We start from the raw sequence: 48,740 nt of genomic DNA, 5'->3' as shown, positions 1-48,740 counted from the left end.
GTTGGGGCCAGGCCCGATTTTGCCTCTTGACAATGTCCTGCTCATATTAAAAGAAAGAGCGTATGCAGCCATGCAGGAAGCGCTCAAAAACCTCGAGGCCGCAAAAGACGCCGCAAGTCTTGAGAAACTTGCGGTAATCGATGATGACATTGCCGCTTTTCAAGAGATCTACGACATGGTGGTGACGGAAGCCGCCAAACGGAGGGAGCGCCTTCCCGCCATGCAAGCGAACGTCGATGCAGCCCAAGCCAAATACAATGAGGCCCACAACCGGACAAGCGGCCTTCAGGCAGAATTAAATAAGGCAATCGACGACGGAGCTTCTAACGAAACTATTAAGCAGTTGCGAAGTGAGATCATGTCGGCAGAAAGGCGAGAAAAATCTTGTGAAGATGATCTTCACCACTGCCAACGCCGGCTCGAAAGCCAGAAAAAACAGGTTCAGTATTTCGAAAGTGAGGCAGAGGAAGCCAAAGCCCACATGGATGAGGACATAGCCAAGCGAAATGCACTCCTCGGCGATTTGGAAAAGGCGCAAGCGGCCTATGACGATGCCTGCAAGGCATACGAAGAGGCGAAAGCCGCGGCAGATAAGGCCACCTCGCCCGAGATAACGAAACCCGCCGAGACGACAAAACCCTCCAGCTCAGCGCAACCGGCCGAGACGGCGCAGCCCGCCAGCTCGCCCGCGACCGGCAAAGACGCTCCATCGAGCTCCACCAAGCAAGCAGATACGACCACCGGCAAGCTCGCAAACACAGGCGACACAGCGCCGAGCGCAATCACACTCGCAGGAATCGCCGCCGCAGGACTCGGAATAACCGCCACAGCCACACGCCGCATCAAGAACTCAAAATAGCCGCCAGCGGTTATTGTCTTCGCCAATCCATAAGCCCATAGACAAAGAGGCCCGTTTCCCCAACCAAAACCAGGGAAACGGGCCTCTTTACTTGTAAAAACAAATGGTAATGCCACCATCTCTTGAACCACGTAGCCATTGATGTCTTGGCGCAGCCAGCGAGCGACATCCAGGGCGAACAAGTTGGCATGAAAAAGGCAAGGCATAGACCTTCTGGTCATGCCCTGCCTTTTGAATGACAAATTGTCGCTCTGGGTGGCGCGCAGCGTCGAGCATTGCGCGGTTTGGTAAAACCGCGCAAAAAGAAAGCCTGCGCACTCGATGGATTCGGATGCCCGACAGAGGCTCCTTATGGCTGCTTCCTTCCGGACCTGACCAGATTCGGAACATGTCGTCATCCGAACCCATCGAACGCGCTAGGCGCTCGGTATATCTTACCTGCTCCCGCCCGCCACGGCAAGTGGGGCGAACCCATCGGATGGATTCGCCCCACTCGTCCATATCGTTAGCGGCGCTTGCGGTACAGGACCGCGCCGCCCGCGACGGCCAGCGCACCGATGCCGGCCATGGCGCCGAGTGCCTCAACCGGCAGGCTGCGGTCGCCGGTGTCGGGCATGCCGCCCTTGGAGCCGTCGCCGGAGCTGCCGCCGGAACCGCCATCCGAGCCACCGCCCGGCGTGCCGGGGTTCTCGGGGGTGCCGGGGGTCCCGGGATTCTCGGCGTAGCTGTTGGTGAAGACTGGCGGCAGGTTGGCGTCGCCCTCGTAGGAGACCTTCGCCGACAGATAGCCCGTCTTGGTGCCATCTGCCGCCTCGTCGCTCACCGTGACGACGATCTTGTGCACCGCCTTGTCGTAGGTCACGTGCGCCTGGCCGTCGTCGACCTCGCTCACCGTGAAGGTGTAGGTGCCAGCCTGCTTGAACGTCAGCGCATCGAACGTGACGCTGCCGTCCACGGCATTCTTGGCGGTCGACATGACCTTGCCGTCCCGGCCCTTGAGCTCAAAGCTAAACTGGCCCGCCTTGAGCTCGGCGCCCTTGAGCACCTTGGCGGCGCCCAGCTTGAGGGTGACGGGTGCGGCCTGGTAGCCGTTGGTGAAGGTCACCGAGATGTCGTTCGCGGGATTGCCCTCGGCATCCATGAGCTCGTGCTTGACGGTAAGCGTGCCGTTTTTGGCATCGGCAACCGTCGTGCGCACGCAGTACGTCGTCTTGTCGTACGTCACGCCGCCCGCCGTGCCGGCGACCTCGCGCAGCTCGTAGCTGTGCGTGCCGGGCGCGGTGTAGGTGACGGGGCTAAGCGCGACCGTGCCGTCGGCGGCGTTCTTGCCCGTCGCCGCGACGCTCTCGCTGCCGTCGGCGGCAAGCTCGACCAGCTGGAACTCGAACTCGCCCTCGGCCAGGTCACGGCCCTTAAGCTTCTTGTTCACCTTGATCTGGTCGGTGACGGAGCTCGGCGTCGGGTTCACGCCGTAGGTGTTGGTGAACTCGAACGCACCCCTGCCCTCGAGCGTGCCCTCTGCGGGCAGGACCTCCGCGGCGAGCGTGCCCGCATTGGTGTCCTCGACGACCCTGACCGTGAAGGTCCTGGTCGCCGTCGCGTCATTGACCACGCCGTCGACCGAGCCGGACTCGCTCACCCGGTAGGCGAACGTCTTGGTGCGCAGGCCGTCGCCGTCGATCTCGACGTCATCGAGATCGCTCGGCTGCCTGAACGTGACGTGGCCCAGCACGACATTGCCGACGGCGTCGTTGGTCGCCTCGGTCACCGTCTTGCCGGAGGCGTCGACCGGTGCGGGCGCGCCATCCAGCGGCTCAATCTTAAAGGCGTACTTGCCCTCGATGTCGGCCTGCGTGAGGCCGAGTCCAGCCTGGCCGAGCGCCAGCGTCTTGGTGCCCGCGAGGTCGACCGTCGCCTCGCCGGCGCTATAGCCGTTCACGAACGACAGCGTGCCGTCGGAGCCCTCGGGGTAGACCACGGCCACATCCAGCCTGCCCTTGCCGCCATCGGTCACCTTGACCGTAATGCCGAAGCTCGATGCGGCCGCCGTCACGCCCGCGGGCAGCCGGCCCGTGCCGTCCTCGGAAACGGTATAGGGAATGACCCAGGAGCCGTCGGCGGCCCTGGTGGCGGTGCCGTCCGCCACCATCCGCTCGAGAGCGTCGGTGGTGTAGGCGATGGACGAGAACGCAAGTCCCGCGGCCTCGCCGTCGCCGGAGGCCTGGTTGGTCGCGATCGCGACCACATTACCCTGGGCATTGCGGACGGAGAACGAGAACTCGCCCGCCTTCGCGGCGCGGCCCGTCAGCGTCTTGGTGGCATTAATTGCCACGTTGCCCTCGCCGCCGAGCTTTCCGGTGGCCTCGTAGGAGTTCTCGAACGCGACCGTCACGGGCGCGGGCGCCGCCGTGGCGCCATCCGCTGTGGAGACCTCGCTGCGTGCGACCTCGACACCGTCCTTGGCAACTGTGGTCGTGACCGTAAGCTTGCCCGTCGCGGCATCGTAGGCGGGCGCGATGGTCACCGTGCGCGGCGCGGTGTCGTTGGCGTAGCCCTCGCCGCCGAGCTTGGTCTCGGTGACGGTGAAGCTGTAGGTCTTGTCCGCGTCGGCGTCGGTGAACTTCACGTCGCCCCCCGCGGTCCCGCCGATGAGGTCGACCAGGTCGGCCGCACCGTCATCGGCCGCGGAAACGGTATAGGCGTCCTTGCCGGTCTTGAGGCCGAGCTTGGCGGCCGTCTCGGAGTCCGCGGTCACGGTGAAGGCGAACTGCCCCGCCTCCATGGCGCGGCCGGAGAGCGCCTTGGACAGGCGCACGCCCGCGCGGGCCGAGTAGTCGAGCTCGGTCGTGTAGGTGTTGACGAAGTCGCCGCCGCTCGCCTGCGCGATCGCGGGCGTCGAGGCCGTGAGGTTGCCGGAGCCGTCGTCGGTCACGGTCACCGTCATCGTGGCGACGTGGCCGTCGTAGGCCACGCCGGCGATGGCGGAGCCGTCATCGGGCCTGGCCTCGCGCACCGTGTAGGTGAAGGTCTTGGCGCGCACGCGCTTGCCGCCGACCTCGGCGAACCCGGCGTCCTTGATGTCGTCGAGCGTATAGCGGATGGGGCCGAAGTCGAAGGCGACCCTATCGCCCGCCTTGGTGCCGGCGCCGGCCGTCACGCTGACGGTCTTGGAGCCGTCGGCAGAGCCCTCGGGCATGGGGGCGCCGTCCTCGCCCGCGAGCGCGAACTGGAAGCTATCGTCCTCCGCCCAGTCGCGGCCCTCGAGTGTCTTGGTGAAGAGCCCCGCGGTGGAGACGTCCCTGCCCTCGGCGGCCGTTCCGTACGTGTTGGTGAACGCGACGGTCACGCCGCCCTCGGTCACGGCGCCATCGACCTTGGAGCCGTCGGCCCCGTTGACCGTGGTCGCGTAGCCCTCGGCGGCATCCTCGGTCACGGTATAGTGCGCGCCCACGGGTAGGCCGGAGATGATCTTCTCCCCGCCATCCTTAAGCGTGAAGTTCGCCTTGCCGCCCGCGAACGTCACGGCGTGCTCGCCCTTGCCGAAGGTGCCAGAGACGGGCTCGCCGTCCCCGTCGGTCAGCGCGACCGTAAAGCCGAACTCGCGCTGGCTGTCGCCGCCGACGACCGTCTTCTTGACGGTGAGGCTGCCCCCGCGGGGCACGCTGTTGTGGGTCGTGTTGGTCTGCGACTCGTTCTCGCCCACCTTGACCGTTGCGGTATTGGCGATGTCGTCGACCACGGCGGCTTCGGCGGAGACCTTCACGTCGAAGCTGAGCGTGCCCGTGGCGCCCGCAGCCTGCTCGCTGAGCGACCAGGTAAGGGTGCGCGTCGCGGCGTCGTAGGCGGCACCGTCGGCAGAACCCTCAACATAGTTAACGCCCTTGGGCAGGACATCGGTCACCGTCACGTCGGCCGCCTGCGCGGCGCCCCTGTCGTCGACGCTGTTATTGGCCCAGCCGATGGTATAGGTGAGGGTATCGCCCACGCCCACCGGTTTGCCATCCACATCGACCTTGGCGCCCGAGGCGTCCGCCTTGGTGACGGTCTTGGTGTTGTCGTGCGGCGTGAAGGTGTTGGTGAAAGTCTTCTTGCCCCGCTCGTTGGAGATCTCGGCCTTAAGGCCGGCGCCAGTCTGAGTCACCGTGATGTCGAAGGTGTAGGCGTGCGCATCGTCCTCAATCAGGACATCGCCGCTTGCTTTCTCGGTCACGGTCGCGTGGTAGGTGCCCAGATTGGTGAAGCTGAGCTCGCCAAAGGAAACCTTGCCGTCCTTGTCATTCTTCGCCTCGATTGGGTAGCCCTCGAGAACATTGCCCGCACCGTCGGTGAGGGAAAGCTCAAAGACGAACTCCCCCTTCTGAAGGCCGGGCTTGCGGCCGCCCGCGAGCACCTTGGTGAGCTCGGAGACGGACGCCGTGGCGGGGGCGGGGTCGAAGGTGTTGGTGAAGGCGGCGAAGGAGACCTGGTCTGCCGCGATGGAGCCCTCGGCCTTGGAGCCCTCGGCTCCGTTCACCGCAGCCTTGTAGCCAGCGGCGGCGCGCTCGGTCACCGTGTAGGCAGTTCCCGCGGGCAGCCCCGTGATCCTCGCCGTCTGGCCATCTTTGAGCTTGAGGGTCGCCTTGCCGTCCTCGAACGTCGCGTCACCGTAGGTGCCGGACACTTTGCGGCCCATGGCATCGGTGGCCTCAACCACAAACTTAAATATCTTGTCCGCGTCGACCGCCAGGCCCTCGCGCGCCACGACGGTCTTGGAGACGTCGAGCTCGCCCGTCTTCACAGTGTTGGTCACGGTGAAGCCGTCCTTGGCGTCGCCGGTGGCCTTAGAGCTGTAGCCCTCGACGGGCACCTCGGCCACGGTGTAGCGGACCTCGGAGCCGGACTCGGAGTACTTGGGCAGGCCCTTGAAGGAGCCCTTCCAGCCGTTGGACTCGTTGAGCTCGATCGACTGGCCGGCGTCCTCGCCGTCGGCGAGCAGGCGCACGGTGGCCTTCTTGGCCGCCGGGCCGACCCACTTCTTCTCGACGGGCACCGAGACCTTGGCCGTGGAGGCGTTGGTCACGGTGAAGCCGCGCTCGGCGTCGCCGGTGACCTTCGAGCTGTAGCCCTCGACGGGGTCCTCGGCCACGGTGTAGGCGATCACGGAGCCGAAAGCATCACGCTGCGGCAGGTTGGAGAAGACGCCCTCCCAGCCGTCAGACTCGCTCAGGGTGATCGAATCGATGACGGTATCGCCGTTCTTGAGATTTATTTTGACCTTATTAGGATGGGGGATCTTAGGGTTCTCCCAGACCTTTTTGACTGGAATGTTGATGTTCTCGGACCTGCCGATGACAACACCGCCGTTGGCGCCGATGCCGCCTCCCAACGGCGCCGTATTGCCGGAGATCGTCAGCGACGTCTGACCGGCGCCGAGGTTATACACATCCTCGCTCATCACAGATTTAAGCGCGACGTTCGGCGTGGCGTCGGTAAAGGACAGAGGCTCGCCGTTGTCACCATCGGGCGTGAATCGCGGGACATCGTGGTTTGTTGCCGCATAAGTGCCTTCGGGGTTAAACAGCCCACCGTCTTTGTACCAGTTGACCTTTCCGCCGCCCGGAGCGCGGTTGGCCAAGGTCAGTTTGTATTTGGCGTCTTTGAAGCCGATGAAGACAAGGTCGTCTCCCGCCCCATTGGCCGTGTTCCTGGCGATCAGGCCGCCGTTCTGGACGTAGACCTTGGCATCTCCGGTCGGGCAGAACCACATGCCGCCGCCTTGCTCTTTCGCATGGTTATCAACAACGAGGGCGTTTTCGATGTGGAGCGTGCCATAGCCATGAGCCTCGTTACCTTCGCTATACACGCCGCCGCCCATGCTCCAAGCAGTATTGTCTTTGATCTCGCCTGCGCTGAGCGTGACGTTATTCGAATAGGTATAGACGCCTGAATAGGTATAGACGCCTCCGCCGGCGGAAGCGGAGTTGCCAGATATGGACCCGCCTTGCATGGTGAAAGCAGTATTCCCCCTTTTCCCGCCTTGGCAGCCCGGGTCGACCACACACACTCCGCCGCCTTTGCCGTTGCCAGACGCAACGTTGTTCTTAATCTCTCCATCCTCCATGGTGAACTCGGCGTTGCCCTCAATGTGAACTGCTCCAGAGGGATCTAAGGACCCCGCCTCCAGTTTACTGCTCCTGTTGCCGGAAATCTGACCACCAGTCATCGTGAACTTGGCTCTTTGGCTATCGCCCTCCCCCTCACTGTACGCAAGGACCGCGCTGCCTCGATAGCCGCTGTTGCCCTCGATGCTGCCTCCGCTCATGTCAAAGCGGGCATTGCCCACCAACATGACGCCAGAAGATGTGAGGTGATAGCCGTTAGTGTCTCCGGTAACGACGATTCCGTTCTTACGGATAACGCCGCCCTTCATGACAACATGAGCGCCGTCCTTCGCGTGGACAGCGCCGCAATACGCGTCCTTAAGTTCGCACTGCTCGATAACGCCGCCCGTCATGGCAAGCGAAGCCTTGTCTCCCGACACGTCGATGACGCCCGTATTGACGGTGTTCGCAGCGCCGTCGCACACAACGGCCTCGTCAGAGAGCACAACTGCTCCCTTGCTAGAAATAATGGCGCCCTTGTTGTAACGACCCCTCAGAGACGCTTTCCCCGACAGCTCGAGGGATGCCCTCTCGGCAACATTGACCAGTACGGAGACGTCACTATTCTTTGTTGCCAAGATGGTATAGGGCTCATCCGACGTGATCTTAATCATCTTCCCGATAGGAATCGTGAGCGTGGAGCCGAGCTTCACGTGCTTTTTCAGGGTGATGACGGTTTCCTTGCCATCGGGGGCCTCGTTGACCAGCTCCTGAAGGGTCTTGGTGCTGTCATTGCTCACGGTATCGCCGACGCCGTCATCGATGGACTCGCGCGTGTAGACGATATCGACGCCAAAGAACGGGAGGTTCTCCGAGCCGGTGATGTCGTCCATGCTGTTTTCGATTGTGATCTTTTGAACCGTGCTGCCGTCAAACATACCCGAGGGTATTTTGGTGAGGCCGCGCCCGATCGTCACATCCTTCACGCCATCTACGCCCGAGAAGGCTGCCGTGCCAACGGAAGTCACGGAATCCGGAATGGAAAACTGCTCCGGCAACGTGCCGTAATAGAAGGCGTAGTTGCCAATTGTCTCAAGTGTCCTGGGGAGCTGGACGGCAACGTTGCTCTGGATAAAGGCCCAGTCACCGATACTCCTCAAGCTGTCGCAGAGCCCCACGATCTTAACCGGCGTGTAGCAGAACGCATTGTCCGGAATGTTCTGAAGCGAGGACAGATCCACGGACGCCTGCAGTTTTTTGCACTCGTAAAACGCCCCCCAGCCCATCTTTGTTACCTTGCTTAGATTGGGCACGCTCACCAGGCTGGCACACCCCTGGAAAGCAGAGGATCCGATGCTCGTCAATGTGCCCGGGAAATCGATCCCGGTTAAACTCGAGCAATTCCGAAACGCCCCATCCCCGATGGACTCGATTTCGCTCAGCGCGGTGACGGACGCGAGAGAGGTGCATCCGTCAAACATGTGCGAGGGGATCTTGGTAACCGAAGCGGGCAACAACACGCTTGTCAGAGACGTGCAGTCTTCGAACACGCCCGTTATGGTGTCGGAGAAGGCGACATCTTTTGGAAACTCGATGCCCGTGAGGGCCGTAGCCCCCTCGAAGGCGCCCGAGCCCGAAATCATTTTGAGGGTGGAGGGGAGATCGATCTCCGAAAGGTTGCTGCAGCCATAGACCATCATGTTGGCGCTAATCTCCTCGACGCCCTCATCGAAATAGAGCTTTTCGAGCGAGCCAGCGTTTTGCAGCGAGCAACCGAAGTTCTTGATGGAGCCAGGGATATGGAGCTCCTTGACCTTTGCGAACCTCTGGAAATTCCCTCCGTACATTTTTTCGAGCGTATCGGGAAGCGTCAGCTGCTCAACGTTCTTGGCCACGATACCAGACGAGAAATAAAGTTTGGTGACTTTGTAGGTCTGGCCACCATGCTCGATGGAGCTGGGCACACTCACCGCGGTCACACTGTCGTCGGCAACAATACCTGTGATTTCCGCCGTGCCTTTATCCGTGGTCTCACACGAATAGGTCACGCCGTCCTGGGTGATCTCAAACTCCTCCGCAGTATACGCAGTCCGCGATGCCGTGGCCGCATATGCGACACCGGCCGTCGCGCCAACGGATAAACATCCGAAGCCGAGAACCAGCGCAAGGCAGAGAGCAGCGACTCTCTGCCCCCCCGCCGAAAACTTTCCTCTCCAATTCCCTTCTCCCCCTCTGGTGTCGCCTTCTCTTCCCAAGAGCGATCTATTGATTAAGGACAGTTAAAGACAACATTATGCCCAAAGAGGCCCATCATGGAGATAATCCACGTCTTCGCCCGAAATGGTAATTAATTGGCAGGATTAATTGACGAACAACTGAACGAAGAGCAATCGCCTAATGGCATATGAATGACAGCGTCAACACCTGAAGTGCATAGTCTCCGATCCCCAGACAGCACCATCGAGCGCCACAAGGCACAGGATTGAATTGTTCAGATTCATATGCCTTTACGGGTATTTTTCTAGCCCCAAATAGACCAGCCTGACGCTGCGCCACGAAAAGGGCCTATCTACTACGTTTAGGCTGCATGGGTCAACCATAGCCGGCTTTTTCGAAAATCGGCAAGCTTTCTACCTGCAGTTTTAATTTCACGAAATCCTGGATGGTCGAGGGTGTTCCGTTAAACGTAGTAGATTGCCGCATTTCATGGCAGACGGTCCGACCCGAGGCACAAGACGGCCAGCCTCGGTTGGCCATTCTCGATGTTGCGGTGGAATACGGACTGAATTGGCCCCTTAAAGGCAAAAACACTCCGTATTTCACCGCAACTTATCGAGGGGATGGGTTTTAGAGGCGAGCGAGGTCGCAGGCTTGGGCAGCTGCCTCGCCGGCACAGATGAGGTTGGTTGTGGCTTCCTGGGGATCGAGCGCTTGGTCAAGGCTCATGGGCTTGCGGCATATCGGCAGCACTAGGTCGATGCCCTGCTCGCACACCGCATCCAGGTTGTCGGCACGACCGCCCACGACGGCGGCTACCGGCTTGCCATATCGCTTCGCACGGCGGGCCACGCCCGCCGGTGCCTTACCGGCGGCGGATTGCTCGTCCATATTGCCCTCGCCTGTAATGACCAGGTCGACATCGCGCACGCACTCGTCAAACCCAATCAGATCGAGCACCGTCTCCACACCCGAGCACAGCTCCGCACCGAGCGCCAGCAGCGCGGCACCCAAACCACCTGCCGCGCCCGCGCCAGGCACGCCGAGCACCGAGCCAAATGTCCGTGCGCCCTCGGGTGTGCGCAACAACCCCTGGGCTCGAGCTCCGGCAATCGCCGCATCGAGCAGACGACCGTAGCCGACCATCCAACTGTCGTACCTGCGCAGTGCCTCGACGTCGCCCGTCGGCAGACCCTTCTGTCCGCCGAACACCGCAAGCGCGCCGCGACGCCCTACGAGCGGATTCTCAACATCCGAAAGCACAACGATACGAGCGCCATCCAAAGCCTGCAGCGCTGGCGCCAAATCAACGCTCGCCACCTGCTCAAGGCCGGCAAGACCGGGGGCGACATCGCAGCCTTGGTCATCGACCACACGCGCGCCCAGCGCCTGCAGCATGCCGGCGCCACCGTCGTTGGTGGCACTGCCGCCCAGACCAATATAGAGTGTCTTTGCGCCCGTGCGAACCGCGCAAAGCATGAGCTCGCCCACGCCATATGTTGTAGCAGCCAGCGCCGACGACTCCGTGCAAGGCGAGCACCCAATGCCGGCCGCCTCGGCCATCTCGATGACCGCAGACTCGCGCTCGGCATCAACCAGCATCCGGGCAGACGCGCGCTTGCCCAAGGGACCTGCCACCTCGCAGGTCACAATCTCACCGCCGCACGCGGCAACGGCATCGAGTGTCCCCTCGCCACCATCCGCCAGCGGCAACGCGGCCACCTGGGCATCGGACCACACACGGCGCATGCCTTCGGCAACCGCGGCCTCCGCCTGCGCACTCGATACGCTGCCCTTAAAGGAGTCGATCGCCAGCAGCACACGGCGGGGACGGCGGCACGCAGGACCAAAGTCAACCGCCGTGCCAGCATCCTCAGCGGCACCCGCAAGCGCTGCGGCGTGAGCGACGTGCGCTTCAAGATCGGCCCCGCAACCGCAATCAGCGCCGCCTGCTCCACGCAGCCTACTAAAATAGCTGCTCAACACCTCACGACACTCGTCTGCCAGCACGCCGGCGGTCACGTTAAACCGATGATTCAGGCGCGAATCGGCATTCAGGTCATACAGCGAACCCAGAGCGCCCGCCTTGGCATCAGCCGCGCCATACACGCAGCGTCCTACGCGCGCGTTAACCATAAGCCCCGCACACATGCAGCAGGGCTCGAGCGTCACGTAGACCGTACAGTCGGAAAGGCGCCAGCGACCGAGCGACCGAGCGGCAGCGCACAGGGCCGCGAACTCTGCATGCGCCGAAGGGTCCTGATCGAGCTCACGACGATTATGCGCCCGCGCGACAATCTCACCCGCGCGCACCACCACAGCGCCAATGGGCACCTCGCCCACCGCCGCGGCGGCGCGCGCCTCCGCCAACGCCTCGCGCATGAACTTCTCGTCGATTTCGGTGCTCGTCATCGTTCGCCTTCCCTGTTGCAAATTCAAAACGATGCTATCATTACGACTCACGGAGAGATGGCAGAGCGGTTGAATGCGGCGGTCTTGAAAACCGTTGAGCGCGAGAGCGTTCCGGGGGTTCGAATCCCCCTCTCTCCGCCACTTTTAGTGATGCACCGGTGTCATGGTCCGCTCAAACAGCGCATCGACCACGTCGGCCATCTCAGGTCGACGCTCAAGATCGTGGCCCGATTCCCACCATATCGTGAAAAGTCGAATAATACCGCCGGCGACAAACTCAGACGTCGTCTCGAGTGACACGGGGGCCAGGGCATCCTCGGCAAGCACGTTCATCACACGCTCGCGGATGGAGCGGGCAATACGGTCGCAAATAACGTTGGTCAGCATTCCCGACATGCTGCTCGCCAAAATGTTGTCCATGAGCTGCTCATGGGCCAGAATCAGGTCCATGGCATCGTCCAAAATCGCGTGCCGAAGCGCGCGCACGTCCTCGGCAGACACTGTGCCGGCCTCATCGGGCTGTTTTTGCGGCAAGCCGGACATGAGCTCATCGATATAAAAGGCAAAGTAATCGTTCTTGTCGCGAAAGTGCTTGTAGAACGTCGTGCGGCGAATCATGGCGCGGTCGCACAGCATGGCAACCGTCAGGTCCTCAAAACGATGCTCCTCGAGAAGCTCGGTGAAAGCATCGAACAGGGCACGGTAGGTTTTCTTAATGCGAAGGTCCACTGGTATCGCCATCCTCAAGGCAAAGACAACACTCGTCAATCTGTCGCATATCTTACACCTGTACCTCGCGCGTTTTACCCCGGTGCCGACCCCGCCGAAAACACAACGCTTACCGGAAAGTTCGGCACGGCAAAACGTTGCGGGTATACTAGTAGCGTTATACCAACGGCAGCTGGCGCATGCCGCCGCGGCCATTCGAAACGGAGACATCATGATTACCGTCATCATCGGCATCGTTGTTGTCATTGTGATTGTCTGCGCCATCGCCGGCATCTACAACAACATGGTCACCAAGCGCAACCGCATCGATAACGCCTGGCAGAACATCGATACGCAGCTGCAGCGCCGCAACGACCTGATCCCCAACCTGGTCGAGACCGTCAAGGGCTACGCCAAGCACGAGCAGGAGACGCTCTCCGCCGTGATCAGCGCGCGTAACACCGCTGTCAAGGCCACCACGCCCGAGGCCAAGATGGAAGCCGACAACGTGCTGACCGGTGCGCTGCGCCAGCTCTTCGCCGTAGCCGAGGCCTATCCCGACCTTAAGGCAAACACCAACTTTACGCAGCTGCAGGCGTCGCTCGAGGATACCGAGAACAAGATTAGCTATGCACGCCAGAGCTACAACGACTGCGTGCTCAGCTACAACAACGCCATTCAGACGTTCCCGGCTGTCATCTTTGCCGGCATCTTCCAGTTTAAGGAGCGCCAGGGCTTTGAGGCAGCCGAGGCAGCCCGCCAGGCACCGACCGTCAAGTTCTAATAGGTTGGCAGCGCATCCAAATCGGGTATATGCATAAACCGCCCCGTCGAATGCATACTTCGACGGGGCGGTTTCCTTTGTCGCGAAGGTCCCCCTCAAGGCGCCGTGCATTTTTGGGAGTATTCAGCACAGCCAAGAGCTTTGGGCTCCGCAGCAGAGGCGTTAGATAGCGAATACCCCTGCAGCCTGAGACCCAGCAGCCCATAACACCGCCTATTATTCGCGAAAAGCATCGACAAGCACGGATTTTTGCCCGAACGACGGTATACAGGAGCCTTCGATTGCAGAATACTCGCAAAAATGCACGTCGCCACCACCCCCACATGGCGCGACGCAAAACAAAAGCGCGGCCTAAAAGGCCGCGCACCATCTTTAATTCAGATTAATTATTGTTCGTTGTGACATCGCCGAGCCCGCAGGGCGGATAAGACAAATTACGCGACGGTGTAAACCCAGTTGTGCTTATCCTCAACAGCACCAGACTGGATGCCCGTCAGGGTCTCGCGAAGTTTCTTCATCACGGGGCCGATCTCGGTGTAGCCAGCCGGGAAGGTCACAGTCTCGTCGGCACCGTAGACCTTGTTGTCGATCTCACCAACCGGGGAGATGACGGCAGCGGTGCCGCACAGGCCGCACTCCACAAAGGTGCCGGCCTTGACCTCGGCCCACTCGACGGGACGCTGGTCGACGGTCATGCCCAGGTCCTGAGCAACCTGAACGAGCGAACGGCGGGTGATGGAGGGCAGGATGGAGTCGGTGTGCGACTGCGGAACGACGAGGGTGCCATCCTCCTTCACGAACAGGACGTTAGCGCCACCGGTCTCCTCGACATAGGTGCGGGACTCGGAGTCGAGATACAGGTTCTCGGCATAACCCTCGCGGTGAGCCTCCATCGTGGGCTTCAGGGACATGGCGTAGTTGAGGCCGGCCTTGATGTTGCCGGTGCCGTGCGGTGCGGCGCGGTCGTACTCGGAAACGCGCAGCTTGACGGGCTTAAGGCCGCCCTTAAAGTACGGACCGACCGGGGTCACGAGAATGCGAAACGTGTATTCAGGAGCGGGAGCCACGCCGATCACGTCACCGGAGCCGATCATAAACGGACGCACATACAGGGTTGCGCCAGAGCCGAAGGGCGGAACCCAAGCGGCGTTGGCAGAAACGACCTGCTTGACGGCCTCAACAAACTTGTCCTTGGGGAACGGCGGCATCTCGAGGCGCTGGGCAGAGTTATACATACGCTCAGCATTCATGTCGGGACGGAAGCAGACGATGCTGCCGTCCTCGGCGGTGTAGGCCTTCAGGCCCTCAAAGACCTCCTGGCAGTAATGGAAGATGCCACCGCACTCGGAGACGTGCAGGGTGTGGTCGGTGGTCAGGCCACCCTCGTCCCACTCGCCGTCCTTCCAATGGGCCTCGTAGCTGTAATCGGTCTTCATGTAGCCAAAGCCGAGGCTACCCCAATCGATATCCTTCTTCTCGACAGTCATATGTCGCTCCTTACATACACAGTTGCAAACTCGCGAACTCGTACGCAAGGACCGAGGCCGACCGCGTCGCAACGTCGCACGCCCGGAGCGTAGAGCCGGACGGGACACGCGAACGGCATCGAAGCCGATGGCACGTCGATTCGCATGCACGAGATTGTACTCCGCACACGCATCGGATAAAACGTTTTTCTTTAACTAACTAAAGTATTTTCATTTGACCGAAGCAAAAAGGCCCGCCACCGTAAGCGGTGACGGGCCTCAACTGCACGGTTTGTGTGCTGGCTCGAGCTACGCGTTCTTTTTGCCCAGCTTTGCCTTAACCAGGCCGACCACGGTCGGGATAATCGACACGGCGACGATGCCGATAATCAGCAGCTCAAAGTGCTCCTGCACAAAGGGGATGCCGCCAAAGAAGTAGCCCAGCAGCGTAAAGACCGTCGACCAGGTAATGCCACCCAGCACGTTAAAGATGACAAAGTTGCGCCAGTGCATGCCGCCCATGCCGGCGATAAAAGGCACAAAGGTGCGGATAAACGGAAAGAAGCGACCCAGGAAGATGGCCAGGTGGCCCCATTTGTCCAAGAAGTCCTCGGACTTTTTAATGCGCTCGGGCGTCATGGCCTTGACCTTGCCCGAAGCGATGATCTTTTTGCCAAAGAAGTGACCGATCATAAAGTTGCACTGATCGCCCAGGATGGCCGCGGCCCATGCGGTGGCCAGAAGCGCCACGATGTTAAAGCCGCCGTTGTGGGCAAAGAAGCCCGAGGCGAACAGCAGCGAATCGCCGGGAAGGAACGGGAAGAACACCACGCCCGTCTCGATAAAGATGATCAGGAACACGCAGCCGTAGGCCATAAGCGGGCCGGCGGCGATCCAACTGGCGATCGCGGTGCGCGGGTCCTTGAGCAGCTCGGCGATAAAATTAATGAAACCCATGAAGCTAAACCTCTCAGTTGTGGGCGCGGACACGTCCAAGTTGACCAGTATACGGTTGCGGCGCCCCCTCGTGCGCAACCCCACAAAAGCATGACTCCATTACCAGCAAGTTTGCATAACTGACACTTGTCGCCCAAAGCAAAGCAAGATCGCCCTTCTTAATCCCTAGCGAATCGCTATACTTTATTGAATTGCATTGTCGCGGCGCTAAGGGAGGGCGGCCGGTGAGCTTTATCAATACCATTCGCGAGGACATCAAGACCGTCCAGGCGCAGGACCCCGCCGCGCAAAACGGCCTAGTCATCTTCCTTTCTTACCCAGGCCTGCACGCCAAGTGGAACCACGTGCCCGAGCACTGGCTCTGGGAACATGGCCACCGCTCGCTCGCCCGCGTGCTCTCGCAAATCACCCGCCATATCACCGGCGTCGAGATTCACCCTGCCGCACAGATCGGCAAGCACTTCTTTATCGACCATGCCATGGGCGTCGTCATCGGCGAGACCACCATTGTGGGCGACAACTGCGTGCTCTACCAAGGCGTCACGCTCGGCGGTACCGGCAACGAGACCGGCAAACGCCACCCCACCCTGGGCAACAATGTCACGGTGGGCACGGGCGCCAAGGTGCTTGGCAACATCCACATTGGCGACAACGTCAAGATCGGCGGCAACTCGGTCGTCGTCAAGGACGTGCCCGACAACTGCACCGTCGTGGGCGTGCCCGGGCGCATCATCAAGCGCAACGGCTGCCGCGTGTTCGAGGAGAGCTTCGACGCCAAGCAGCATCGCGAGTACATGCCCGACGATGCCGCCGAGCAGAGCGCCCTCAACCGCCAGGGCATCAACGAAAACGCCCGTCGCGTCAAGGAACTCGAGCGAGAGGTGGCCGAGCTCAAAGCCCTCGTCGCCAAGCTCGTGGACGAGCGCTAGGGCCGTGGGCAGCCGCCACAGCATGAACGCCAGCACAAAAGGCGCGCCAGGGAATCCGCCCCCGGCGCGCCTTCTTTTCGATGCGACATGCGGGACTGCCCCTTTGTCACCTTATGCGAACTGGCTTAGGTAGAGGTCGGCGTAAGCGCCCTCGGCAGCCAGCAGCTCCTTGTGCGTACCCTGCTCGATGATATTGCCGTGATCCATGACCAGGATGAGGTCGGCATCGACGATCGTCGACAGACGGTGCGCGATCACAAAGCTCGTGCGCCCGCGCATGAGCGCGTCCATGGCGCGGCCGATGGCAAGCTCGGTGCGCGTGTCCACGCTCGACGTCGCCTCGTCCAGGATGAGGATCGCCGGGTTGTTGAGCAGCACGCGCGCAATGGTCAGCAGCTGGCGCTGACCCTGGCTAATGCTCTCGGCATCGTTGGCCACCCGCGTGTCATAACCCTGCGGCATGGTGCGCACAAAGAAGTCGACCTGCGCGGCGCGCGCAGCTGCCACGATCTCGTCGCGCGTCGCCTCGGGACAGCCGTAGGCGATGTTCTCGGCAATGGTGCCATCGAACAGCCAGGCGTCCTGCAACACCATGCCAAACTGCTGGCGCAGCTCGCCGCGGTCCATGCGGCTCGTGTCCACACCGTCGAGGGTAATGCGGCCACCGTCGATCTCGTAGAAGCGCATGAGCAGATTGATGAGCGTGGTCTTACCCGCACCCGTGGTTCCCACCACGGCGATCTTCTGACCCGGCTCGGCGGCAAACGACACGTCGCGCATGAGCGGCTTGTCGGGCGCATAGCCAAAGCGCACGTGCTCAAAAGCGACGCGGCCCTCCACCTTGCCCGGCAGCTTGGCAGCCTCGCCCGGCTGCGGATCGGCCTCCATCTCGGGCTCATCGAGCAGGTCGAACACGCGCTCTGCGCTCGCCAGCGCGCTCTGCAGCGAGTTAAAGGTAAACGACAACTGCGTCATGGGTTCGGACGCCTCGTAGATAAACTGGAAGAACGCCTGGAACACGCCGACGGTCATATGCCCGGCAACCAGCATGCTGCAGCCCACCAGCGCAATCACGATCTGCGCCAAACGGCCGATAAAGCGCACCGCAGGGCCGACGGCGTTAATCATAAAGTCGGCCTTGGTGCTCACGCGCGCCAACTCGTTCGAAGCCTCATGCACCTCGGCCGAGCTCTGGCGCTCACGGTTGAACGCGCGAATCACCAGGCGGCCCGAATAGCCCTCCTCGACCGCACTCGTAATCTTGGACACCCACTCCTGGCGCTCGCCCGTCACGTCATGCGTGCGGCGCGAAACTACCTTGGTCACCAGCAGCGACACCGCCGTAAAGCCCAAAAAGACGAGCGTGAGCTCGACGCTGAACACAAACATCATGCTCACAGCGCCCACAACCGTACCGATCGACACCAGAAGCTGCAGCAAGCCGCGCTGCATGCTCTCGGACATCTTGTCCAAGTCGTTGGTCGCACGGCTGACGACCTCGCCGGGACGATGCGCGTCAAAGTAGGCAAGCGGCAGACGGTTGAGCTTTTGTGCGATGCGGTTGCGTAGGCGCAGGTTGAGGCGCTCGGCAACGCTCGACATCAAAAAGCTCTGGAGTGCGTAGAACGAGGCGGCGGCGGTCCAGATCATAAAGTAGATGAAGATGGTCCTGCCGCAGTTCTCCCAGGTAATGCTGAAGGTAGTGTTGTTGGCAAACGCCACCTTCATGTGCCCCCACAGTTCATCGATCACGCGGGCGCTGTAGGCCGGCGCCGCGGTGTTAAAGATGGCATAGAACACGATGCTCGCGAACACGATATAGAAACGCCAATGGTCGCCGGCGGCCTCGCTCCACAGGCGGCGCACCGTCGCCCAGGTGTCGCGGGGCGTCTCGTCCTCGTCCTCGTCGTCAACATCGCGCATGCGCTCTGCCTCGGCACGGGCACGTTCGTCCTCGGCACGCTCGTTTTCCTCGTACAGCGCCTGGCGACGAGCCTCGCGCTCGGCCGCAGCCCTGGCGGCGTCATCCAGCTCGGTCGACGCGGCAGCCTGCTCGACCGTTTTCTCGCCAGCGTCCACAGCGTTCGAATCGATTGCGTCACCGCACTTCTTGAGCTCCTCGGTCATGCTACTCACCTCCCTTCATCTGCGATTCCGCGATAGCGCGGTACACCTCGCAGGTTTCCATGAGCTCGTCGTGCGTGCCCAGGCCCACGACCTCGCCGTCCTTGAGCACCACGATCTGGTCGGCATGCAAGATCGTCGAGATGCGCTGCGCGATGATGAGCACCGCAGCGTCGCGCGTCTCCTCCTGCAGCGCATGGCGCAGTGCCGCATCGGTCTTAAAGTCCAGGGCCGAAAAACTGTCGTCGAAGATATACAGGTCGGCGCGCTTCATGAGCGCGCGGGCAATGGCCAGGCGCTGGCGCTGACCGCCCGAAAAGTTCGTGCCACCCTGCGCTACCGGGGTATCGAGCCCCTGCGGCTGATCGAGCACAAAGGTGCTCTGGGCAACCTGGAGCGCGTGGAGCATATCGGCCTCGGTCGCGTCTTCGTTGCCAAAGCGCAAATTGCTTGCCACGGTGCCCGAGAACAGCCATGCCTTCTGCGGGACGTAGGCAATGCGCCCGCGAATCTCGTCTTGCGAAAGGTCGCGCAGGTCAACACCGTCCAGGCGAATGGCGCCCTTCGTGGCATCGTGAAAACGCAGCAAGAGCTTTGCCACCGTCGACTTACCCGAACCGGTCGAGCCCACGATCGCGGTGGTCTGCCCGCGACGACAGGCAAAGCTCAGGTCGCACAGGGTGTCCTCGTCGGCATCGTCAAAGCGAAACGACATGTGATCGAACACGGCGACCGCATCGGCCCCGTCCTTTGAGTCGGACGCGGCCGCATCGAGCGTACGCTGGCCATCGACGATGCTCGGCTTAATCTCCAGCACCTGCTGTGCGCGGTTCAGACATGCGGCGGCACGCGGAAGCGTCAGCACCACCATCTGGGCCATCATCACAAAGAACAGGATCAGAAGCGCGTACTCCAGCACCGCCGAGATGCTCGCGATCTGCATGGCGTGGGCGCCCACGCGGTTGCCGCCCACCCACAGTACCGCCACCTCGGCGATATTCATCAGAAAGAAGGTGGAGCTGTCGAGGCCCACAAACAGATGGTTGACTTTGATGGCGTTGGCGGCGTAGTCGCTAAACACCTCGTCCAGGCGCTGTTCCTCACGACGCTCCTTGTTAAACGCACGGATGACGCGCACGCCCACGATGTTTTCGCGCAGCACCACGTTCATACGGTCGATAAAGCTCTGCAAGCGCATAAAAATCGGAGCCGCGTTGGCAACCGTAAAGACCGCCGCAACCAGCACGATCGCAACCACGACGCCCAGAAGCATGCCCATGGCCGGATCGATGAGCCAGGCGAAGATGATGCCTGCCACCGCCAGGAACGGCACCGGCAGCACCAGCTGAATGGTCTGCAGAATCGCCTGCTGAATCACGTTGATGTCGTTGAGCGAGCGCGTGATCATCGAACCCGTGCCAAAGCGCTCAAAGTCACTGGCAGACAGCTCGAGCGACTTGTCGTAGACGGCATTGCGGATATCGCAGGCCACGTTGGCGGCCAGGCGCGCCGAAAGATAGCAGCCCAACACCGCGCCGCCGCTGGCCATGCCGGTCGCGATAAGCATGTAGAGACCGTTGCGCAAAATGTAGTCGACATCGCCCGTGGTGATACCGGTGTTGACCATGTTCGCCAACATCGTGGGTACCAGCAGTGTGCCAACGTTGTCGATTAGCAGCACCAACAACGTCACCGCGACAAGCCTGCGATACGGCTTCATAAACCTCATTAAGAGTCGCACGACTCCCCCTCACCTTGATTCTCGGCCTGGCTCTCGGCAGCGATATGTTGCTTAAAGGCATCGCACTCATCGCCGAGCACCTGAGAGAATTTTCCGATTAGGCGCATGATTTCGCGTTGCTCACACGGCTCAAGCGCGCCAAAGGCTCGCTGCTCGGCCTTGAGCGCCGGCAGCGCATAACGCTCGGCAAACCGCATGCCCGCTTCGGTCAAACGCACAACCTTGTTCTTACGGCTGCCTTCGGCAAACTCCAACGTTGCAAAGTCCCGCGCCGTCAAGGTTTTAATGGCCGAGTTGATGGTCTGCTTGCTGTAGAACCATTCGCTCGTCAGGCGGCTTACGGCAATACTGCCGCCCGCCGTGCTGGTATCGACGAGCATCCAGTAAGCGCAGTCCGAAAGACCGCAGGCGCGCGAGAACTCCGAATAGATATGGTCGAGTCCATTGAGCAACCGGTCGAAGTCGACCAGCGTAACCGCACTATCCATCTATCCCACCATTCGATTGTCCGATTTTTGACCAATTTATATCTCTAGATTAGTCCGAGTTTTGACTATCGTCAACAGGCTCTCCGCAAATGCCTGCACTTTTATGGCCTATCGGCAGAAAAAGACCGCCGGCGCGGGGGCGGCGCCAGCGGTCACGTGAAAATCGGGTTTTATTGCCTGTTAGGCGGCGACGGCCTCATAGACCGTAGCGCCCGAGAAGCTGTCATGCAGGCTCTTGCCGGCAATCCACGGCAGCTCGACGACCTCGCAGACCGTGTTGACCAGCTCGGAGCAGTCAGTAAAGTGGCCCTTGTCGTTGAGGGCCTCGCAATCCTGAACACGCCAATAGCCATCGGTGTGCGTGATGTAGTACTCGTGATCGTCAATCGTCACAAAAGCGCGCGTCTTGGAACGCAGCAGCTTCAGAAATCCTTCGAAGTCGGTCTCGACGACATCTCCAGCCTGGAACATGATAGTTACCTCCTGGCCCGGCGCCACCACGGCGCATTGATAAACGTTGGTACTCCTTTAGTAAAACCTTTATCAGAGGTTATGCGTTCGTCATTTAGGCAAGTGGTAAAAAACCGCAGGGTAGACGGGATAAAACGTTTAACCATCCCATTTGTTTGTCACATTCTGAAGGTACTTTTATGCAAACCTACTTTCCCAATTGGAATCTATCCTTTTGGCCGGGCAATTGACCGTCTACCGTTTGAGCCCGACGGGTATGAACGGGGCATCTGCAACGCCACTACAAGGAGACACCATGGAGACTATCGAAGCGCTCATCCACCGCCGCAGCTGCCGCAAATACAGCGATCGTCCCGTCGAGGCCGAAAAGCTTGCACGTATTATCGAAGCTGGCCAATATGCACCGAGCGGCATGGGCCGCCAACCGGTGACGTTTGTCGCCGTCACCGACCCCGCGACCGTCAAGCGTCTCTCACAGCTCAACGCCCAGGTCATGGTCAGCAACAGCGACCCCTTCTATGGTGCCAAGACCGTTGTGGTGGTGCTGGTTGACCGCAGCGTGCCCACGCATCTGGAAGACGGCTCGCTCGCCATGGGCAACTTGCTCAACGCCGCCTATGCACTGGGTGTCGATTCGTGCTGGATTCACCGCGCGCATGAGGTCTTTGACTCGCCCGAGGGCCTGGAGCTACTGGCCAGCTGGGGCCTGCCCGCCGACGGCAGCCTGCGCGGTGTCGGTCACTGCATTCTGGGCTATGCCGAGGACACGCTACCCGAGCCCAAACCCCGCCGCGACAACGTCGTCTACGTAAGGTAACCCAGGAGCGTCATAGGGGTAGCTAATTTGGGACGGGGCTATTTTAGCCACCCCACTCGCAACTTATCTTGCCGATGGAGTTGTCGTCGTTTCGTTCGTCTGGGCCGTTTCGGCGCCGTCGCCCCGTTCGTCCTCGTCCTTTTGCGCATCGGCGATGGTGGAGGCCGCCGCAACGATTCCGCGCTGGGGCGCGACGCCCGTCTGGGTCTGTGCGCCCTCGACAACTTCTGTACCTACATGCGCGAGCTCGGGCGATTTAAACATTGCGTCCAAGTTGGCGCCGCCGCCGGCGTAGCCAAGCGCAGCGAATGCGATGACGATCACTGCAACGACGACCACGATCGGCACGTAGCGATGCCAGCCGGCGGGATTGAGCCCGCTGCGACGAGCCGCCCCGCGGCTGATGTAACCGAGCGTTCCGTCGTGCTTGAGCTTTGAGCCCACCACGCGCTTGCGGCCCCACAGCGACGACTCGGCCTGCATGGCTAAGCGAGCGCTTGCCGAAGGATAGCCATATTTAGTGCGCTTGAACGAGCCATCAAATCCCGAGGCGTGTTTGCCCCACGTCACCGATGTCGTGCGTCGGTTAACCGGCGCGGCGCTCCGTCTTCTGCGGCTCGGTTTTGCAGTCTCAGCCATATGCCCTCGCACGCCGTAACCAAATCGAAACAATAACGCTTTGGACTGTAGCACACGCGTCGCGCGCGGTCACGGGCGCCTCGCTCAACGGTCATCGTCCTTCAGCAAGCGCCACAGCGTTGTACGGCTTATGCCCAGCACCTCCGCCGCACGGGTTCGGTTGCCGTGTAGATGATCTACAACCAGATGCGCGATATCTCGCTCGGTATCGGCCAGCGGTCGCAGGATATACAGGTCACTTTCGAGTGTCGGGGCGCCAAAGGTTGCGGTCTTAATCACGTCCTCTTGGGCGAGCACTTCCTCCGCCACAGCGCGGTCCACCGTGCCCGCCCCCACCAATATATACAGTCGTTCCGAGACCTCGCGGAGCTGCAGATAGTTGCGCGGCCAGCGGTAAGCATCGAGCGCCTTCGTCGCCGCGGCGGACAGCGTGGGTGCTGCCGTCCCAAATGCATCAGCGAGATATTCCAAATAGCGCGCAACCTTTGTCGACGCGGCTCCCTGCTCGGCAATCGCCGGCGCCACGCTCACCGCGCAGGCGAAACGCTCGGTCACAAAGGCGGCTTGATCACTTTCGCCGCCGCCCGGCATGTCATTCGCTGTCAGCACCACATGGCAGCGCGTCGCCAACGCGGTGTCGGCCATCGTGGAAACGAGCTCGCGGAGGCGCTGGGGGCCAACCGCGTTCCAGCCCTCAATGCAAAGGGTCAGCCCCGTTTGGAACAACGGCGATTCGGCGCTTTTGAGCACATGGCGCCAACCGCGCTCGGTGAGCTCATCGAGCGCGACGGAAACAAAGGGTTGATCGGCAAAAGGGCCATCCAGATAGAGGCGCATGGCGATCTCGGCCTGGCCCGCGCCCAACTCGCCCTCGAGCATAAGGGGCACCCCGCGCGCATAGCTCTCGGCAACCGGTGCGGCTACCGCAGCGGCACCTTCAACGATGCCGTACGCGCTCGATTCGTAGCGGGCCTCAACTTCGTCGGCGTTGAGCCACTCGATGCCCGCATGCGCCGCGGCGCCGCGCACCTCGCGGACCACGGCGACCCAAAGGCCCCCGCCCTCTTTGTCGGTGGGGCGAACGGTCAGGCTCAGACGCGTACCCGCACGCCCCATAACCAGACGCGCGCCGTCTCCTATACGGTCGAGGCGTTCGGCAACAAAAGCCGCCACATCCCGCTCAAGCGCCGCGTCATTCATGGTCGAAATCGCGACGTCCCCACGCGCATCGATTGCCAATGCCGAGGCCCCGGCAGCAGCCAGGGCCTCGGTCAAGATGTTCAGCTTGGCATCGCTATCCATGATTTGCCCCTGTCCGTGACGACGTGCAGCCGCCGACGGTCGTACGACCGAGTGTTTCAAAATTGAACGATATTGCTCACCAAACACTATAGGGCAGAGAGCGCCGTCCTGCGAGTATAGGTGTTGCCCCGCATCGCCATCCTGGCGGGGCGATAAGAGCTCTTCGGGACCTATAAACCTGCGGACAAGCCATACCCGCAAGAGCTCCTATCGCTCCACCGTGAGAATGCGCTCACCAGCAGCCAACACGCAAACTGGCTACTTCTCTACCAGATTCCCAGCACGTGCTGCATTCCCAAGCTCATGCACGCAATGCCAATCCAACAGCAAAAGCCCAGCGCGATGGGCTTGCCGCCCTTTTTGACCAGCTCGACGATATCGGTATTAAAGCCAATAGCCGCCATGGCCATCACGATAAAGAACTTCGAAAGCTCCTTGATGGGCGCCGTAAAGGACGCGGGAAGCTGAAGCACCGTGGTGATCACGCTCGCCAGCACAAAGAACAGCACAAACATGGGAAACGCGCGTTTAAGCGAGAACGTGCTTTTAGCGTCGCCGCCGGCCTTGCGCGCCAGATGCATCTGCCAGCATGCGAGGACCAACGTGATGGGGATAATGGCCAGCGTTCTGGTGAGCTTGACCACCGTGGCGCTCTCGAGCACATTGGCGCCGGGATGCATGCTGTCCCAGGCGCTCGCCGCAGCCGTTACGGACGAGGTGTCGTTGATGGCGGTGCCGGCAAACAGGCCAAAGCCCTCGTCTGTCAGCCCGAGCATACCGCCGAGCGTCGGAAACACGAGCGCCGCGATAACGTTAAACAGGAAGATGACCGAAATGGCCTGGGCAATCTCGCGATCGTCGGCATCGATGACGGGCGCGGTCGCGGCGATGGCAGAACCGCCGCAAATCGACGAGCCCACACCCACAAGCGTCGCGATCTTACCCGGCACGTTCATAACGCGGCAGAGCACAAAGGCAATGACAAGCGAAGTCGAGATTGTCGCCACGATAATCGGCAGCGACTGGGCGCCCTTGGACAGAATCTGCGAGAGGTTCATGCCAAAGCCAAGCAGGATTACCGCGTACTGCAAGACTTTTTTAGACGTATAGGTGACGCCGGCGGCGAGCTGTTCGCGACGATTCTTGGGAAAGACGAGCGCCAGGACCATGCCAAAGAGGATGGCGAATACCGGACCGCCGACCACCTCAATTTGTTTGCCGAGCAACGTCGCGGGGGCAGCGATGATCAGGCAGAACAAGACACCCTTCCAGCGCTCGCGTACGATATTTGCCAGTTGCATATGGGATTCCTTCTTTCTATTTCACGTTTGCGACGGCTTATGATACGGCAACATTGAGCGCAGCCTTGCGCAAACACAGACTAAGATGCCGCAATAGTTCTTGGGCAACAGCCGAATTACCCACCGCGGAGAGCTGATTCGCGGCATAATTAACAACTGACATATGAGTTTGATAGAACAGTTGCGAGGCGCTATGGAAGAATCGATGCACGTCGGCGAGCAGGAAACGAGCCTACAGGACCAGTCCTACCACACCATTCGACGCAAAATCGTCTACCTGGACTACAAGCCGGGCGAAAAGCTGGGCGTCAAGCAACTTTGCGACGACCTGGATATGGGGCGCACGCCCGTGCGCGAGGCTTTGGTTCGCTTGGCGCAGGAAGGCCTGGTGCGCACCGTGCCCCAGAGCGGCACCTACGTCTCACCCATCAACCTCACCCTTGCCGAGAGTGCCTGCTACATCCGCGAACATCTGGAAAAGCAGGTGATTGTGGAGTGCTGTGCGCGAGCCACGTCGGCCGGCATCGAGCAGCTCGACCGCGCCATCGTGCTGCAGGAAAAAGCCATGGCCGAAGAGGATCGCATCGGCTTCTTTTTGAGCGACAACCTCATGCATCACATGATTTTTAGCATCGCATGTCGCAGCACCGTTTGGTCGTGGCTCGAAGAGACCAATGCCGACCTGGAGCGCTTCCGCTGGCTGCGCGCCGCCACGCAGGTTCTCGACAATCGGGACATCGTGAACGAGCACAAGCAGATTCGCCGCGCTATCGCCGGTCGCGACCCCATCGAAGCGAGCTTTTTAGTCAGCAAGCATCTGCACATGATGTTCCGCAACCAAACCGAGGTTCTGGACCAGTTCCCCGAGTACTTCGAGACCAGCAAGCTCCGCTAACCTGCCAAAACCACCACAAAGGGGACAGGCACCTTTGTGGTGGTTTCTCCGTACAAAAAGGCCCGACTCTGTCTGATGACGCGGAGCCGGGCCTTGGTCGTTAGAACGGCGGAACCAACTACTCGACTGTGACACTCTTTGCCAGGTTACGGGGCTGGTCGACGTCGCAGCCGCGCAGGATGGCCACCTCGCGGGCAAGCAACTGCAGCGGGACGCTCGCCGTGATGGGGCTGAACACGTCGCGGACGGCCGGCACACGAATGATGCAGTCGGCAATCTTGTTGATTTCCTCGTCACCCTCGGTGGCAACGACGATAACCTTGGCGCCGCGCGCCTTGCACTCCATGAGGTTCGACACGGTCTTGTCGTAGGTGGCACTCTTGGTGGCCACAGCGATGACAGGGAAGCCCGGGTCGATCAGGGCAATGGGGCCGTGCTTCATCTCGCCGGCGGCGTAGGCCTCGGCGTGCAGGTAGCTGACCTCTTTGAGCTTGAGCGCGCCCTCGTAGGAAATAGCGGCACCCATGCCACGGCCCACGAACAGCGCCGACTGCGCGTCCTTGCACAGCAGGGCGGCCTCATGCACAGCCTCGGTCTGGGTATCCAAAATCCACTGGATCTGCTCGGCCGTATCGGAAAGCTCGCGGAACAGCATGCGCGCCTGCTTAGTGGTCAAGCGGTACTTGACCTGCGCCAGCAGCAGGGCCAAAAGCGTAAGGCTCACGACCTGGCCGATGAAGCTCTTGGTCGAGGCGACCGCGATCTCCTTGTTGGCCTTGGTGTAGATGACGCCGTCGCTCTCACGCGCCACGGGGCTGCCCACCACGTTGGTGATGCCGAAGACCTTGGCACCCTTGATGCGCGCGTCGCGAATGGCGGCAAGGGTATCGGCCGTCTCGCCCGACTGGGACACGGCAACGACAAGCGTCGTCGGCGTAATGATGGGATTGCGGTAACGGAACTCGCTGGCCGCCTCCACCTCGGTGGGGATGCGAGCCCAGCCCTCGATGAGATTCTTAGCAATGAGGCCAGCGTGATAGCTGGTGCCGCAAGCGATCACGTAGACGCGATCGATGTCGTTGAGCTCCTCGAGCGAAAGGCCCAGCTCGTCGATGTCGAGCTCGCCGGCCGGCGTCATACGACCGACCAGCGTGTCGCGCACGACGCGCGGCTGCTCATGGATTTCCTTGAGCATAAAGTCGGGATAACCGCCCTTTTCTGCCATGTCCAGGTCCCAGTCGATGTGGGTGACCTTGGGCTCGATGACGTTGCCGGCCTCGTCGGTGTATTCGACGCCTGCGGGCGTGAGCTTGGCAAACTGACCGTCCTCGAGCACCACAACATCGCGGGTGGCGTCGATGAGCGCGATGACGTCGGAGGCGACATAGGCGCCGGTCTCGCCTGCGCCGACCACAATCGGGGAATCCTTGCGGGCTACGGCGATCACGCCGGGCTCGTCAGCGCACACGGCGGCCAGACCATAGGCACCGACCACGTGGGTGCACGCTTCGCGCACGGAGGCCATCAGGTCGTGCGTCTCGGCATAGGCCTCTTCGATCAGATGCGCGAAGACCTCGGTATCGGTCTCGCTCTTAAAGTGGTGGCCGCGGCCCTCCAGTTCTTCGCGCAGCTCGGCGAAGTTCTCGATGATGCCGTTGTGGACGATGGCGATACGACCGTCGCAGCTGGTGTGGGGGTGAGCGTTAACGACGGAGGGCTTGCCGTGGGTCGCCCAACGGGTGTGGCCGATACCGCAGGTAGCGTCGCTGTCGATGTTGGAAAGCTCGCTCTCCAGGCCCGCAACCTTGCCCACGCGGCGGATGACGTCGAGGTGCGCCGCGGCGCCCTCGCCCACCTCGAGCGCGACGCCCGAGGAGTCATAGCCGCGATACTCCATACGCTTGAGGCCCGTGACCAGGATGTTCTTTGCAATATCAGAGCCGGTGTAGCCGACGATTCCGCACATAGGATAAATCCCTTCGTTCGCGTGACTGCAAGACGTCCACGCACAGGGGGCGCTGAGACGTATAACGTTCGAGTATTGTACTCACGCAAGCGCAAGCTGATATACCAGAAGTGGTATCTCAACTTAGATACCACCCGATGCACACATGCCCAGCCGGTCCAAACCGCCACAATGGGGACAGGCACTTTTGTGGTGGTTTGGACCGGGGCGGCGCTCTGTCCCAGCGAAAGATCTCGATCTGTAACATCTGGGGCTCCGGAAGCCGGCTTAGTGTTACAGATCGAGACATTACAGTTCGGCCCCTGCACTATGTCTCGATCTGTAACAGGTAGAGCCGGTTTTGCCGTCCAGGTGTTACAGATCGAGACAATTGAAGGCCCAGGCAGCTCAAACCACCACAAAGGTGTCTGCCCCCTTCGTGGTGGTCGCGCTGGCAACGGCGTTTCCCCAGATAAACCTGCCAAAATAAACCTGTCCCTTTTTGGTAGGTTTGGGATGCTACAATCTGGCTTGTACTTGAAACGCATCAAAGGGGCCGCTATGGCAAAGGTAAAAATCAGCGACGTCGCGCGCGAGGCCGGGGTTTCGTTGGGCACGGTTTCCAACGCGCTCAACCATCCCGAAAAGCTGCGCCCCGAGACCCTCAAGCTCATCAACGAGACCATCAATCGCCTTGGCTACCTGCCCAACCAAAGTGCCCGTCAGCTCGCAGGCGGCACCACCAAGTCCTTTGGCCTGGTCCTCCCCCGTCTTGATCACGGCTTCTCGCTCCAAATTGCCAGCGGCGCCCATAACGAGGCCCGCAAGCACGGTTACGACCTGCTCATCGCCAACGCCGATAACGACGGCATTCTCCAGGACCATTACCTGCGCTACTTTATGGGCACGCAGATGTCCGGCGTCATGGTTCAGCCCATGGCGTCCCCCGACTGGCACCCCGCTATGACCAAGATGCCCGTGCCGATCGTCCATCTGGACATCCACTGTTCCGAACCCGGTTACTACGTGGCCGCCGACAACGAGGCGCAGGGGCGCATTATCGCCGAGCTCGCCGTTGCCCGTGGCGCACGCCATATCACCGTTGTGGGCAGAGCGGCATTTATGCAGCTCACCCTGCGCGTACTTGGCATCCACAAGGCCCTTGCCCTGCACCCCGATATCAAGATCGAAGTCATCGACGCCGGCGAATGGAATACCGCTGCCGACGGCTACAGCATCGGCGCCCAGATTGCCGAGCGCTCCGGCGACGAGCGCCCCGATTTTGTCATCGGCCTGACCGACGTACTGGCGTCGGGCGTTATCTCGGCGCTGATAGACAAAGGCATCTCCGTCCCCGAGCAGGTCCGCGTGGCCGGCTGCGACGGCAATCCACTTGCCTGGAGCGGGTCGGTCCCCCTTACCACCGTGGCGCCGCCGGGCTACGAAATTGGCCGCAAGGGTGTTCAATTGCTCATGGAGCAAATCGAGAACAAGGCGCCGGCAAAGACCAAGCACGTCCGCATCGGCTCTGCAGCGCGCACCGTCACCGCGGTCACAGCCATCGAGGACATCAACCGCCAAGAACTCGTGCGGCCGTTCCTGCTGGAACGCGCCAGCACCCAGGCAAGCAACCACGCCGAAGCCACCGCCATCAACCTGGGCGCGTATCTATAGCACGCGCGCAAGTATGCCAAGTCGCCGCTTAAGCAAAAGGGGCCCGACCATTGCCGGGCCCCTTTTGCTTAAGCGCAAACGTGGGTAATTGCTCGTTTCAACACCGCAATTGTCTAGAGCACGGCCTTGACCGCCGCCGTCAGATCGAACAACGTATCGAGCACGGCCTCGCAGCCGTCCACGACGTCCTGCGGCAGCGGCACGATATCGGGGACAGCAAAGACGTGGCAGCCAGCCGTAATGCCCGAGACGCAGCCGTTGCGCGAATCCTCGACCACGGCACATTCCTCGGGAGCAAAGCCCGCGCGCTCGCAGGCAAGCAGATACATCTCGGGGTCGGGCTTGCCGTGCACGACGTCCTCGCCGCAGGTCACCGTTTCAAACTTGTCAAAGAGGCCAACCATCTTAAGGTTGCGCTCGGCCGTAACGAGGCGCGACGACGTCGCAAGGCCTACGTGATAGCCCGCAGCCAGCAGCTCGTCTATGCACTCGGCAGCGCCGGCCTTAAGCTCCAGATCGGTCTTGACCATCTCGTCGCGAATCTCCTTGTGGCGGGCATAGATCGCCTCAGCGGTTTCCCTACTGCCGCAATGCGCCTCAAGGATGTCCATGACATCGGGCAGCGTGCGACCGATAAATTGATGAATCAGCGTGTCATCAATCGCGACACCCAGCTCAGCGGCGGGCGCTTTCCATGCCTTGATGCCCAGACGCTCGGTGTCGACCAGCGTTCCGTCCATGTCAAAAATAACAGCCTTGATCATATCGGTCCCCCATCAACTCTCGCTGTCGCATTGCCGTAACTCTACCGCATTTGGCAACTTGTATATAACGTATATACCATATTGCACTTTCGTTACATAGATAGAAGTCTTATGGCAAGTAACGCATTAGGATTATAGTTTTCGATCGAGTACTCAACGATAAGGATCGTTTCATGATTTTAGACACCACGGCACCCGCAGAGGAGCTTCAAGACAAGCTATCGGCGCTCGAACAGCTGCTTTTGGCATACGGGCGCGTGGCTATCGGGTTTTCCGGCGGCGTTGACAGCAGCTTTTTGGCCGCCGTATGCGCCCGCATCATGCCTACCAATACCCTCCTCGTCCATCTCACCACGCCGCTCATCGGCACACCCGAGCAGGCTTCGTTTGAGCGGTCCGTTGACGGACAAACCGATGAGGGTCCGCATTTTATGCTCCCCGTGCTCAATCTTTCGGTCGATCAGCTGCAGCTCCCCCAGGTAGCCTGCAACGATGCCGACCGCTGCTACCACTGCAAGCGCGCCGGCTTTACCGCTATCGTCAACCACGCCAAGTCGCTCGGCTTTCCCACCGTCATCGATGGCAGCAATGCAAGCGATCGCGGTGACTACCGCCCCGGCATGCGTGCGGCAGAAGAGCTCGGTGTACGCTCACCCCTTATGGAGGTCGGCTTTACCAAGGACGAAGAGCGCGAGCTGCTGCGCGCATGGGGCTACCCCGTCTGGAACCTGCCGGCAGGCGCCTGCTTGGCCACGCGCATTCCCACGGGCGAGGAGCTTACGCGCGAGAAGGTCGATTTAATCCGCGCCTGCGAGGATTATCTGCACGATCTTGACCTGGCGCAGGTCCGCGCACGCCTGGTCGGCGGCTGCATGCATATCGAAGCCGCCCCGGCAGATGTCGCCAAGATCGCCGCCCTCGGCGGTACCGTGGTCAACGACGAGGGAAAGACCCCGCTGCCCGCCGCCATCGAGTCCGCGCTGCGCAACCTAGGCTGCGGACACATCTCCCCCGAGGTCGCCCCCTACATCCACGGCAACATGAATCTTTAAGTTACGCCGGTTTACAAACGGCGTAACCGCTCGGCGCTGCGCAGGCCCCGGGCATGGCAATCTGACGTTCAACTGCACGGGCGCGACCAAAAGGTCAGCGCCCGCTTGTTTCACGTCACCTTGCCGCACCCGGAACCTGCTCGCTAGCGCGTGCTCAACCTGAACTGCGTTAACTGACCTGCCAAAAAGGGACTGGTTTATTTTGGTAGGTTTTATCTTGGGAAACGTCGAATAGCCCCGCACATCCCAACCATCGCAGTCCCTTCTAGGACAAATGGACCGATAGTGCGCCTCCCCAATCTTTAAGAATCTGTTCGGCAAAACTGCCCGCGGCGTCTCCTGCTAGACTGGTAAATTCCGAACCGTCTAGCCAGGAGCCTCAATGTCGCGCAAGTCCGCCTACAAGCAAGTACTTTCCATCGGCACCGCCGTGGTGCTGGGGTTTGCGCTGTTCACAGGGTCGCTCGACGGAGCGCCCAAGCTGCTCTCGCCGCAAAGCGATGAGCAGGCGGCTGCTCTGGCCGAGAAGCAAAGCGAGAGCCCCAACCGCACCGACGACGAAGCGGACTTGGTCGCCCGGCTCGAATCGGGAACAGCGAGCTCCACGGACTCCGAAGATGATCAGGACTCCGGCGATGGCTCTGAATCCGCCACGACCGACACCGCTGACGATGCCTCTTCAAACGTCACCCCCATCGACGAGGTCGAAAACCCCGATCTCGACCGCGCCCGCGGCGTATATCTCAGCAGCATTCCCGACTACGCCGGCAACCCCTACGTTGCCCTTCGCGCCGACAGCACGCACCCGTTGGGCACGCCATCATTCACGCTCGACGAATACGAGCGAGCTACCGAAGAGGGCTGCTTTAAGAAGTTCTCCAAGCTCGATAGCCTGGGCCGCACCCGCAAGGCACTCGCCTGCGTGGGTCCCGAATCGCTCGGTCAGGGCAAGCGCGGCGATATCTCGCGTATCCATCCCGCCGGGTGGCACCAGCAGCGCTACGGCTTTATTCCGGGTCAGAGCCTCTACAACCGCTGCCACCTTATCGCCTGGTCGCTCTGCGGCGAAAACGCCAACCGCAAGAATCTGCTCACCGGCACGCGCTATCTCAACGAAACGGGCATGCTGCCGTTTGAAGAGCAGATCCTCGACTATATCCACGACACAGGCAACCATGTGCTCTACCGCGTCACGCCCATGTACAACGAAGAGGAACTTGTCTGCCGCGGCGTGCGCCTTGAGGCGCAATCGGTCGAGGACCACGGCAAGACCCTCTGCTTCCACGTATATTGCTACAATCTGCAGCCGCACGTGCAGATCGACTACGCCACCGGCCGCAATCAGGCCTCGGGGGACTAGGGCAGACCAAGCTGCCCCAAAACCTAAAATGATCCGTTTTCCTCCGTCCCCCAGGGATCAAAAAGGGCCGCCCTGGATTGCCCAGAGCGGCCCTTGCACCGGCATGCATGTTGCAGGCAACGCCACGCGCTACTTGGCGCGGCCCTCCTCATAGCGCTCGACCAGTTTGGCCTGAACGTCATAGGGCACCTGCTCATAGCCCGCAGGCTTCATGGTAAAGTCGCCCGTGCCGCGCGTAATGGAGCGCAGACGCGTCGAGTAATCCGTCAGCTCGGCCAGCGGCGCCTGGGCAATGACCACGGTGTCTCCGCGCTCATCGGTCTCCATGCCCGTCACGCGACCGCGCGAGGCCGAGATGTCGCCCATCACGGCGCCGGCGTAGCTCTCGGGGATCGTCACCGTGATTTCCTCGATAGGCTCCAGCACCACTGGATCGGCATCGGCGCATGCCTTGCGCAGGCCGATGCGAGCCGCCGCGCGGAACGCCATCTCGTTGGAGTCGACGCTGTGATACGAACCGTCGTACACCGCGACGCGAATGCCCGTGAGCGGGTAGCCGGCAATAATACCGTCCTTCATGGTCTCCTGGACGCCCTTGTCCACGGCGGGAATCAGCGAGCGCGGGATGCGGCCGCCCACGACCTCGTCCACGAACTCATAGCCATCGCTTGTGCCGTCGGGCCCAATGAGCGGCTCAACGCGCAGCCAGCAGTCGCCATACTGACCGGCACCGCCGGTCTGCTTCTTGTGGCGGCCCTGTGCACTCGCCGTACGGCGGATGGTCTCGCGATACGGAATGCGGATCGGCACGCTTTTGGCCACGACCTTGGTGCGATCCTCAAGGCGATTGAGCAGGACCGAAACCTGCGCCTCACCCACGGCGGAGATGATAGTCTGGCCCGTCTCCTCGTCACGATCGATACTCATGGTCGGGTCTGCCTTGCAGGCCTTCTCGATAAACGTGTAGAGCTTCTCTTCGTCGCCGCGGTTCTCGGCCTCGATGGCAATGCGGTACTGCGAGTTGGGGAACTTAAACGCCGCCGCCTCGACCTTACCGGTAATGGAGAGCGTGTCACCCGTCTCTGCCGCCAGCTTGGGCGCCACGATGATGTCGCCGGCATAGGCATGGCCAACCTCGGTCATATCGCGGCCGCACATCACATACAAGTGAGCCAAACGATCGCTCTTGCGGGTACGCGCGTTGACCAACTCAAGACCCGGCTCAAGCGTGCCCGTCAGCACCTTGATAAAGCTGATGCGGCCCTGCTGCGGATCGGCCAGCGTCTTAAACACAAACGCCACCGGACGGTCATCGTCACTCGAAATCTTAAGCGAATCACCGTCGATGAGCGGCATCTCGCCGTAGTCGGTCGGCGCCGGGAAGTACGTGGCGATGTCGTCCATCAGCGAGTTGACGCCCTGCTCCTTAATGCAATCGCCCGCAAAGACCGGCACAAAGATGCGCTCGGCGATCGCCTTAGACAGCAGGCCTTCAAGCTCCTCCTGCGTCAGCGTCTCCTCGCCTTCCAAGTATTTCATCATCAGCTCATCGTCGGCCTCGGCCACCAGCTCGCACAGATGGTCATGGGCCTCCTCGGCCTGGGCACGATACTCCTCGGGAATCTCCGACTCAACGGCCTCGGCGCCGTTGCAATGGCGCGCCTTCATGCGCACCAGGTCGATGATGCCGTCAAAGTCCTCGCCTTCGCCCCAGGGAAGAGTCACGGCGCCCAGGCGCGTACCAAAGCGCTCCTGCAGCAGGTCCATGGTGGTCGCAAAGCTGGCCTCGGAGCGCGACAGGCGGTTTACAAACACCGCACGCGCCAGGCGCAGATCCTCGGCGGCATACCAGAGCTTAACCGTCGTAGGCTGCGGGCCGGCCTCGGCGTCGACCACAAACAGGGCCGTCTCGCAGACGCTCATCGCGGCAAAGGCGTCGCCGATAAAATCGGGATAACACGGGGCATCGAGCACATTGATGCGTGCGCCCTTCCAGTCGATCGGCGCGATGGTCGTCGAAATGGAAAATGCACGCTTGACCTCTTCGGGGTCATAGTCGAGCGTGGGCTTGGTGCCGTCGTGGCCGCCAAGGCGGGCGGTCTTGCCGGAAAGGTGGAGCATGGCCTCGGCGAGTGAAGTCTTGCCCACCCCGCCTTGGCCTACGAGCACCACGTTCCTTACGTTACCGGTCTTGGGAGCACCCATGATGACCTCCTTGCAGGGCCGCGCGCAATGCGCGACGCCAACGGGGAGAGTTCGCGGTCGGTGCCGTCCCGGGAGCAGCATGGTCGGCAGCCGAGCCGACTCACCCTCCAAATGTCCTATGCCACCACCCTACCCTCACGGGCGGCTGTCCATGCATACCTTTCGGCACACGTATGAATACAGGCGGCGAGAGGAAGAGACAAGCTTGTGAGGCAATTATTGAACCCCGTCGATGTAAACAAAAAGCCGCCACAGACCGTAAGACCTGTGGCGGCTTCGCCTCAATTAATAGTTGAGTAAATACCTGAGTCTATCCCTCGATACGGCTCAAGAACTCACGCGTGCGCTGCTCGCGCGGATGGTCGATAACCTGCTCGGCAGATCCCTCCTCGACAATGCGACCGCCGTCCATAAAGACCACGCGGTCGGCAACATCGCGCGCAAATTGCATCGCGTGGGTCACGATTACCATCGTCATATTCTGCGCCGCCAGGTCCTTAATGACACGCAGCACCTCGGCCGTCAGCTCGGGATCGAGTGCCGAGGTCGGCTCGTCAAAGAATAAGATTTCCGGATCGAGCGCCAGGGCGCGGGCAATACTCACGCGCTGCTGCTGACCGCCCGAAAGCTCACACGGCACCTTGTTCTCGTTGCCCGTAAGCCCCATCTGCGCGATCAACTCACGCGCACGCGTCTCCGCCTGCTCGCGCGGGCGCTTAAGCACGCGGATCGGCGCGTCGATGATGTTTTTCATCACCGTATAGTGCGGGAACAGATTGTAGTTCTGGAACACCAGACCAAACCGCGAGCGCGCCTGTTTGGGCACGTCGCCTTTCGCATAGACCGCACCCGGCCCCGCGTCCGTCGCAACGGCAAGGTCGCCAAACGAGAGAGAGCCTCCGTCGAGTGTCTCGAGCAGCGTGGCACACCGCAGCAGCGTAGACTTACCGCCGCCCGAAGGTCCGATAATCGCCACGACCTCACCGCGCTTGACTTCGAGTGAGATATCCTTGAGCACCTCATTGCCGCCAAACGCCTTACGCGCGCTTTCGATTTTCATCACTGAGTTAGTCATGATAATAGTCCAGCTTCTTTTCGGCGGCGCCCAGCAGCATCTCGACCACAAAGTTAAAGACCCAGTAAATCAGCGCCGCGATCGCAAACGGCACCATGCTCACTTGCGAGGCAACCAGCGCCTTGGCCGTCGAGAACATCTCCCCCACGCCGATGGCAAACGCCAGCGATGTGTCCTTGACCAGCGTGATGATCTCGTTGCCCATCGCCGGCAAAATGCGTTTGGCAACTTGCGGCATCACGATGTACAAAAATGTCTGCAGACGCGAGTAGCCCAGCACCTCGGCGGCCTCATATTGACCACGCGGAATCGACTGCAGGCCCGAGCGATAGATCTCGGCAAAGTAGCCGGCGTAGTTGATGATGAATGCCACAACGCACGCCGTCCATTTGGAATCGGGCGTGAGCGAGATGCCAAACACGTAGTACGGGGCAAAGTAGATCGCAAACATCTGCAGCATAAGCGGCGTGCCGCGCATCACCGAAATATAGATGCGCGCAATCCAACGCAGCGGCGCGACCTTGCTCATGCGCATAAACGCCACGGGGATTCCCAGCGGAATCGACCCGAGCAACGTCAGCACAAACAGCTGCAAGCTGACCAAGAATCCCTGGCCAAGCATCTGCATCATGACCTGAATAGACAACCCAAGCTCTCTTTCACAGTAACGGAACAGCGAACCCAATGCTAAAGCGGGTTTTCCAGGTGCCCGAGTTTGCCGTGAAAGAGGAGCGCCGCGTACTAAATGTACGCAAGCGACGGTTTGAACGGCAAAATCGGGTGCCTGGGAAAGCCGCTATTTGAGCACCCAGTTGTCGAAGGAAAGACCATAGCTTGAATACTTATCGCACAGGTCCTTGACCGTGCCGCCCTCGTAGAGCGCCTTGAGTGACTCGGTTACAGCATCGGCCGACTTGGTGTCGCCCTTCTTAAAGCCGACGGCGTAGTGCTCGCTGGACAGCGGCTTGTCGAGCTGCGTATAGGCATCGGGCTTGGCGGCCAGCTGATACTGAGCGATCGAGAGGTCACAGGCAACGGCATCGACCGCACCACTCTCGAGCTGCATAAACGCCGTGTTGTACTCACCGATGGTATCGAGCGTGGCAAACGTCGCGGCCAGATCCTTCTGGTCGCCCTCGAGCACATCCTGCGCAGCGGAATCAGTCTGGGTAATCACGGTCTTGCCGGCAAGATCGTCCCAGCTCTTGATACCCGCGTCCTTCTTGACCACCAACACCTGCTCGTTGAGCATATACGGCTCGGAGAACGTGTAGTCGTCCTCGCGGCCCTCCATGGTAAAGCCGTTCCAGATGCAGTTGATGGCGCCGGAGTTGAGCAGCGTGTCCTTGGCATCCCAATCGATGGCCTCGTAATCGACATCCCAGCCCTGCTTATCGGCAACGGCCTTGGCAAGGTCAAGGTCAAAGCCCGTGTACTCGCCGTCATCGCCCACAAAGCCGTACGGAGGGTAGGACTTGTCAAAGCCCACCACGAGCTTCTTGGACTCCGCGGCGCCCTTCACATCCTTGGCCGCGGCAGAACCAGCAGCGGAGCCCTTGCCAGCACCACCGCCGCAGCCGACAAGACCAAGGCCAAGCACCGTGGCGAGCGAGCCGGCTAGACCAACAAACTGACGACGAGACATATCGGTATTCATGGTATTCCCCCTTGGTGGCACTTTAGTTAGGTAAAGTGAGACATGTAACGTTCAGAATCATACACTTTAGCGTGATAGAGCACAAGGCAAGTTTGCCCGCCGCGTGAGGGGTGTGGGGGTTAAGTTTCCTGCTCTACAGTCCTGCTCACGACGGAGGCCACATTAAGTGGCCTCCTGTTCGTGCGGAACTCGCGATAAACTTAACCCCCACACCCCTCACGCGGCGGGCAACCGTCGTTGGGCTTATCACTGACACGAATAAACCGCTTGTATATCGTCTGCTGGCTTGGCACGGTACAATACTTGCAGCTTTAATTCATGAATTAGTGGAGTTATTGATGGCAGAATCTCGTGCGGAGCGTAAGGCTCGTCGTGCTTTGATCGAGGCGGCTGAGGGGTCGGAGGAGAAAAAATCTTCTAAGAAATCCAAGTCGTCTCAGGATGCGAAGGGTAAGTCGGCGAAGGGCAAGGTTAAGACCAAGCGTTCTGGCTCTCGTCAGGGCGGGGATAAGGCGCCTCACGTTCGCTCCAAAGGCTCGCGCAAGGATTCGGCTCAGCCTGCGCGTAAGGCTGTGGACCCCAAGTCTCCCTGTTCGATCATGAAAGCTTGCGGTGGGTGTACGGCGCTCAATCGTCCTTATAAGAAGCAGTTGGCGGCCAAGCAGGCTGCTATGGAGGAGCTGTTTGCTGAGCTCTGCGAGCGCGAGGGCATTAGCGTCGACCCCATTCGCGGTATGGGAGTCACCCTGGGAGACCCGGGCAAATATCCTGCGCCGCGTGGTTTTCGTCATAAGGCTGCCACTCCGTTTGCTCCCGGCAAAGAGGGCGCTGTCCGCTGCGGCTTTTTTGAACGTGGGACACACAGAATCGTTGCTGTTCCTGAATGCCCTGTCGAGGCGCCGGGCGCTCGTCAGATTCTCAACGGCATCGCTCGCGAGGCCGAACGTCTGCATATTCCCGCCTTTAACGAAGACAAGCATCTGGGGCTGCTTCGCTATGCCGTCGTTCGCTGCGGCTGGCGCACCGACCAGATTATGGTCACCCTCGTGACCGCTCAGCGCGACCTGCCGCATGCGCAGGAGTTCTTTGAAGCCGTCGCGGCGCTTGATCCGCATATCGTCACCGTCGCTCAGAACATCAACGGTCGCCCCGGCAATGCCATCTTGGGTGAGGAGACTCGTATCGTCTATGGCGCCGAATGCATGCGCGACCAGCTGCTCGGCTGCGAGTTCGATATCTCCCCCACCGCGTTCTACCAGACCAATCCGCAGCAGACCGAGTTGCTCTATCAGCTCGCGATTGACGGCATGGACCTGCAGCAGGGTGACATTCTTATGGACGCTTACTGTGGTAGCGGCACCATCGGTCTGTGCGCCGCGAAGGATGCCCAGGACAAGGGCATCGGCATTATGCTGCTCGGCGTGGAGCGCAACCCGGCGGGCATTGCCGACGCACGTCGCAATGCCGAGCTCAACGGCCTCACCCGCAGCGCTTGGTTTATGGCCGACGACGCCACCGATTACATCCTGGACGCCGCCGACAACAACGAGCGGATCGATGTCCTTTCCATCGACCCGCCGCGCGCCGGCTCCACCCCCGAGTTCCTCGAAGCCGCCTGCGCACTCAAGCCGCGCCGCATCACCTATATCAGCTGCAACCCTGTGACCCAAGAGCGCGACCTGCACCAGCTCCTCGACGGAGGCTATCGCCTGCTCAAGATCACGCCCGTCGACATGTTCCCCCATACCGACCACACCGAAACCGTAGCGGTCCTCGAGCGCCGCTAATCCACCCCGGTAGATTTTCGAGACAAGAAAGGGGGCGGCCCGTCTGGACCGCCCCCTTCGCTTGGTTTATGAACTCCGCTACATCCCCTTGCGCAGGTCACACACGCCGGCTGCCGCCATCTCGCGCAGCAGCGTCTCGCGGTCGCGCGTCACGATCAAATCCAGCGGGAAGTGAATCTCGTCGAGCATCTTGCGCGCGTGATCGAGCTTGCCAATGGCCATGCCAATGTGGGCATCGGTCGACACGCCAATACCCACGCCCAGCTCGGCGCAGCGCTCGGCGATCTTGCGGCATACGGCCCAATGCTCAGTGTCGACACCGTGTTCAAGACTATGGTTGTTGATCTCGATGATCTTGTGCTTGGCCTTGGCCGCCAACAGCACCTCATCGATATCGAACGGCACGCCCGAACGACCCGCATGCCCAAGCATGAACACCTTGGGGTGCTCCAGGGCATTGATGTACATCTGGGTCGTTTGGGCGAGCGTCGCGCCTTCGGCAAACTGCGGGTTATGCACGCTTGCCACCAAATAATCCAAATTACGCGTCACCAAATCGAACAGCGAATGCTCACGACTATACGGATCGCCGGCGATATCGAGCGAAACGGGAATGTCTTCGCCAAACAAGCTGCCGTCCAGCGAAACGATATCAGCCTCGGCACCACGCAGCACCAGCACGCCGCTCCAAATGCGCGGCCAGATATCCTGGTTAATAAAGAATTGGAAACTGCGCAGGTCATTGGGACAAGGCGTAACCATCGAGCTTAAATGATCGGCGGAACCGAGCACCTGAAGGCCGCGCTCCGCCGCCCAATAGATGTTCTCCTCGATGGTTGAGTACGCATGCGCAGAGAACATCGTATGAGTATGAATATCACAAGAAAGAAGGTAGGGCATCGGGTCTCCTTGTCCAGTATGGCCGTCGCGTATATTCATTGTACGCATAGCTTTCGGCAGTCGTAAAACTGCTTCATCCCAATCACACAACGGCATAGACAACGGGGTCTGGCTTAAAACCAAACCCCGTTTCACGTAAAACATTGTAAGCAGAGCGCTTTACTTTCGACGATATTCGTCGGCCAGCTGCTTCCAGGCAGGCAGAGAGTTGACGATTGTCTCATAGCTCACGCAGTAGCCCAGGCGGAACCAGCCCGGCATGCCAAAGCTATCCGAAGGCACCGCGAGCAGCTCATGCTTCTTCGCGCGCTCACAGAACGCATTCGCATCGGACTCCAGCGCTTTCACCCATAGGTAGAACGCGCCATCCGGCTCAACATAGGTGTAGCCGTACTCCGCTAGTGCATCGGTAAGCGCGGTGCGGTTGCGAGCATAGGCCTCGACATCGCTCGGTTCATCAATGCAGTCGATGATTACACGCTGGAAGAGCGCCGGTGCACACACGAAGCCCAGCGTACGGGCGGCACCGGCAACGGCGGGCATTAGACGAGCTGCCTGAGGATTCGTATTGGGAACCAGGATCCACCCGACGCGCTCGCCCGGTAGCGAAAGCGACTTGGAATACGAGTAGCACACGATGGTGTGCTCGTAGATCGAAGGCACCCAAGGCACCTCGGCGCCATAGACAATCTCGCGATACGGCTCATCAGAGATGAGCATAATCGGATTCTCGGGATCGCGCTGAGCGTTGGCCTCGCGCAGAACATTGGCCAGTCGCGTCAGCGTGTCGCGTGTATATACGGCACCGGTCGGATTGTTGGGCGAGTCGATGATGACGGCAGCCGTCTTATCGGTAATCGCCTTGAGCACGTTACTCACGCTCAGCTGGAACGTATCTTCATCGGCGAGCGCCTCAACACACGTGCAGCCGGCCTTCTCAATCCACACGCGATACTCCGGAAAGTACGGGGCGATAACAACAACCTCATCGCCCGGGTTCGTAACGGCGTTGAGCGTGCAGGTGAGCGAAGCCGCGGCACCCACCGTCATAAAGACGTCCTTGCCCTCATAGCTCGTGCCAAAGCGACGGTTGAGCGAGTCGGCGACGGCCGCTCGACATTGTGGCAGACCCGGCGCAGGCGTGTATCCATGCAGCTGGTCGCTCGGCAGCTCCAATGCCTTCTTAATGGACTCAGCAACAGCAGCGGGCGCCGGAACACTCGGGTTGCCCAGCGAAAAATCGAATACGTTCTCCGCACCGATCTGTGCCTTGCGCTCAAGGCCATAGCTAAAAATCTCACGGATGATGGAGCTTTCCGCACCGCGAGCATACATAGTTTCGTTGATCATCTGTTCCCCTTTCGCATAGGCGCTATTGTACGCTTTAGCTGAGCAAAGTGCCGCAGCAATGTTGATTGGGGACAGACTTAAATGAGCGTTTTCACGCATTTAAGTCTGTCCCCAATCAACATATCGCTCAAAAGAAAGAGCCTCCACAGGTTTCCCCGCAGAGGCTTTCGCTACAAGAACTATTTGTCGGCGTCGGTGTTGCCGTCAGCGTTGACAGCATTGCCATCACCGGCATCATCGGATGCGGCTTCGGCATCCTCCTGCATGGCCGCCTGCGCAAAGGCCGCGGCATCAGCCGCCAGCTCCTCCTCGCTCATGCGAGGCGAGCGCTTCTTGGTCGGCATGCCGGCCGCCTTGGCGTTGCGCTCCTCCTTGGCCGCCAGGATATCGCCCTCGCGCTCAAGGTAAGCATCCCACTCGTTGTCGAGCAGGGCGTTCACGGCGTCGCCTTCGACGGTCTCGCGCTCAAGCAGCACCTTGGCCATCAGGTCGAGCTGATCGCGACGGGCATCCAGGATCTCGACCGCACGACGATGGGCCTCACGCATAATGCGCTGAACCTCGATATCGATGCGGCGCGCCGTTTCCTCGGAGTAATCCTGGTGATCGGCGTAATCGCGACCAAGGAATACCTGATGCTGCGCCTCACCAAACACTTGCGTACCCAGTTCCTCGCTCATGCCCAAGCGCGTGACCATCTCGCGCGCCATCTTAGTCGCGCGCTCCAGATCGTTGCTCGCGCCCGACGTGATGTCGTCGCACATGAGCTCCTCGGCAACGCGACCGCCCAAGAACACGGCGAGCTCGTCGAGCATCTCGTTCTTGGTCTTGAGGAAGTGATCCTCCTGCGGAAGCTGCAGTGTGTAGCCCAGGGCCTGACCGCGGCTGACGATCGAGATCTTATGAACCGGATCGGAATGCTCCAAGATGTGGCCCACCAGGGCGTGGCCGCTCTCATGGTAGGCAATCGTGGTGCGCTCGGCTTCGGTCATCACGCGACCCTTGCGCTGCGGTCCGGCAATCACGCGCTCCATCGACTCCTCGACCTCGTCCATCGAGATCACGGAACGATGGCGGCGGGCAGCCAGCAGCGCAGACTCGTTGAGCAGATTTGCCAGATCGGCGCCGGTGAAGCCAACGGTCATCTGGGCGAGCTTCTCAAACTTCACGTCCTCGTCCATCGGCTTGTTCTCGGCATGCACGCGCAAGATCTGCTCGCGGCCCTTCACATCCGGACGGTCGACCGTAACCTGAGGGTCAAAACGGCCGGGACGCAGCAATGCCGGATCCAGGATGTCAGGACGGTTGGTCGCAGCGATCAGGATGACCGACTCGCTTTCCTCAAAGCCGTCCATCTCGACCAGCAGCTGGTTGAGCGTTTGCTCGCGCTCGTCGTGACCGCCGCCCAAGCCAGCTCCGCGCTGACGTCCCACGGCATCGATCTCGTCAATAAAGATGATTGACGGAGCCTGAGACTTGGCCTCCTTAAAAAGGTCGCGCACGCGGCTGGCGCCGACACCCACGAACATCTCGACAAAGTCGGAACCCGAGATGCTAAAGAACGGCACGCCCGCCTCGCCGGCAACGGCCTTGGCCAGCAGGGTTTTACCGGTACCCGGAGGGCCAACCAGCAGCACGCCGCGCGGAATCTTGGCGCCCAGCTTGCGATAGCGGTCCGGATCGCTCAAAAAGTCGCGAATCTCCTCGAGCTCCTCGACTGCCTCGTCCACACCGGCAACATCCTCAAACTTGACCTTGGGGCGTGTTGCCTCGTTGGTCTTGGCGTTGGTCTTGCCAAACTGCATGTTCCTGTTGTTGGCGCCCATCATCTGGCGCATAAAGTAGAACATGATGGCGATCAGGGCGATCGTCGGAAGCACGCTCATCGCCAAGTCGCCCCAAAAATCGGGGTCATTGGTGTTGACGATGTACTTGGTATCGGGGTGCTCCGCCATAAGCTCGGCAAGCGAATCGGAACCGACGTAGGTCGAGGAGAAGCTCTTGAGCTCGCTCGTGTCACCCTTGTCCTTTTTCGTCTTCCAGTAATGACCCGCCACGCTTCCGTCTTGAACCGTATAGGTCAAATCTTCGACGCGATCCTGCTTAATGGCGTTGACCATCTCGCTCGTCGCGAGCTTTACGGTATTGCTGGAATTGGCAAAGCCGGAGCCCATGTTAAAGAAGGCGTAGCCCAGAAGCGCGCAAGCCAAAATAAAATACAGCCAGCCCGTACGCGTGGGCTTCTTGCCTCCGGGCATCCCCGGGATCTTAGGCTCCCGGGGAGTCTGGGAATTGTTATCGTTACGGTCGTCGGGCATCTTACGAATAAACCTCCGGTTTCAAAATGCCCAGATACGGAAGGTTACGATAGCGCTCGGCATAGTCGAGGCCGTAGCCCACCACAAAGGCATCGGGGCAATGGGTTCCAACATACTTGGGCGTGACGGCCGAGGTACGGTCCTCAACGTCCTTCCACAGGAAGGCGGCAACCTCCAGCGAGGCGGGCTTGCGGCTCTCGAGGTTCTTCATCAGATACTTGAGCGTCAGGCCCGAGTCCAGAATGTCCTCGACGATCAGCACGTCGCGACCGCGGATGTCGATATCCAGGTCCTTAATGATACGCACGATGCCCGAGGACTTCACACCGTCGCCATAGCTCGAAACAGCCATGAAATCGATGTTGGTCGGCAGCTCGATCTTGCGCATCAGGTCGCCCATAAAGACCACGGCGCCGCGCAGGACCGCAATCAGCACCAGATCCTTACCCGCGTAGTCGCGAGTAATCTGCTCGCCTAGGCGAGAGACGATACCGTCGATATCCTCCTGCGTAAACAGAACCTTCTCGATATCCGGATGTTGAGAAGCCATGACAACCCTTTCTTGTGCTTATCGCCCACGCACCGCCGCATGGACGCGAACTACACATTCTAGCAGCGCACGGGGTATATTTACCAGCACGTGCGCCATCAGCGCGGGAATACCGTCAACGTCGCACAGAATAGCTGGCGCGAAGCGCTATTCCGCATCGACCACACGAAGCAGATATGCCACGCGCGTTGCGGCCGTGCATTTAAAACGCTCGTCCGCGCGAACGCCCGCGACCCATACTACGGCACCTCCCGGAGCCGTTCTTACCACGGGTACGCCAGAGCGGTCTGAAACAGGAATGCGCGCCTCGTTCAACAGGTCTGACACTTTCTTGCTACGACCGCTCATCCCCAACGGGCACATCACGTCTCCCGGCACAGGGCTATCCACCCACAGGCGCGCCAATCGCGCCTCGGCGGGAATCTCCCCGCGCGAGCCGGCTAGCATCCGCTCGCTATCGCGGTCGGCGAACCCCAGGGCCGCCGCATCCACCAAGGCCGCAACCTCTCCGGCAGCAGCAAGCTCGCGGGCACGGTGCACGATATCGCACCCCGGCTCCACAGCCATCGGCTCTGCTGTCAGCATACGCCCCGTCCCCAGCGGCAGACGACCGGGAACGGAGATCCAGTCGGCCACTAAGCCCTCGCGCGCCGCCGGGGCCTTGAGCGCCAGCATGCCAAACTCCACACGGGCATCAATTCCCGCAGGAAGCGTAACCGAGCCCGAGCCCGCAGCGACGCAGGCAAGTACCCGTTCTACATGCCGCATCTCCGGTCGCGCGTCGGGATCGATACGCTTAATCGCCAACCGCACGATACGCCGTGCAATCACAACCTCAGCGGCGGCAAGACGGCGCGCATCGAGCACCAGTGCGCCCGCCGCCGCCTTGCGCAGGCAGCTTCGAAACGCCTGTGCCGAAAGCTGAGAAAGAAAGGCATCTTCGTCGCCCAGAATTTCGCAAGCGGCGCCAATCGTCTTACAGACGTTCGCGTTGCGCTGCGCCACCACCGGCATCACCCGATGGCGCACATAGTTGCGCAGGTACGAAACGTCCTCGTTGCTTTCATCTTCCCGCCACGGCTGACCGTGCACCTGCAGATAGCTCACGAGCTCATCATGCGTGAGGTCGAGCAAGGGGCGAACCACAATGTTCCGACGGCGCGGAATGCTCGATAGACCCGCGGGACCCGACCCTTTAATGGCATTCATCAAAAATGTTTCCGCGCGGTCCGACGAAGTATGCGCGGTACAGATACGAGCCGCCGTCCGCGGTGCGCCCGATTCGGCACAAAGTTCGCGAACGTATCTCCGTGCCGCGGCATAGCGCACCTCGCGAGCCGCAGCCTCGATATTGCCCGATTCGTCATCAAAATAGGCATGCTCAACACACAGCGGCAAACCGTATTGTGCGCACAGGTCACGTACAAAGGCCTCGTCGCCATCGGATGCCTCCCCGCGCAGATGATGGTTTACATGCAGCACGTGCAATCGCTCGCGCGCAATGGGAGCGACGCCGCGCCCGTCCTGGATATCCAGCTTTGATGTGCAAGCCATAAGGAGCAGCGCCGTCGAGTCCGCACCGCCTGATACCATGAGCACTACGGGGGCAGCGGCCTGCCGCGTTGCCAGGGCGCTCTTATCCGTCCTCGGTGCGGCATGATGTCCATAGTGCTGAGATACCGTTGGCATTCGCTTCCTCCTCTATTCGTCCGCACTCATTGTATCCTTTGGAATCTTATGTCTCGCCTGCACCTTCATATCCTCGGCAGCGGCTCAAAAGGCAACTGCGCACTCGTCGAGGGGCCTCAGGGGCTCATCATGATCGACAACGGCCTGTCCCGCCGCGAGACACTTAAACGCATGGCGGAGCTTGGCCTCTCGGCAGACGACGTCGCCGCTCTAGTAATCACCCATGAGCATGGTGACCATATCAAGGGGCTCGATGTATGGTGCAAGCACTGGCATGGTCCCCTCTTTGCCAGCAGGGACACCCTTTCATGCAAAGAAAACCTCGCGCGCCTGCCCGTAGAGGAATTTGACCCCGGCGACACGCTCCCCATTGCCGGCATCCACGTGCAAACCTACTCAACATCGCACGATGTCATCAATCCTGTCGGCTATCGATTTAATGCTCTCGATGATTCCATTGGGTTTGCCACCGACACCGGAGAGTTATCGAGCAAGGCCATAGGCATCCTCAAAGACTGTCGAGTTCTCGCGCTCGAAAGCAACCACGATGTAGCTATGCTGCGCGAAGGAGCGTACCCCCGCTTTCTTCAGGAGCGCATCCTGTCCACAAAGGGGCACCTCTCCAACAACCAGGCCGCCGAAGCCGCGCGCGAACTTGTTACCGATCGCACCGAACAGCTCATCGCCATGCATATCAGCCAGGACAATAATCGTCCAAGCCTTACCGTCAAAAGCTATGCCAACGCGCTTGATGCAAGTCTCGATGATGAACTCGGCAGTTCTGCCACCCGTCTTCAAGGGCCACGGAAGCTCTCGATACGCCCTGCAAGTCAGTATCAACCGACAACTATTCAATAGCCCCTCAAGACAACAAAAGGGGGCTGGGAATCACTTCCCAGCCCCCTTAACTCATACTCTCGATTGAAGCAGAGCCATCGTTAGTCGATGGAGATCTTCGTGACGTTCTTCTTCTCGACGATCTTAGGAACCGTAACGGTGAGGATGCCGTCAGCATACTTTGCAGAGAGGCCCTCGCTCGAAGCGTCCTTCAGATACACGCCACGCGTCGCGCTGTACGAGCTAAACTCCTTCTGGAGGAAGTTCTTACCCTCGTTTTCGGCGCTCTCCTCGACGTTCACGCTGATGGACAGGCGACCCTCATTGAGCTCAACGTCGATGTCATCCTTGGCGACACCGGTCAGATACGCCTTGACCTCGTAGCCATCACCCTTGTCCTCAACGTCAACGGGGAACGCCTTGGAGGCAATCGAGTTGTTTGCAAGGTCGGTCATATCATCAAACAGATCGAACAGCGAGCTAGCAGAAGGACGAACGCCAAAAACCGAACGATAAGGAACCATGCTTGCCATGTTTACCACTCCTTTTAAGGACTGCCGAGCCATCTTCTAGGTGACTGGGACTTCTTTTGACGCTCTTATATATGCCCACCCAGTGCCCATATATACATCGACTATAAAGTTTTTTGAGTCCAGTACTATAAGCATATCTAAGTGTGTATGACTCAGGTTTTAGTAAGGTTAAGATTCTTTGAACCAGAGCTTAAATAACAAGTATGTTCGCAGCTACAAATAACAAGGGGCTTACAATGAGCGCGTACACGTTGTTGGTAACGAGCTAAAGGGCATCATGGACGATCAAAAACAGGACAACACGTTTATGCCGGAGCAGGACGAAGCATCCAGCCCGCAACCGATTCGATTCCATCGCCCCCACATCTCGCAAGAGCCCATTAATGATCCGGAGCCCGAGTATGTGACGAGAAATCGATATCAAACACTCGAGGATGCCCAAACGGGACGTAAACATATGGGCGTCGCCTCGGGAGACCCTGTATATCTGAAAGACGCACCATTATCTAAAAACAGCGCAGTTAGTGATGAGCCGATGAAAGCATCTGCCGCTCATCAACAAAGAGGTCCTCGACCAAAGCAAACCTTGACGCATTCGGCTCGCTATCTCGAAACGCCAAAACAGGGAAAATCAATCTTTGTTTCATCAAGTAAACGACGCAAGCAGCATCGACTGACAATCCTGCTTTTGATTATTGTGGCCATAGCAGTTGCCCTTGTTATTCGATTTATCTTCTTTAAATAAAGGCTCAATACCAAAAACGATAAGATCATCTGGTGTAATAGAGTCATTTACGCTCCGTAAACGCAAAAAAGGGGGAGGCCGCGAGGCCTCCCCCTTCTTCAATCTCGAT

General features: G+C 60.3%; 35 protein-coding genes, 1 tRNA gene and 1 other RNA gene. 12 read left to right on the top strand and 25 right to left on the bottom strand.

The genetic code is table 11. The features are described 5' to 3' along the window. Positions 1–859, top strand: an 859-nt coding sequence (locus tag DW195_RS08005; protein WP_233540845.1) for an LPXTG cell wall anchor domain-containing protein, incomplete at its 5' end; no start/stop codon positions are given. Between the two features lie 315 nt (positions 860–1,174). Here the strand turns inward: DW195_RS08005 and ffs are convergent. From ffs to tadA, 3 genes are all read right to left on the bottom strand, one after another. Further along, positions 1,175–1,270: signal recognition particle sRNA small type (gene ffs / locus DW195_RS08000), an RNA gene on the bottom strand. Positions 1,271–1,364: 94 nt separating this feature from the next. Then, the gene (locus DW195_RS07995; RefSeq protein ID WP_118206412.1) at positions 1,365–8,987 is read right to left on the bottom strand and encodes a Spy0128 family protein; all 7,623 of its coding nucleotides are present in this window, start codon (positions 8,985–8,987) and stop codon (positions 1,365–1,367) included. 799 nt (positions 8,988–9,786) lie between these two features. Beyond that, complete coding sequence (gene tadA, locus DW195_RS07990) at positions 9,787–11,568, bottom strand: tRNA adenosine(34) deaminase TadA (RefSeq protein ID WP_118206411.1); 1,782 nt, start codon at positions 11,566–11,568, stop codon at positions 9,787–9,789. 51 nt (positions 11,569–11,619) lie between these two features. Between tadA and DW195_RS07985 the strand changes: the two genes are divergently transcribed. Next, positions 11,620–11,709: transfer RNA gene (locus DW195_RS07985), tRNA-Ser, on the top strand. Positions 11,710–11,712: 3 nt separating this feature from the next. On the opposite strand, the gene DW195_RS07980 is transcribed toward DW195_RS07985, so the two are convergent. Then, the gene (locus DW195_RS07980) at positions 11,713–12,297 is read right to left on the bottom strand and encodes a TetR/AcrR family transcriptional regulator (RefSeq protein ID WP_099432361.1); all 585 of its coding nucleotides are present in this window, start codon (positions 12,295–12,297) and stop codon (positions 11,713–11,715) included. 211 nt (positions 12,298–12,508) lie between these two features. Here DW195_RS07980 and DW195_RS07975 point away from each other — a divergent pair, with 211 nt between their 5' ends. Next, positions 12,509–13,060 carry a LemA family protein gene (locus DW195_RS07975; protein WP_082421874.1) on the top strand — a complete coding sequence of 184 codons (552 nt, stop codon included), beginning with the start codon at positions 12,509–12,511 and terminating at the stop codon, positions 13,058–13,060. 434 nt (positions 13,061–13,494) lie between these two features. On the opposite strand, the gene DW195_RS07970 is transcribed toward DW195_RS07975, so the two are convergent. Then, positions 13,495–14,547, bottom strand: a complete 1,053-nt coding sequence (locus DW195_RS07970; protein ID WP_035138743.1) for a branched-chain amino acid aminotransferase — start codon at positions 14,545–14,547, stop codon at positions 13,495–13,497. 288 nt (positions 14,548–14,835) lie between these two features. Further along, a complete protein-coding gene (locus DW195_RS07965) occupies positions 14,836–15,483 on the bottom strand; it encodes a DedA family protein (RefSeq protein ID WP_118206410.1) in 648 nt (215 codons plus the stop codon). A gap of 224 nt (positions 15,484–15,707) precedes the next feature. On the opposite strand from DW195_RS07965, the gene cysE reads away from it, so the two are divergent. After that, positions 15,708–16,412 carry a serine O-acetyltransferase gene (gene cysE, locus DW195_RS07960; RefSeq protein ID WP_089573511.1) on the top strand — a complete coding sequence of 235 codons (705 nt, stop codon included), beginning with the start codon at positions 15,708–15,710 and terminating at the stop codon, positions 16,410–16,412. A gap of 111 nt (positions 16,413–16,523) precedes the next feature. On the opposite strand, the gene DW195_RS07955 is transcribed toward cysE, so the two are convergent. The 4 genes from DW195_RS07955 to DW195_RS07940 all read right to left on the bottom strand — a co-directional run bounded on the left by DW195_RS07955 (position 16,524) and on the right by DW195_RS07940 (position 21,236). Continuing rightward, positions 16,524–18,539, bottom strand: coding sequence for an ABC transporter ATP-binding protein (locus DW195_RS07955; RefSeq protein WP_118206409.1), 2,016 nt, complete (start codon positions 18,537–18,539; stop codon positions 16,524–16,526). A 1-nt stretch (position 18,540) separates the two neighbouring features. Further along, positions 18,541–20,265, bottom strand: a complete 1,725-nt coding sequence (locus DW195_RS07950) for an ABC transporter ATP-binding protein (protein WP_118206408.1) — start codon at positions 20,263–20,265, stop codon at positions 18,541–18,543. Then, positions 20,265–20,765, bottom strand: coding sequence for a MarR family winged helix-turn-helix transcriptional regulator (locus tag DW195_RS07945; RefSeq protein ID WP_118206407.1), 501 nt, complete (start codon positions 20,763–20,765; stop codon positions 20,265–20,267). The genes DW195_RS07950 and DW195_RS07945 overlap by 1 nt, the downstream gene beginning before the upstream one ends. Before the next feature lie 180 nt (positions 20,766–20,945). Continuing rightward, positions 20,946–21,236, bottom strand: coding sequence for a hypothetical protein (locus DW195_RS07940; RefSeq protein ID WP_055251737.1), 291 nt, complete (start codon positions 21,234–21,236; stop codon positions 20,946–20,948). A 295-nt stretch (positions 21,237–21,531) separates the two neighbouring features. On the opposite strand from DW195_RS07940, the gene DW195_RS07935 reads away from it, so the two are divergent. Next, a complete protein-coding gene (locus DW195_RS07935) occupies positions 21,532–22,053 on the top strand; it encodes a nitroreductase family protein (protein WP_117757849.1) in 522 nt (173 codons plus the stop codon). Positions 22,054–22,116: 63 nt separating this feature from the next. Here DW195_RS07935 and DW195_RS07930 read toward each other — a convergent pair whose 3' ends face one another. The 3 genes from DW195_RS07930 to DW195_RS07920 form a co-directional block, all read right to left on the bottom strand. Then, a complete protein-coding gene (locus tag DW195_RS07930; protein WP_147356502.1) occupies positions 22,117–22,692 on the bottom strand; it encodes a hypothetical protein in 576 nt (191 codons plus the stop codon). 84 nt (positions 22,693–22,776) lie between these two features. Then, a complete protein-coding gene (locus DW195_RS07925; protein ID WP_118206405.1) occupies positions 22,777–23,994 on the bottom strand; it encodes a helix-turn-helix domain-containing protein in 1,218 nt (405 codons plus the stop codon). Between the two features lie 266 nt (positions 23,995–24,260). After that, a complete protein-coding gene (locus DW195_RS07920) occupies positions 24,261–25,295 on the bottom strand; it encodes a YeiH family protein (protein ID WP_118206404.1) in 1,035 nt (344 codons plus the stop codon). 193 nt (positions 25,296–25,488) lie between these two features. Here DW195_RS07920 and DW195_RS07915 point away from each other — a divergent pair, with 193 nt between their 5' ends. After that, positions 25,489–26,190, top strand: a complete 702-nt coding sequence (locus DW195_RS07915) for a GntR family transcriptional regulator (protein WP_233540843.1) — start codon at positions 25,489–25,491, stop codon at positions 26,188–26,190. 118 nt (positions 26,191–26,308) lie between these two features. Here the strand turns inward: DW195_RS07915 and glmS are convergent, their stop codons facing one another. After that, entirely contained in the window at positions 26,309–28,156 is a 1,848-nt protein-coding gene (gene glmS / locus DW195_RS07910; RefSeq protein ID WP_035138734.1) for a glutamine--fructose-6-phosphate transaminase (isomerizing), read from the bottom strand. A 540-nt stretch (positions 28,157–28,696) separates the two neighbouring features. Between glmS and DW195_RS07905 the strand changes: the two genes are divergently transcribed. Beyond that, positions 28,697–29,809, top strand: a complete 1,113-nt coding sequence (locus tag DW195_RS07905; RefSeq protein ID WP_118206402.1) for a LacI family DNA-binding transcriptional regulator — start codon at positions 28,697–28,699, stop codon at positions 29,807–29,809. A gap of 113 nt (positions 29,810–29,922) precedes the next feature. Here the strand turns inward: DW195_RS07905 and DW195_RS07900 are convergent, their stop codons facing one another. After that, positions 29,923–30,573, bottom strand: a complete 651-nt coding sequence (locus DW195_RS07900; protein ID WP_118206401.1) for an HAD family phosphatase — start codon at positions 30,571–30,573, stop codon at positions 29,923–29,925. Positions 30,574–30,746: 173 nt separating this feature from the next. Between DW195_RS07900 and DW195_RS07895 the strand changes: the two genes are divergently transcribed. Continuing rightward, a complete protein-coding gene (locus DW195_RS07895) occupies positions 30,747–31,625 on the top strand; it encodes an ATP-dependent sacrificial sulfur transferase LarE (RefSeq protein WP_118206400.1) in 879 nt (292 codons plus the stop codon). A gap of 382 nt (positions 31,626–32,007) precedes the next feature. After that, positions 32,008–32,985, top strand: coding sequence for a DNA/RNA non-specific endonuclease (locus tag DW195_RS07890; protein ID WP_118206399.1), 978 nt, complete (start codon positions 32,008–32,010; stop codon positions 32,983–32,985). A gap of 129 nt (positions 32,986–33,114) precedes the next feature. Here DW195_RS07890 and DW195_RS07885 read toward each other — a convergent pair whose 3' ends face one another. The 4 genes from DW195_RS07885 to DW195_RS07870 form a co-directional block, all read right to left on the bottom strand. Beyond that, the gene (locus DW195_RS07885; RefSeq protein ID WP_117840409.1) at positions 33,115–35,190 is read right to left on the bottom strand and encodes a translation factor GTPase family protein; all 2,076 of its coding nucleotides are present in this window, start codon (positions 35,188–35,190) and stop codon (positions 33,115–33,117) included. Positions 35,191–35,500: 310 nt separating this feature from the next. Continuing rightward, positions 35,501–36,265 (bottom strand): amino acid ABC transporter ATP-binding protein, encoded by a 765-nt coding sequence (locus DW195_RS07880; RefSeq protein WP_118206398.1) that lies wholly within the window; start codon positions 36,263–36,265, stop codon positions 35,501–35,503. Further along, positions 36,258–36,911 (bottom strand): amino acid ABC transporter permease, encoded by a 654-nt coding sequence (locus DW195_RS07875; RefSeq protein WP_148331788.1) that lies wholly within the window; start codon positions 36,909–36,911, stop codon positions 36,258–36,260. The genes DW195_RS07880 and DW195_RS07875 overlap by 8 nt, the downstream gene beginning before the upstream one ends. Positions 36,912–37,061: 150 nt before the next feature. Beyond that, positions 37,062–37,922: a transporter substrate-binding domain-containing protein gene (locus tag DW195_RS07870; protein WP_118206396.1), complete on the bottom strand. Its 861-nt coding sequence runs from the start codon at positions 37,920–37,922 to the stop codon at positions 37,062–37,064. A 338-nt stretch (positions 37,923–38,260) separates the two neighbouring features. On the opposite strand from DW195_RS07870, the gene rlmD reads away from it, so the two are divergent. Further along, the gene (gene rlmD / locus DW195_RS07865) at positions 38,261–39,709 is read left to right on the top strand and encodes a 23S rRNA (uracil(1939)-C(5))-methyltransferase RlmD (protein ID WP_118206395.1); all 1,449 of its coding nucleotides are present in this window, start codon (positions 38,261–38,263) and stop codon (positions 39,707–39,709) included. Positions 39,710–39,787: 78 nt separating this feature from the next. Here the strand turns inward: rlmD and DW195_RS07860 are convergent, their stop codons facing one another. The 5 genes from DW195_RS07860 to tilS form a co-directional block, all read right to left on the bottom strand. Continuing rightward, the gene (locus tag DW195_RS07860) at positions 39,788–40,609 is read right to left on the bottom strand and encodes a phosphatase (protein ID WP_118206394.1); all 822 of its coding nucleotides are present in this window, start codon (positions 40,607–40,609) and stop codon (positions 39,788–39,790) included. 159 nt (positions 40,610–40,768) lie between these two features. Next, positions 40,769–41,959, bottom strand: coding sequence for a pyridoxal phosphate-dependent aminotransferase (locus DW195_RS07855; RefSeq protein WP_117757871.1), 1,191 nt, complete (start codon positions 41,957–41,959; stop codon positions 40,769–40,771). 179 nt (positions 41,960–42,138) lie between these two features. Further along, on the bottom strand, positions 42,139–44,217 hold the full coding sequence (gene ftsH / locus DW195_RS07850) for an ATP-dependent zinc metalloprotease FtsH (RefSeq protein WP_304999894.1): 2,079 nt from the start codon (positions 44,215–44,217) through the stop codon (positions 42,139–42,141). A gap of 61 nt (positions 44,218–44,278) precedes the next feature. Next, on the bottom strand, positions 44,279–44,827 hold the full coding sequence (gene hpt / locus DW195_RS07845) for a hypoxanthine phosphoribosyltransferase (RefSeq protein WP_055251779.1): 549 nt from the start codon (positions 44,825–44,827) through the stop codon (positions 44,279–44,281). 147 nt (positions 44,828–44,974) lie between these two features. Next, complete coding sequence (gene tilS, locus DW195_RS07840) at positions 44,975–46,516, bottom strand: tRNA lysidine(34) synthetase TilS (RefSeq protein WP_199576343.1); 1,542 nt, start codon at positions 46,514–46,516, stop codon at positions 44,975–44,977. Between the two features lie 48 nt (positions 46,517–46,564). Here tilS and DW195_RS07835 point away from each other — a divergent pair, with 48 nt between their 5' ends. Continuing rightward, positions 46,565–47,374, top strand: a complete 810-nt coding sequence (locus tag DW195_RS07835) for an MBL fold metallo-hydrolase (RefSeq protein ID WP_118094359.1) — start codon at positions 46,565–46,567, stop codon at positions 47,372–47,374. An 80-nt stretch (positions 47,375–47,454) separates the two neighbouring features. On the opposite strand, the gene DW195_RS07830 is transcribed toward DW195_RS07835, so the two are convergent. After that, entirely contained in the window at positions 47,455–47,886 is a 432-nt protein-coding gene (locus DW195_RS07830) for an Hsp20/alpha crystallin family protein (RefSeq protein WP_117635977.1), read from the bottom strand. Positions 47,887–48,163: 277 nt separating this feature from the next. On the opposite strand from DW195_RS07830, the gene DW195_RS10355 reads away from it, so the two are divergent. Beyond that, positions 48,164–48,631: a hypothetical protein gene (locus DW195_RS10355; protein ID WP_147356501.1), complete on the top strand. Its 468-nt coding sequence runs from the start codon at positions 48,164–48,166 to the stop codon at positions 48,629–48,631. Positions 48,632–48,740 lie beyond the last annotated feature (109 nt).

Source organism: Collinsella sp. AM17-1 (genome assembly GCF_003470665.1).
Classification (GTDB): Bacteria; Actinomycetota; Coriobacteriia; order Coriobacteriales; family Coriobacteriaceae; genus Collinsella.
The sequence above is the reverse complement of the archived record's forward strand: the minus strand, read 5'-3'. Positions and strand labels throughout refer to the sequence as shown.

What these genes read in the sequence shown, in the direction of transcription:
- DW195_RS07955 (WP_118206409.1), bottom strand. Translation starts at nt 18,539, where the DNA reads ATGACCGAGGAGCTCAAGAAGTGCGGTGACGCAATCGATTCGAACGCT.
- DW195_RS07905 (WP_118206402.1), top strand. Translation starts at nt 28,697, where the DNA reads ATGGCAAAGGTAAAAATCAGCGACGTCGCGCGCGAGGCCGGGGTTTCG.
- DW195_RS07975 (WP_082421874.1), top strand. Translation starts at nt 12,509, where the DNA reads ATGATTACCGTCATCATCGGCATCGTTGTTGTCATTGTGATTGTCTGC.
- DW195_RS07885 (WP_117840409.1), bottom strand. Translation starts at nt 35,190, where the DNA reads ATGGGTGCTCCCAAGACCGGTAACGTAAGGAACGTGGTGCTCGTAGGC.
- DW195_RS07835 (WP_118094359.1), top strand. Translation starts at nt 46,565, where the DNA reads ATGTCTCGCCTGCACCTTCATATCCTCGGCAGCGGCTCAAAAGGCAAC.
- DW195_RS07920 (WP_118206404.1), bottom strand. Translation starts at nt 25,295, where the DNA reads ATGCAACTGGCAAATATCGTACGCGAGCGCTGGAAGGGTGTCTTGTTC.
- DW195_RS07935 (WP_117757849.1), top strand. Translation starts at nt 21,532, where the DNA reads ATGGAGACTATCGAAGCGCTCATCCACCGCCGCAGCTGCCGCAAATAC.
- tadA (WP_118206411.1), bottom strand. Translation starts at nt 11,568, where the DNA reads ATGACGAGCACCGAAATCGACGAGAAGTTCATGCGCGAGGCGTTGGCG.
- DW195_RS07890 (WP_118206399.1), top strand. Translation starts at nt 32,008, where the DNA reads ATGTCGCGCAAGTCCGCCTACAAGCAAGTACTTTCCATCGGCACCGCC.
- DW195_RS07915 (WP_233540843.1), top strand. Translation starts at nt 25,489, where the DNA reads ATGGAAGAATCGATGCACGTCGGCGAGCAGGAAACGAGCCTACAGGAC.
- DW195_RS07925 (WP_118206405.1), bottom strand. Translation starts at nt 23,994, where the DNA reads ATGGATAGCGATGCCAAGCTGAACATCTTGACCGAGGCCCTGGCTGCT.
- DW195_RS07830 (WP_117635977.1), bottom strand. Translation starts at nt 47,886, where the DNA reads ATGGCAAGCATGGTTCCTTATCGTTCGGTTTTTGGCGTTCGTCCTTCT.
- DW195_RS07900 (WP_118206401.1), bottom strand. Translation starts at nt 30,573, where the DNA reads ATGATCAAGGCTGTTATTTTTGACATGGACGGAACGCTGGTCGACACC.
- hpt (WP_055251779.1), bottom strand. Translation starts at nt 44,827, where the DNA reads ATGGCTTCTCAACATCCGGATATCGAGAAGGTTCTGTTTACGCAGGAG.
- DW195_RS07870 (WP_118206396.1), bottom strand. Translation starts at nt 37,922, where the DNA reads ATGAATACCGATATGTCTCGTCGTCAGTTTGTTGGTCTAGCCGGCTCG.
- DW195_RS07965 (WP_118206410.1), bottom strand. Translation starts at nt 15,483, where the DNA reads ATGGGTTTCATTAATTTTATCGCCGAGCTGCTCAAGGACCCGCGCACC.
- DW195_RS07930 (WP_147356502.1), bottom strand. Translation starts at nt 22,692, where the DNA reads ATGGCTGAGACTGCAAAACCGAGCCGCAGAAGACGGAGCGCCGCGCCG.
- DW195_RS07970 (WP_035138743.1), bottom strand. Translation starts at nt 14,547, where the DNA reads ATGACTGTCGAGAAGAAGGATATCGATTGGGGTAGCCTCGGCTTTGGC.
- DW195_RS07880 (WP_118206398.1), bottom strand. Translation starts at nt 36,265, where the DNA reads ATGACTAACTCAGTGATGAAAATCGAAAGCGCGCGTAAGGCGTTTGGC.
- DW195_RS07945 (WP_118206407.1), bottom strand. Translation starts at nt 20,765, where the DNA reads ATGGATAGTGCGGTTACGCTGGTCGACTTCGACCGGTTGCTCAATGGA.
- tilS (WP_199576343.1), bottom strand. Translation starts at nt 46,516, where the DNA reads ATGCCAACGGTATCTCAGCACTATGGACATCATGCCGCACCGAGGACG.
- glmS (WP_035138734.1), bottom strand. Translation starts at nt 28,156, where the DNA reads ATGTGCGGAATCGTCGGCTACACCGGCTCTGATATTGCAAAGAACATC.
- rlmD (WP_118206395.1), top strand. Translation starts at nt 38,261, where the DNA reads ATGGCAGAATCTCGTGCGGAGCGTAAGGCTCGTCGTGCTTTGATCGAG.
- DW195_RS07860 (WP_118206394.1), bottom strand. Translation starts at nt 40,609, where the DNA reads ATGCCCTACCTTCTTTCTTGTGATATTCATACTCATACGATGTTCTCT.
- ftsH (WP_304999894.1), bottom strand. Translation starts at nt 44,217, where the DNA reads ATGCCCGGAGGCAAGAAGCCCACGCGTACGGGCTGGCTGTATTTTATT.
- DW195_RS07940 (WP_055251737.1), bottom strand. Translation starts at nt 21,236, where the DNA reads ATGTTCCAGGCTGGAGATGTCGTCGAGACCGACTTCGAAGGATTTCTG.
- DW195_RS07855 (WP_117757871.1), bottom strand. Translation starts at nt 41,959, where the DNA reads ATGATCAACGAAACTATGTATGCTCGCGGTGCGGAAAGCTCCATCATC.
- DW195_RS10355 (WP_147356501.1), top strand. Translation starts at nt 48,164, where the DNA reads ATGGACGATCAAAAACAGGACAACACGTTTATGCCGGAGCAGGACGAA.
- DW195_RS07950 (WP_118206408.1), bottom strand. Translation starts at nt 20,265, where the DNA reads ATGAGGTTTATGAAGCCGTATCGCAGGCTTGTCGCGGTGACGTTGTTG.
- DW195_RS07895 (WP_118206400.1), top strand. Translation starts at nt 30,747, where the DNA reads ATGATTTTAGACACCACGGCACCCGCAGAGGAGCTTCAAGACAAGCTA.